This window comes from Streptomyces silvae (assembly GCF_016745505.1).
GTDB classification, from domain to species: domain Bacteria; phylum Actinomycetota; class Actinomycetes; order Streptomycetales; family Streptomycetaceae; genus Streptomyces; species Streptomyces silvae.
Genome location: NZ_JAERUC010000203.1, coordinates 1 through 55,050 on the forward strand (window position 1 = coordinate 1; position 55,050 = coordinate 55,050).

A 55,050-nucleotide genomic window follows, 5' to 3' on the forward strand; every position below is an offset into this window, starting at 1 on the left:
GTAAGGAGAAGGTCTGCGGTTCGATTCCGCATTGGGGCTCTGGTGATCGGGTAACCCCGCTTCGGCGGGGAGACCCGGCATCAAAGCGGTGTAGCTCAGTCGGTAGAGCAAGCGGCTCATAATCGCTGTGTCACCGGTTCAAGTCCGGTCACCGCTACTAACGGTAGCCGATTGTGGGGTCGGTCCTTCGATCGGCTACTCTTTTTTGCGTTCATCCGTCCATCCGTCCGTCCAAGGAGCACTCACGTGGCTGCCACCGACGTCCGCCCGAAGATCACGCTGGCCTGCGTGGAGTGCAAGGAGCGGAACTACATCACCAAGAAGAACCGGCGTAACAACCCGGACCGTCTTGAGATGAAGAAGCACTGCCCGCGCTGCAACTCGCACACCGCGCACCGCGAAACGCGCTGAAACAGGCTCGTACACGAGGCCGTCCCCACTGGGGGCGGCCTCGTGTCGTTTATCTTGATGGCTCGGGCTGTCCCTCGCCCTATTCGACTTTCATCAGGAGGTACCGGGCCCATGGCGCTCGACCAGTCCTTCGTCGGGCGGACCTATCCGCCCACCCCGGCGTACGAGGTCGGCCGGGAGAAGATCCGGGAGTTCGCGGAGGCGGTGGGTGACACCCATCCCGCGTATGTGGATCCGGAGGCCGCCAAGGCTCTGGGGCACCCGGATGTGATCGCCCCGCCCACGTTCGTCTTCTCCCTCACCTTCAAGGCCGCGGGTCAGGTGGTGCAGGACCCGCAGCTGGGCCTGGACTACAGCCGTGTGGTGCACGGTGACCAGAAGTTCGCCTATGTGCGCCCGGTGCGGGCGGGGGACCGGCTGACGGTCACCTCGACGATCGAGGCCATCAAGACCATGGCGGGCAACGACATCGTGGACATCCGCGGTGAGGTGCACGACGAGTCCGGTGAGCACGTGGTGACCGCCTGGACCAAGCTGGTGGCGCGCGCCGCCGAGGAGGCGTGATGACGGCGACCATCGCCTACGAGGACGTCGAGGTCGGTACGGAGCTGCCGGCGCAGTCCTTCCCGGTGACCCGGGCCACGCTGGTGCAGTACGCGGGCGCCTCCGGCGACTTCAACCCGATCCACTGGAACGAGAAGTTCGCGCGCGAGGTCGGGCTCCCCGACGTGATCGCGCACGGCATGTTCACCATGGCCGAGGCGATCCGGGTCGTCACGGACTGGGCCGGCGACCCGGGCGCGGTCGTCGAGTACGGGGTCCGGTTCACCAAGCCGGTCGTCGTGCCGAACGACGACACCGGGGCGCTGATCGAGGTCAGCGGCAAGGTCGCCGCGAAGCTGGACGACCGCACGGTGCGGGTCGACCTGACCGCGATGAGCGAGGGCAAGAAGGTGCTGGGCATGTCCCGCGCCGTCGTACGGCTCGGCTGAACCGCTGTACGCGTGGTGAAGGGGCACGGTCCACGGGGGCCGTGCCCCTTCGTCGCGCCGGGCGACGGGCGCTTGACCAAGTTAGTGATTGAGCACTAACTTGGTCTCATGGCAAGGATGAGTGCAGATGAGCGGCGCGAGAGCGTCATCCGTGCGGCGATCACCGAGTTCGCCCGTGGCGGGTACAGCGCCACATCCACCGAGGCGATCGCCAAGCGTGTGGGTGTCTCGCAGCCGTACCTCTTCCGGCTCTTCCCCAACAAGCAGGCGATGTTCCTCGCCGCCGCCGAGCGCTGCCTCGTCGAGACCCGGCAGGTCTTCGAGAAGGCGGCCGAGGGGCTGGAGGGGCAGGAAGCCCTGCACGCCATGGCCGGGGCCTACCAGAAGCTGATCGTCGTCGACTCCGACAAGCTCCAGATGCAGATGCAGATGTGCGCGGCCGTCGCCGCCGCGGAGGCCGCGGGGGACCACGCGTTCGGCGAATCGGTGCGGGCCGGCTGGGTGGAGCTGTTCGACTCGGTCAACCTGCTGCTCGGTGCCGACCTCGGCGAGGCCACACAGTTCCTCGCGTACGGCATGCTCGTCAACACCCTGTCGTCGCTCGGTTTCCCGGCCGGACACCGGATCTGGTCCGGGTTCTACGAGTCGGCCCAGCCGGTCGCCTGAACGGTCCGGGCCGGGTCCGGACCGGGTTCCGCCCGGCTTTCCGTCCGGTTCTCCGCCCGGTTTTCTGTCCGTGAAAGTTAGTAATTAATAACTAACCCCAGGGGGGGAGCAGTGAACCAGCACACCACCGGCCGCGCAGGAGCGGTCTGGGCCCTCGTCATCACGAGCGTCGCCGGCTTCATGGCGGCACTCGACAACCTCGTCGTCACCACCGCCCTGCCGTCCATCCGCGAGAGCCTCGGCGGCCGGCTGGAGGAGCTCGAATGGACGGTGAACGCCTACACCCTCACCTTCGCGGTCCTGCTGATGACGGGCGCCGCACTCGGTGACCGCTTCGGCCGGCGCCGGCTGTTCCTCGGAGGCCTCACGGTCTTCACCGCGGCCTCCGCCGCCGCGGCCCTCTCACCGGGCATCGAGGAACTCATCGCCTTCCGCGCCGTCCAGGGCGTCGGCGCCGCGGTCATGATGCCGCTCACCCTCACCCTGCTCACCGCCGCCGTCCCGCCCGCCCGGCGCGGCATGGCCCTCGGCTTCTTCGGCGCGGTCACCGGACTCGCGGTCGCCAGCGGCCCCCTGATCGGCGGAAGCCTCACCGAACACATCTCCTGGCAGTGGATCTTCTGGCTGAACGTCCCGGTCGGCCTGATCCTGCTGCCCCTGGCACGCCTGCGGCTGGCCGAGTCGTACGCCCCCGAGGCCAAGCTCGACGTGCCCGGCACCGTCCTGGTCAGCGGCGGCCTCTTCGGCATCGTCTACGCGCTCGTCAGCAGCACCAGCGACGGCTGGACCGACCCGCTCGTGCTGACCGGCCTGATCGCGGGGACGCTCCTCCTGGCCGTCTTCGTCCGCCACGGATTCCGCGCGAAGAACCCGGTCCTGCCCATGCGCCTCTTCCGCGACCGCGCCTTCTTCGGGATCAACATGGCGAGCCTGCTGATGTTCCTGGGCATGTTCGGCTCGATCTTCCTGCTCAGCCAGTTCCTCCAGAACGTCCTGGGCTACTCGCCGACCGAGGCCGGCCTGCGGATGCTCCCGTGGACCGGGATGCCGATGCTCGTGGCACCCGTCGCGGGATATCTCTCCGACCGGTTCGGCGGCCGGCCCGTGGTGGTCACCGGCCTCTTCCTCCAGGCCGTGGGCCTCGGCCTCTTCGCCACCGTCCTGGAGCCGGACGTCGCCTACACCGCGCAGCTGCCCGGCCTGATCATCGGCGGCATCGGCATGGCCATGTACTTCGCACCCGCCGCCAGCCTCGTGATGTCCAGCGTCCGGCCGGGGGAGCAGGGCATCGCCTCCGGGGCCAACAACGCCCTGCGTGAGGTCGGCGGGGCTCTCGGGGTCGCCGTACTGGCCGCGGTCTTCTCCGCCCAGGGCGGCTACGGCTCCCCTCAGGCCTTCACCGACGGGACCGTGCCCGCCCTGTGGATCGGCGCCGGTGTGGTGGCCCTCGCCGCGCTCACCGCCCTGCTCATCCCGCGCCGCAAGCCGGCCTCCGGCCCGGCGCCCGAGAGTGCCGAGGAGCGTGTCCCCGTCGCCGCCTGAGCTCAGGCCCGCCCCGTACGGTCCATGGCCCGCCCCCGGGCCGTGGACCGTACTCTTGTCCCCGTGCAGGAACTCCACGACGCCCCCCTCGCCCCCCTGACCACCTTCCGCCTCGGCGGCCCGGCCAACCGCCTCCTGACGGCCACCACCGACGCGGAGGTGATCGCCGCCGTCCGCGAGGCCGACGACAGCGGCACCCCCCTCCTGGTCATCGGCGGCGGCTCCAACCTGGTCATCAGCGACAAGGGCTTCGACGGGACGGCCCTGCGCATCGCGACCAAGGGCTTCGAGCTCTCCGGTACGACGCTGGAGCTGGCCGCCGGCGAGGTCTGGACCGACGCCGTGGCCCGTACGGTCGAGGCGGGACTGGCCGGCATCGAGTGCCTCGCCGGGATCCCCGGGTCCGCCGGGGCGACCCCCATCCAGAACGTCGGCGCCTACGGGCAGGAGGTCTCCTCGGTCATCACCGAGGTCGTCGCCTACGACCGGCACACCCAGGAGACGGTCACCCTCCCGAACGAGGCCTGCGCGTTCTCGTACCGTCACAGCCGCTTCAAGGCCGAACCCGACCGTTTCGTCGTGCTCCGGGTCCGCTTCGGGCTGGAGGACGCGGGCGGACGGTCGGCGCCCCTGCGCTATCCCGAGACCGCCAGGGCCATGGGCGTCGAACAGGGCGACCGCGTCCCCGCAGCCTCCGCCAGCGAGACCGTCCTCCGGCTGAGGGCGGGCAAGGGCATGGTCCTCGACCCGGAGGACCACGACACCTGGTCGGCGGGGTCCTTCTTCACCAACCCGATCCTCGACGAGGCGCAGCACGCGCTCTTCCTCGCCCGCGCCACCGAGCGCCTGGGCCCGGACGTCACACCCCCGGCCTTCCCCGCCGGCGACGGCCGGGTGAAGACCTCGGCTGCCTGGCTCATCGACAAGGCCGGCTTCACCAAGGGGTACGGCACGGGCCCCGCGCGCATCTCCACCAAGCACACGCTCGCGCTCACCAACCGGGGCGAGGCGACCACCGAGGACCTGCTGGCCCTGGCCCGCGAGGTCGTCGCCGGGGTCCAGGAGGCCTTCGGGGTCACCCTCGTCAACGAACCGGTGACGGTGGGCGTCAGCCTGTAGGCCCGCCCGCCGGCGCTCGGGGCCGGGATCAGTACGCGACCCCCACGCCCTGCTTCACCGCCGCCGGCTCGTCGATCAGCGCCAGCATCGCGTGGGCCACATCGGCCCGCGCGAGGGACCGGCCGCTGCGCGGGGTGCCGCCCACCACCGTGCGGTACGCCCCCGTCAGCGGGCCGTTCGTCAGCTTCGGCGGCCGCACCGACGTCCAGTCCGTCGCGCTGCCGGCCAACGCGGCCTCCATACGGGTCAGATCGGCGTACACCTCCTTGAGGACCACGCCGATCACCTTGCGGACCACACGGTCCAGCAGCGGGTCGTCCGCCGGCGCCGGGCCGACCGGGGCCGCGCTCACGACCAGCAGCCGCCGCACCCCCTCCGCCTCCATCGCCTCCAGCACCCGCAGGGTGAGCCGCTCCGTGACGTCACCGGCCTTCCGGCCCCGCGCACCGAGCCCGGAGAGCACGGCGTCCCGCCCCGCCACCGCCCCGCGCACCGCCGGCTCGTCGCCCAGCGGCACGACCGCGTGCAGGGCGGCGCCCCGCAGCCCCTCCGGGAGCCGCGCGGGATCGCGGACCACCGCCGTCACCTCGTGCCCCGCCGCCAGCGCCTGCCGGACGACCTCCTGGCCGACGGCCCCCGTCGCCCCGAACACCGTGAGCCTCATCGCGCACGCCCCTCCTGAGTGGGTGAGTATTCACTTACCCATAGGGTGAGTGGACGCTCACCCCTTCGTCAAGCCGTGTTGGAGCATCCATGGAGCAGAAGCCGGCCCGCGTCCGCATCCTCGACGCCGCCCATGAGCTCATGCTGGACATCGGCCTCGCGCGTACGACGACGAAGGAGATCGCCAAGGCCGCCGGCTGCTCCGAGGCGGCCCTCTACAAGTACTTCGCGAGCAAGGAGGAGCTCTTCGTCACCGTGCTCGGCGAACGGATGCCGAGGCTGGGCCCGCTCCTCGGCGATCTGGAAGCCGGCGAGGGGGACCTGGAGCAGAACCTCACCGAGGTCGCCCGCCAGGCCGCGCTCTTCTACCAGCAGACCTTCCCGGTGCTCGCCTCGCTGTACGCCGAACCCCGGCTCAAGCACCGCCACGAGGCGGCCATGCGCGAGATGGGCACCGGCCCGCACAAGCCGATCCAGGGCCTCGACGCCTACCTCCGCGCCGAACAGCGGGCGGGCCGGGTCGGCCCCGGGGCCGACACCTACGCGGCCGCCTCCCTGCTGCTGGGGGCCTGCGCGCAGCGCGCCTTCGCCTACGAGGTGGGCGCCGCCCCGCAGTCACTGGACGACTTCGCCGCATCCCTCGCGCGCACCCTGCTCAGCGGCATCAGCTAGCCAGCCACGCGTCGATCCCGCCCAGCAGCTTCTCCCGCACCTCCACGGGCGCCACCGACCCCCGCACGGACTGCCGGGCCAGCTCGGCCAGCTCCTCGTCGGTGAACGCGTGATGGCGGCGTACGAGGTCGTACTGCGCGGCCAGCCGGGAGCCGAAGAGCAGCGGGTCGTCCGCGCCGAGCGCCATCGGCACCCCCGCGTCGAACAGAGTGCGGAGGGGTACGTCGGCGGGCTTCTCGTAGACGCCGAGCGCCACGTTGGACGCCGGGCAGACCTCACAGGTCACCCCGCGCTCCGCGAGCTTGCGCAGCAGCCTCGGGTCCTCGGCCGCCCGTACGCCGTGCCCGATCCGGGCCGCGTCGAGGTCGTCCAGGCAGTCCCGGACGCTGGAGGGGCCGGAGAGCTCGCCGCCGTGCGGGGCCGCCAGCAGACCGCCCTCGCGGGCGATGGCGAAGGCGCGGTCGAAGTCGCGGGCCATGCCCCGGCGTTCGTCGTTGGAGAGGCCGAAGCCGATGACCCCCCGGTCCGCGTACCGCACGGCGAGCCGGGCCAGCGTCCTGGCGTCCAGCGGGTGCTTCATCCGGTTCGCCGCGATCACCACCCGGATCCCGAGCCCGGTGTCACGGGCCGCACGGTCCACGGCGTCCAGGATGACCTCGATCGCGGGGATGAGGCCCCCGAGCAGCGGGGCGTACGAGGTGGGGTCGACCTGGATCTCCAGCCACCCCGAGCCGTCCGCCACGTCCTCCATGGCGGTCTCGCGCACCAGCCGCTGGATGTCCTCCGGCGAGCGGAGGCAGGACCGGGCGATGTCGTAGAGGCGCTGGAAGCGGAACCAGCCGCGCTCGTCCGTGGCCCGCAGCCTGGGCGGCTCACCGCCGGTCAGCGCGTCGGGCAGGTGCACGCCGTACTTGTCCGCGAGTTCGAGCAGGGTCGTGGGCCGCATCGACCCGGTGAAGTGCAGGTGCAGGTGGGCCTTGGGCAACAGCCGTACGTCACGCTCCATCGATCGATCTTGCCGCACCGGAGGGGCCCGGCGGTAGCCGGATTCCCGTGTGAGTTACCCGTCGAACAAAAAAGTGGCCCCCGGCCGGAGCCGGGGGCCACATCCCTCAGGGGGAGGTTCCGCGTCAGTCGCGGGCCTCGCCCAGCAGCTTCTGGAGCCGGGAGACGCCCTCGACGAGGTCGTCGTCGCCCAGTGCGTAGGACAGCCGCAGGTAACCCGGCGTACCGAACGCCTCACCCGGCACCACGGCCACCTCGGCCTCGTCCAGGATGAGGGCCGCGAGCTCGACGGAGTCCGCCGGGCGCTTGCCGCGGATCTCCTTGCCGAGCAGGCCCTTCACCGACGGGTACACGTAGAACGCGCCCTCGGGCTCGGGGCAGAGCACGCCGTCGATCTCGTTGAGCATGCGCACGATCGTCCTGCGGCGGCGGTCGAAGGCGGAGCCCATCTCGGCGACCGCGTCCAGCGGACCCGAGAGCGCGGCGAGCGCGGCGGCCTGCGCGACGTTGTTGACGTTGGACGTGGCGTGCGACTGCAGGTTGGTCGCGGCCTTCACGATGTCCTTCGGGCCGATGATCCAGCCGACCCGCCAGCCGGTCATGGCGTACGTCTTGGCCACACCGTTGACCACGATGCACTTGTCCCGCAGCTCGGGCACGACCGCGGGGAGCGAGGCGGCGGCCGCGCCCCCGTAGACCAGGTGCTCGTAGATCTCGTCCGTCATGACCCACAGGCCGTGCTCGACGGCCCAGCGGCCGATCGCCTCGGTCTCGGCCTCGCTGTAGACGGCGCCCGTCGGGTTGGACGGGGAGACGAACAGGACGACCTTCGTGCGCTCGGTGCGCGCCGCTTCGAGCTGCTCCACGGAGACCCGGTAGCCGGTGGTCTCGTCGGCCACGACCTCGACCGGGACACCGCCGGCGAGACGGATGGACTCGGGGTAGGTCGTCCAGTACGGGGCGGGGACGATGACCTCGTCGCCCGGGTCGAGGACCGCGGCGAAGGCCTCGTAGATGGCCTGCTTGCCGCCGTTGGTCACCAGGACCTGGGAGGCGTCGATCTCGTAGCCGGAGTCGCGCAGCGTCTTCGCCACGATGGCGGCCTTGAGCTCGGGGAGCCCGCCCGCCGGGGTGTAGCGGTGGTACTTCGGGTTGCGGCACGCCTCGATGGCGGCGTCCACGATGTAACCGGGGGTCGGGAAGTCGGGCTCGCCGGCGCCGAAACCGATCACCGGACGTCCGGCGGCCTTGAGGGCCTTGGCCTTGGCGTCGACGGCGAGGGTGGCGGACTCGGAGATGGCACCGATGCGGGCCGAGACCCGGCGCTCGGACGGAGAAGTTGCAGCGCTCATGCCCCCATGCTCGCAGACCGGAAATCCCCCCGGCACAGGGGTTTCAGGGACCGGACAGCACTCGGACAGCATCCGGACAGGACCGGTCGGTAGTTGTCTGTTCGACGCGACGCCCATGAACACGTACACTCACCTGTCGTTGGCCTTCATCAGCCACACCGTTTTCCCGACCGGCCCACCGGGGAGGATGCGGTAGGTTGGTGGACACCACAAAGGGTCGTAGCTCAATTGGTAGAGCACTGGTCTCCAAAACCAGCGGTTGGGGGTTCAAGTCCCTCCGGCCCTGCTACACACTCCTTCGCCAGGATGTGTGCGCATGTACGTACTTCAATGCACCGCCGTGCGGCTCCACCGGGCGCGGCACGGCCACGACCCGGAATCAGGTGAGTAGCGTGACGGACGCCGTGGGCTCCATCGACATGCCTGATGCCGAGGACGAAGCCCCCGAGTCGAAGAAGAAGACCCGGAAGGGCGGCAAGCGCGGCAAGAAGGGCCCTCTGGGCCGTCTCGCGCTGTTCTACCGCCAGATCGTCGCCGAGCTCCGCAAGGTCGTATGGCCGACGCGCAGCCAGCTGTCGACGTACACGGCCGTGGTGATCGTGTTCGTGGTCGTCATGATCGGTCTCGTCACCGTGATTGACTTCGGATTTGCGCGGGTCATCAAGTACGTCTTCGGCTGATCCCCGCGGAGGGCGCCTCATCGGCGCCCCTTTCGCATGTTCCACCCATTTGTATCCAGGAAGAAGCAGCCATCGTGTCTGACCCGAACCTGAACGACGACGCCGAGCCCACGGCGAGCGCCGTCGAGTCCGCCGAGGACGAGCTCGACATCGTCGAGGCGGCGGATGCCGTGGCCCCGGACCAGGTCGACGCTGCTGACGCCGCCGCGGGCGAGCCCGCCGAGCAGGACGCCGTGCGGGTCGAGTCCGACGAGGACGAAGAGGCCGCCGAGGCCGCGGACGAGGACGAGGCCGCCGAGCCCGTCGAGGACGAAGAGGCCGACGCCGAGGAAGCCGAGCCGGCCGCCCCCGTCGACGCCGTCGCCGCCCTGCGCGAAGAGCTCCGCGGACTTCCCGGCGAGTGGTACGTCATCCACACGTACGCCGGTTACGAGAAGCGCGTGAAGGCCAACCTGGAGCAGCGCGCCGTCTCGCTCAACGTCGAGGACTTCATCTACCAGGCCGAGGTGCCCGAGGAAGAGATCGTCCAGATCAAGAACGGCGAGCGGAAGAACGTCCGTCAGAACAAGCTCCCGGGTTACGTCCTGGTGCGCATGGACCTGACGAACGAGTCCTGGGGTGTTGTCCGCAACACGCCCGGTGTCACCGGCTTCGTGGGCAACGCCTACGACCCGTACCCGCTGACCCTGGACGAGATCGTCAAGATGCTCGCCCCCGAGGCCGAGGAGAAGGCGGCCCGCGAGGCGGCCGAGGCCGAGGGCAAGCCGGCTCCGGCCCGCAAGGTCGAGGTCCAGGTCCTGGACTTCGAGGTGGGCGACTCGGTCACCGTCACCGACGGCCCGTTCGCGACCCTGCAGGCGACGATCAACGAGATCAACGCCGACTCGAAGAAGGTCAAGGGCCTCGTCGAGATCTTCGGTCGCGAGACCCCGGTCGAGCTCAGCTTCGACCAGATCCAGAAGAACTGACGGCCTTTCGGCCCGTTCCTGGACACATGCCTACCGAGCAGGTCAGACAGGCTTCGCAGCCGGTCTGACCTGCTCGGTTTTTGGTCGCGCAGCTATACCCGTTATCGTTGTGCGGTATGCCTCCATCCGGATGACCGGAATGGCGGCGAAACACTCTCACTAGGACCCGGAGAGAGCAATGCCTCCCAAGAAGAAGAAGGTCACGGGGCTTATCAAGCTCCAGATCAACGCCGGTGCGGCCAACCCGGCGCCGCCGGTCGGTCCCGCACTGGGCCAGCACGGCGTCAACATCATGGAGTTCTGCAAGGCCTACAACGCCGCGACCGAGTCGCAGCGTGGCATGGTCGTGCCGGTGGAGATCACGGTCTACGAGGACCGCTCCTTCACCTTCGTCACGAAGACTCCGCCGGCCGCCAAGCTGATCCTCAAGGCCGCGGGTGTGGACAAGGGCTCCGGCGAGCCGCACAAGACCAAGGTCGCCAAGCTCACGGCCGACCAGGTCCGCGAGATCGCCACGACCAAGCTCCCCGACCTGAACGCCAACGACCTCGACGCCGCGTCGAAGATCATCGCTGGCACCGCCCGTTCCATGGGCATCACGGTCGAAGGCTGAGTCAGCCCCGTAGCCCCACAGTGGTAGGACCAAGCGCTGGTCCGCACCACGACTCCACACTCTGAAAACCACAGGAGTAGATGTGAAGCGCAGCAAGAACCTCCGCGCTGCGGACGCGAAGATCGACCGGGAGCGCACGTACGCCCCGCTCGAGGCCGTCCGTATCGCCAAGGAGACCTCCACCACCAAGTTCGACGGCACCGTCGAGGTCGCGTTCGCGCTGGGTGTCGACCCGCGCAAGGCCGACCAGATGGTCCGTGGCACCGTGAACCTCCCGCACGGCACCGGCAAGACCGCCCGGGTCCTGGTCTTCGCGACCGGTGACCGTGCTGCGGCCGCGGAAGCCGCGGGCGCCGACATCGTCGGCGCCGACGAGCTCATCGACGAGGTGGCGAAGGGCCGTCTGGACTTCGACGCCGTCGTCGCCACGCCGGACCTCATGGGCAAGGTCGGCCGCCTGGGCCGCGTGCTCGGTCCGCGTGGTCTGATGCCGAACCCGAAGACCGGCACCGTCACCCCCGATGTCGTCAAGGCTGTCAACGACATCAAGGGCGGAAAGATCGAGTTCCGCGTCGACAAGCACTCGAACCTGCACTTCATCATCGGAAAGACCTCTTTCGATGACACGAAGCTGGTCGAGAACTACGGTGCGGCGCTCGAGGAGATCCTCCGTCTGAAGCCGTCCGCCGCGAAGGGTCGCTTCATCAAGAAGGCGACCATGAGCACGACGATGGGCCCCGGCATCCCGCTGGACGCCAACCGCGTGCGCAACCTCCTCGTCGAGGAGGACCCGGCCGCCGTCTGAGCCCCCGTGCTCACCCGGTAGCCGCGTCACGGCATGGGACGGGCCCCGCAGCCTCTTCGGAGGGTGCGGGGCCCGTCCTCGTACGAGGAGGCCACAGGGGCTCCGAGAGGCGCTTAAACCTCTCGCACCGGTCGAACCGGGACGGATTTGCTCCGAACGGCCCCGGTCGCGTAGTCTCACCAAGAAGCCAAAGACCGCTGGTCGTCGCCGGGTCCTCGTCAAGGGGAAACGGTGACCGAAGGATCCGTCGAGAACGGGCGACCTGCGCAGGTGACTGTGGAAAGCTCCCGGATTCATCCGGTCGAGCTACGCCCTGGCGCCTGCGCCGGGGCGTTTCGTCTTTCCCGGCCCCTTCTGAGCGGTCCTCATCACCCGGAAGGAGGCCGACGCTCATGGCAAGGCCCGACAAGGCTGCCGCGGTAGCCGAGCTGACGGACCAGTTCCGCAGCTCGAACGCCGCCGTGCTGACCGAGTACCGGGGTCTCACCGTGGCACAGCTCAAGGAGCTGCGCCGTTCGCTCGGTGAGAACGCCCAGTACGCCGTGGTGAAGAACACGCTGACCAAGATTGCGGCCAACGAGGCCGGGATCGACACGCTGGACGACCTGTTCTCGGGTCCGACGGCGGTTGCCTTCGTCACCGGTGACCCGGTGGAGTCGGCGAAGGGTCTTCGTGACTTCGCCAAGGACAACCCCAACCTCATCATCAAGGGCGGTGTCCTTGACGGTAAGGCGCTGTCCGCCGATGAGTTCAAGAAGCTCGCGGACCTCGAGTCCCGCGAGGTTCTGCTCGCCAAGCTGGCCGGCGCCATGAAGGGCAAGCAGACTCAGGCTGCGCAGCTCTTCCAGGCTCTGCCGTCGAAGTTCGTCCGCACCGCGGAAGCGCTTCGCGCCAAGAAGGCCGAGCAGGGCGGTGCCGACACGTCGGCTCCCGCCGAGGCCGAGGTGGCGGAGTAACCCTCCGCCCTCACGGCTCGCAGCGGGCCCGTACGCCCGCCTACATATACATCCGGCACCCCCTGCCGAATTAGTGGAAGGACGCCATCATGGCGAAGCTCAGCCAGGAAGACCTGCTCGCTCAGTTCGAGGAGCTCACCCTCATCGAGCTCTCCGAGTTCGTTAAGGCCTTCGAGGAGAAGTTCGACGTCACCGCCGCCGCGGCCGTCGCCGTCGCCGCCCCGGGTGCCCCCGGTGCCGCCGCCGAGGCCGAGGCCGAGCAGGACGAGTTCGACGTCATCCTCACGGGTGCCGGCGAGAAGAAGATCCAGGTCATCAAGGTCGTGCGTGAGCTGACCTCGCTGGGCCTGAAGGAGGCCAAGGACCTCGTCGACGGCACCCCGAAGCCGGTCCTCGAGAAGGTCGCCAAGGAGGCCGCCGACAAGGCTGCCGAGTCCCTCAAGGCCGCCGGCGCTTCCGTCGAGGTCAAGTGACCCTGGGAGTCATCTGACTCCTCTGGACCGTCCCTGCCGCGAGGCGGGGATGTCACATCGCAAAGGGCGATCACCCATCCGGGTGATCGCCCTTTGGCGTGCCCCAGGAGCCTGCCTTGATCTTCCGCGCACGACGAGTAGGGTGATCTTTCGCCGTGCGTTTCTCCGGGGCGCCCACGGGCGTCAACCGGCGTCCTCCGGACGCAGGTGAAGATCGCCGGGCGTCCGCCGGGCCCCTCGGGGCCTTGACGAACCGCACGCGGCGCGCAATTCTCAGGACGCGTCGTCATCTCGATCCGCATCCGAGGCATGGATCGAGAGCGAAGAGGGCAGTAAAGAAGAGCGCACACCGCGCGAGGGCTATTCATAGGTGTTGAGAACAGCTGTTGAGAGCAACGTGGGTCTCTGAGAACCCCGACTGGACATCAGTGTGCCGCTTGGCTACACTGACCCTTTGCGCTGCCTGTTAGCTGCCTCCTGCCCGTCACCAGGGGCATGCCCACGCCTAGCACCGATGACCGGATATTCCCTGACCTTGGGATTCCTGTCTCTGTGTGCGGCTTGGGGCCGGTACGCGCGTAGTGAGTCCGAGCCCTCGGAAGGACCCCCTCTTGGCCGCCTCGCGCAACGCCTCGACCTCGAATACGAACAACGGTGCCAGCACCGCCCCGCTGCGCATCTCTTTTGCAAAGATCAAGGAGCCCCTCGAGGTTCCGAACCTCCTCGCGCTGCAGACCGAGAGCTTTGACTGGCTCCTCGGCAACGCCGCCTGGAAGGCTCGCGTCGAGGCTGCTCTGGACAGCGGACAAGACGTCCCCACCAAGTCCGGCCTGGAGGAAATCTTCGAGGAGATCTCCCCGATCGAGGACTTCTCCGGGTCGATGTCGCTCACCTTCCGCGACCACCGCTTCGAGCCCCCGAAGAACTCGATCGACGAGTGCAAGGAGCGCGACTTCACGTTCGCCGCGCCGCTCTTCGTCACGGCCGAGTTCACCAACAACGAGACCGGCGAGATCAAGTCCCAGACGGTCTTCATGGGCGACTTCCCGCTCATGACCAACAAGGGCACCTTCGTCATCAACGGCACCGAGCGTGTCGTCGTGTCGCAGCTCGTGCGCTCGCCGGGTGTCTACTTCGACTCCTCCATCGACAAGACGTCCGACAAGGACATCTTCTCCGCCAAGATCATCCCTTCCCGGGGTGCCTGGCTGGAGATGGAGATCGACAAGCGCGACATGGTCGGTGTCCGCATCGACCGCAAGCGCAAGCAGTCCGTCACCGTCCTCCTGAAGGCTCTCGGCTGGACCACCGAGCAGATCCTCGAGGAGTTCGGCGAGTACGAGTCGATGCGCGCCACCCTGGAGAAGGACCACACGCAGGGCCAGGACGACGCGCTGCTCGACATCTACCGCAAGCTGCGTCCCGGCGAGCCGCCCACGCGTGAGGCCGCTCAGACGCTGCTCGAGAACCTCTACTTCAACCCGAAGCGCTACGACCTCGCGAAGGTCGGCCGCTACAAGGTGAACAAGAAGCTCGGCGCCGACGAGCCGCTCGACGCGGGTGTCCTCACCAGCGACGACATCATCGCCACCATCAAGTACCTGGTGAAGCTGCACGCCGGCGAGACCGAGACGGTCGGCGAGTCCGGCCGCTCGATCATGGTCGAGACCGACGACATCGACCACTTCGGCAACCGCCGTATCCGTAACGTCGGTGAGCTGATCCAGAACCAGGTCCGTACGGGTCTCGCCCGTATGGAGCGTGTCGTGCGTGAGCGCATGACCACCCAGGACGTCGAGGCGATCACGCCGCAGACCCTGATCAACATCCGGCCGGTCGTCGCCTCCATCAAGGAGTTCTTCGGCACCAGCCAGCTGTCCCAGTTCATGGACCAGAACAACCCGCTGTCGGGGCTGACGCACAAGCGTCGTCTGAACGCCCTCGGCCCGGGTGGTCTCTCCCGTGAGCGGGCCGGCTTCGAGGTCCGTGACGTTCACCCGTCGCACTACGGCCGCATGTGCCCGATCGAGACGCCCGAAGGCCCGAACATCGGTCTGATCGGCTCGCTGGCCTCCTACGGGCGCATCAACCCGTTCGGCTTCATCGAGACGCCGTACCGCAAGGTCGTCGAGGGCGTCGTCACCGACGACGTCGACTACCTGACGGCCGACGAAGAGGACCGCTTCGTGATCGCCCAGGCGAACGCGACGCTCTCCGACGACATGCGCTTCACCGAGGCCCGTGTGCTGGTCCGCCGTCGTGGCGGCGAGATCGACTACATCCCCGGCGACGACGTCGACTACATGGACGTCTCGCCGCGCCAGATGGTGTCGGTCGCCACCGCGATGATCCCGTTCCTCGAGCACGACGACGCCAACCGTGCCCTCATGGGCGCGAACATGATGCGTCAGGCCGTCCCGCTCATCAAGAGCGAGGCGCCGCTGGTCGGCACGGGCATGGAGTACCGCTGTGCCACCGACGCCGGTGACGTCCTCAAGGCGGAGAAGGCGGGTGTGGTCCAGGAGGTCTCCGCGGACTACATCACCGTGACGAACGACGACGGCACGTACACCACGTACCGCATCTCGAAGTTCTCGCGCTCCAACCAGGGCACCTCGGTCAACCAGAAGGTCGTCGTCTCCGAGGGCGACCGCGTCATCGAGAGCCAGGTCCTCGCCGACGGCCCCGCCACCGAGAACGGTGAGATGGCGCTCGGCAAGAACCTCCTCGTGGCGTTCATGCCCTGGGAGGGTCACAACTACGAGGACGCGATCATCCTGTCGCAGCGCCTCGTGCAGGACGACGTCCTCTCCTCGATCCACATCGAGGAGCACGAGGTCGACGCCCGTGACACCAAGCTCGGCCCGGAGGAGATCACCCGGGACATCCCGAACGTCTCCGAGGAGGTCCTCGCCGACCTCGACGAGCGCGGCATCATCCGTATCGGTGCCGAGGTCGTCGCCGGCGACATCCTCGTCGGCAAGGTCACGCCCAAGGGTGAGACCGAGCTGACCCCCGAGGAGCGCCTGCTCCGCGCGATCTTCGGTGAGAAGGCGCGCGAGGTGCGCGACACCTCGCTGAAGGTGCCGCACGGTGAGATCGGCAAGGTCATCGGCGTCCGCGTCTTCGACCGCGAAGAGGGCGACGAGCTGCCGCCGGGCGTGAACCAGCTGGTCCGCGTCTACGTCGCGCAGAAGCGCAAGATCACCGATGGTGACAAGCTCGCCGGCCGTCACGGCAACAAGGGCGTCATCTCGAAGATCCTCCCGATCGAGGACATGCCGTTCCTGGAGGACGGCACCCCGGTCGACATCATCCTCAACCCGCTGGGTGTCCCGTCCCGAATGAACCCGGGACAGGTCCTGGAGATCCACCTCGGCTGGCTCGCCAGCCGCGGCTGGGACGTCTCCGGCCTCGGTGACGAGTGGGCACAGCGCCTGCAGGCCATCGGCGCCGACCAGGTCGCCCCCGGCACCAACGTCGCCACGCCCGTCTTCGACGGTGCGCGCGAGGACGAGATCTCCGGTCTCTTCGGAGCCACGATCCCGAACCGCGACGGCGACCGCCTGGTGCAGCCCTCCGGCAAGGCCCAGCTGTTCGACGGCCGCTCCGGCGAGCCGTTCCCGGACCCGGTCTCGGTCGGGTTCATGTACATCCTCAAGCTGCACCACCTGGTCGACGACAAGCTCCACGCCCGTTCGACCGGCCCGTACTCCATGATCACGCAGCAGCCGCTGGGTGGTAAGGCGCAGTTCGGTGGGCAGCGATTCGGTGAGATGGAGGTGTGGGCCCTTGAGGCTTACGGCGCCGCATACGCCCTCCAGGAACTGCTGACGATCAAGTCCGACGACGTGACCGGCCGCGTGAAGGTCTACGAGGCGATCGTCAAGGGCGAGAACATCCCCGAGCCCGGCATCCCCGAGTCCTTCAAGGTGCTCATCAAGGAGATGCAGTCGCTCTGCCTCAACGTGGAGGTGCTGTCCTCGGACGGCATGTCCATCGAGATGCGCGACACGGACGAGGACGTCTTCCGCGCGGCGGAGGAGCTCGGTATCGACCTGTCCCGGCGCGAGCCGAGCAGCGTCGAAGAGGTCTGACGGGTTGTCCGGCCGGATCCCCGTGATCCGGCCGGCTCTCCCCGGACCCGTTCAGACCATTGCTGAAGTGCCCCGATTTCTCGCGTGAAGCGAGGGGGCTCGAACCCCCGAAAGAGGGATTGACGACAAGTGCTCGACGTCAACTTCTTCGACGAGCTGCGGATCGGCCTTGCCACCGCGGACGACATCCGGACCTGGTCCCACGGCGAAGTGAAGAAGCCGGAGACCATCAACTACCGCACGCTCAAGCCCGAAAAGGACGGACTCTTCTGCGAGAAGATCTTCGGTCCGACCCGGGACTGGGAGTGCTACTGCGGCAAGTACAAGCGTGTCCGCTTCAAGGGCATCATCTGTGAGCGCTGTGGCGTAGAGGTCACGCGCGCCAAGGTGCGCCGTGAGCGCATGGGTCACATCGAGCTTGCCGCTCCCGTCACCCACATCTGGTACTTCAAGGGCGTCCCGTCGCGTCTGGGCTACCTGCTGGACCTCGCGCCGAAGGACCTCGAGAAGGTCATCTACTTCGCCGCGTACATGATCACGTTCGTCGACGAGGAGCGCCGCACGCGTGACCTCCCGTCGCTGGAGGCGCACGTCTCCGTCGAGCGTCAGCAGGTCGAGAACCGCCGCGACTCGGACCTCGAGAACCGCGCCAAGAAGCTCGAGACCGACCTGGCCGAGCTCGAGGCCGAGGGCGCCAAGGCCGACGTACGCCGCAAGGTGCGCGAAGGTGCCGAGCGTGAGATGAAGCAGCTGCGTGACCGTGCGCAGCGCGAGATCGACCGTCTCGACGAGGTGTGGAGCCGCTTCAAGAACCTCAAGGTCCAGGACCTCGAGGGCGACGAGCTGCTCTACCGCGAGCTGCGTGACCGCTTCGGCACGTACTTCGACGGCTGCATGGGCGCCGCCGCCCTGCAGAAGCGCCTGGAGTCCTTCGACCTCGACGAGGAGGCCGAGCGCCTCCGCGAGATCATCCGTACCGGCAAGGGCCAGAAGAAGACCCGTGCGCTCAAGCGCCTCAAGGTCGTCTCCGCGTTCCTGCAGACCAGCAACAAGCCCAAGGGCATGGTGCTCGACTGCGTGCCGGTCATCCCGCCGGACCTGCGTCCGATGGTGCAGCTGGACGGTGGCCGCTTCGCGACCTCCGACCTGAACGACCTGTACCGCCGTGTGATCAACCGCAACAACCGCCTGAAGCGGCTTCTCGACCTCGGCGCGCCCGAGATCATCGTGAACAACGAGAAGCGCATGCTCCAGGAGGCCGTGGACGCCCTCTTCGACAACGGTCGTCGTGGTCGCCCGGTCACCGGTCCCGGTAACCGCCCCCTGAAGTCCCTCAGCGACATGCTGAAGGGCAAGCAGGGCCGTTTCCGTCAGAACCTCCTCGGCAAGCGCGTGGACTACTCCGCGCGTTCCGTGATCGTCGTCGGTCCGCAGCTCAAGCTGCACCAGTGCGGTCTGCCGAAGGCGATGGCGCTGGAGCTCTTCAAGCCGTTCGTGATGAAGCGCCTGGTGGACCTGAACCACGCGCAGAACATCAAGTCGGCCAAGCGCATGGTCGAGCGTGGCCGCACCGTCGTGTACGACGTCCTCGAAGAGGTCATCGCCGAGCACCCGGTGCTGCTGAACCGTGCGCCCACCCTGCACCGCCTCGGCATCCAGGCCTTCGAGCCGCAGCTGGTCGAGGGCAAGGCCATCCAGATCCACCCGCTCGTCTGCACCGCGTTCAACGCGGACTTCGACGGTGACCAGATGGCCGTGCACCTGCCGCTCTCCGCGGAGGCGCAGGCCGAGGCCCGCATCCTGATGCTGTCCTCGAACAACATCCTGAAGCCGGCCGACGGCCGTCCCGTCACCATGCCGACCCAGGACATGGTGCTGGGCCTCTTCTTCCTCACCACGGACGAAGAGGGCCGCAACGTCAAGGGCACCGACCGCTCCTTCGGCTCCACGGCCGAGGCGATCATGGCCTTCGACGCCCGCGAGCTCTCGCTCCAGGCGAAGGTCGACATCCGCTTCCCGGTCGGCACCATGCCGCCGCGTGGCTGGGTGCCGCCGGTCGCCGAGGAGGGCGAGCCCGAGTACCAGCCGGGTGACACCTTCCGCCTGCGTACGAGCCTGGGCCGCGCGCTCTTCAACGAGCTGCTGCCCGAGGACTACCCGTTCGTCGACTACTCGGTGGGCAAGAAGCAGCTCTCCGAGATCGTCAACGACCTGGCCGAGCGCTACCCCAAGGTCATCGTGGCGGCGACGCTCGACAACCTGAAGGCGGCCGGTTTCCACTGGGCGACCCGCTCCGGTGTGACCGTGGCCATCTCCGACGTCGTCGTGCCCGAGGCCAAGAAGGCCATCGTCAAGGGCTACGAGGAGCAGGACGAGAAGGTCCAGAAGCAGTACGAGCGCGGTCTCATCACCAAGGACGAGCGCACGCAGGAGCTCATCGCGATCTGGACCAAGGCGACCAACGAGGTTGCCGAGGCGATGAACGCGAACTTCCCGAAGACGAACCCCATCTTCATGATGGTCGACTCGGGTGCCCGAGGAAACATGATGCAGATGCGTCAGATCGCGGGTATGCGTGGTCTGGTGTCGAACGCCAAGAACGAGACGATTCCCCGTCCCATCAAGGCGTCCTTCCGTGAGGGCCTCACCGTTCTGGAGTACTTCATCTCCACGCACGGTGCCCGTAAGGGTCTGGCGGACACCGCCCTGCGTACCGCCGACTCGGGTTACCTGACCCGTCGTCTGGTGGACGTCTCGCAGGACGTGATCATCCGCGAGGAGGACTGTGGCACCGACCGCGGCCTCAAGCTGAAGATCGCCGTCAAGGGCGCCGACGGCGTGCTCCGCAAGACGGAGGACGTCGAGACGTCGGTCTACGCCCGCATGCTCGCCGAGGACGTCGTCGTCGACGGCAAGGTCATCGCGCCTGCCAACGTCGACCTCGGTGACGTCCTGATCGACGCCCTGGTGGGCGCCGGCGTCGAGGAGGTCAAGACCCGCTCGGTCCTGACCTGTGAGTCCGCGGTCGGCACCTGTGCCTTCTGCTACGGACGCTCGCTCGCCACCGGCAAGCTGGTCGACATCGGTGAGGCGGTCGGCATCATCGCCGCCCAGTCCATCGGTGAGCCCGGTACCCAGCTGACGATGCGTACCTTCCACACCGGTGGTGTGGCCGGTGACGACATCACGCAGGGTCTGCCCCGTGTCGTCGAGCTCTTCGAGGCGCGTACCCCCAAGGGTGTCGCCCCGATCTCGGAGGCCAAGGGCCGGGTCCGTATCGAGGAGACCGAGAAGACCAAGAAGCTCGTCGTCACCCCGGACGACGGCAGCGAGGAGACGGCGTTCCCGATCTCCAAGCGTGCCCGTCTCCTGGTCGGCGAGGGCGACGCGGTCGAGGTGGGCCAGAAGCTCACCGTCGGTGCCACCAACCCGCACGACGTGCTGCGGATCCTCGGTCAGCGCGCGGTCCAGGTCCACCTGGTCGGCGAGGTCCAGAAGGTCTACAACTCGCAGGGTGTGTCGATCCACGACAAGCACATCGAGATCATCATCCGGCAGATGCTCCGCCGTGTGACGATCATCGAGTCCGGCGACGCGGAACTGCTGCCGGGCGAGCTCGTCGAGCGCTCGAAGTTCGAGACCGAGAACCGTCGTGTGGTCACCGAGGGCGGTCACCCCGCCTCCGGCCGTCCGCAGCTGATGGGTATCACCAAGGCCTCGCTCGCCACCGAGTCGTGGCTGTCGGCGGCGTCCTTCCAGGAGACGACCAGGGTTCTGACCGACGCGGCGATCAACGCCAAGTCGGACTCCCTGATCGGCCTCAAGGAGAACGTCATCATCGGTAAGCTCATCCCGGCCGGTACGGGTCTGTCCCGCTACCGCAACATCCGGGTCGAGCCGACCGAGGAAGCCAAGGCCGCGATGTACTCGGCCGTCGGCTACGACGACATCGACTACTCGCCGTTCGGCACGGGCTCCGGCCAGGCCGTTCCGCTGGAGGACTACGACTACGGTCCGTACAACCAGTAGAAGTGAGTGAGAAGGGCGGCCATCCCGTTACGACGGGGTGGCCGCCCTTCTGCGTGCCCGGTGCCGGCCGTCGTGAGAGCGTCGTGAGGTCGGTCACCCGGGGTGACCGCACGCGGAGGGCGGCCGGAGGGGCATATGCCGCGTTGCGGGCCCGGCGGGAGTCGTTCATGCTGGTCAGCGGTGCTGTGCGGGCCGTGGGGCGGCCGCCGGGGGCGGGCGGCGTATCCGGTGGCGCCGCGCTACGGGGGAGAGGGGCCGGGGGTGGACGGCATTTGTTTTGACCCAGGTCCGTGAGGTAGGTACGCTCAAGCCTTGTGCCTGGGGTGTGCCTGGGCTCGGGTGCGTGTCCTCAACCGCATGGCGAGTCCGTAAGTGGCCACCGCAATCTGTGTTCCTTCTGCTGTACGGCAGGGGCCTGCAGTATTCGACACACCCGACCGCGTGGGTCGGCGAGTGTTCCAGGTTAGTTTCACGAACGGCACACAGAAACCGGAGAAGTAGTGCCTACGATCCAGCAGCTGGTCCGGAAGGGCCGGCAGGACAAGGTCGAGAAGAACAAGACGCCCGCGCTCGAGGGTTCGCCCCAGCGTCGTGGTGTCTGCACGCGTGTGTTCACGACCACCCCGAAGAAGCCGAACTCGGCGCTCCGTAAGGTCGCGCGTGTGCGTCTGACCTCCGGTATCGAGGTCACGGCCTACATCCCGGGTGAGGGACACAACCTGCAGGAGCACTCCATCGTGCTCGTGCGTGGTGGCCGTGTGAAGGACCTGCCGGGTGTTCGTTACAAGATCATCCGCGGTTCGCTCGACACCCAGGGTGTCAAGAACCGCAAGCAGGCCCGCAGCCGCTACGGCGCCAAGAAGGAGAAGTAAGAATGCCTCGTAAGGGCCCCGCCCCGAAGCGCCCGGTCATCATCGACCCGGTCTACAGCTCTCCTCTTGTCACCTCGCTGATCAACAAGATCCTCCTCGACGGCAAGCGTTCCACCGCCGAGCGGATCGTGTACGGCGCCATGGAAGGCCTCCGCGAGAAGACCGGCGCTGACCCGGTCATCACGCTGAAGCGCGCGCTTGAGAACGTCAAGCCCTCGCTCGAGGTCAAGTCCCGCCGTGTCGGTGGCGCCACCTACCAGGTGCCGATCGAGGTCAAGCCCGGCCGCGCCGCCACCCTCGCTCTCCGCTGGGTCGTCGGTTACTCCCGCGCCCGCCGCGAGAAGACCATGACCGAGCGCCTCATGAACGAACTGCTCGACGCCTCCAACGGTCTTGGCGCTGCCGTCAAGAAGCGCGAGGACACCCACAAGATGGCCGAGTCCAACAAGGCCTTCGCGCACTACCGCTGGTAGTCGCTTTCCCCATCGAGACCGAGAGAAGATTGAGCCTTATGGCCACCACTTCGCTTGACCTGGCCAAGGTCCGCAACATCGGGATCATGGCCCACATCGACGCGGGCAAGACGACCACCACTGAGCGGATCCTCTTCTACACCGGCGTTTCGTACAAGATCGGTGAAGTCCACGACGGCGCAGCCACGATGGACTGGATGGAGCAGGAGCAGGAGCGCGGCATCACGATCACGTCCGCCGCGACGACCTGTCACTGGCCGCTCAACGATGTTGACCACACCATCAACATCATCGACACCCCCGGTCACGTCGACTTCACCGTCGAGGTGGAGCGTTCGCTCCGCGTCCTCGACGGTGCCGTCACCGTGTTCGACGGTGTGGCCGGCGTCGAGCCCCAGTCCGAGACTGTCTGGCGTCAGGCGGACCGCTACGGCGTGCCGCGTATCTGCTTCGTCAACAAGCTCGACCGTACGGGTGCCGAGTTCCACCGCTGCGTCGACATGATCGTGGACCGCCTCGGTGCGGTTCCGCTGGTCATGCAGCTCCCCATCGGTGCCGAAGCCGACTTCAAGGGCGTCGTCGACCTCGTGTCGATGAAGGCCTTCGTGTGGTCGGAAGAGGCCGCCAAGGGCGAGATGTACGACACCGTCGAGATCCCGGACACCCACAAGGAGGCCGCCGAGGAATGGCGCGGCAAGCTCCTTGAGGCCGTCTCGGAGAACGACGACCAGATGATGGAGCTGTACCTCGAGGGCGTCGAGCCCACCGAGGAGCAGCTGCACGAGGCGATCCGTCGGATCACCCTCGCGTCGAAGGGCTCGGCCGACTCCGTCACCGTGACCCCCGTCTTCTGTGGCACGGCGTTCAAGAACAAGGGCGTCCAGCCCCTGCTCGACGCGGTCGTCCGCTACCTGCCTTCCCCCCTGGACGTCGAGGCCATCGAAGGCCACGACGTCAAGGACCCGGAGCTGGTCGTCAAGCGCAAGCCTTCGGACGACGAGCCGTTCTCCGGCCTGGCGTTCAAGATCGCGAGCGACCCGCACCTCGGTAAGCTCACCTTCGTCCGGATCTACTCCGGTCGCCTCGAGGCCGGCACCGCGGTGCTGAACTCGGTCAAGGGCAAGAAGGAGCGCATCGGCAAGATCTACCGCATGCACGCGAACAAGCGTGAGGAGATCGCGTCGGTGGGCGCCGGTGACATCGTCGCCGTCATGGGCCTGAAGCAGACCACCACGGGTGAGACGCTGTCCGACGACAAGCACCCGGTGATCCTGGAGTCCATGGACTTCCCGGCGCCGGTCATCCAGGTCGCCATCGAGCCCAAGTCCAAGGGTGACCAGGAGAAGCTGGGTGTCGCCATCCAGCGGCTCTCGGAGGAGGACCCCTCCTTCCAGGTGCACTCCGACGAGGAGACCGGCCAGACCATCATCGGTGGTATGGGCGAGCTTCACCTCGAGGTGCTCGTCGACCGCATGAAGCGCGAGTTCCGCGTCGAGGCGAACGTCGGCAAGCCCCAGGTCGCTTACCGCGAGACGATCCGCAAGACCGTCGAGCGCATCGACTACACGCACAAGAAGCAGACTGGTGGTACCGGCCAGTTCGCGAAGGTGCAGATCGCCCTCGAGCCCATCGAGGGTGGCGACGCCTCCTACGAGTTCGTCAACAAGGTCACCGGTGGCCGCATCCCCCGTGAGTACATTCCCTCGGTGGACGCGGGTGCCCAGGAAGCCATGCAGTTCGGCATCCTGGCCGGTTACGAGATGGTCGGCGTCCGCGTCACCCTTCTCGACGGTGGTTACCACGAGGTCGACTCCTCGGAGCTCGCCTTCAAGATCGCCGGTTCGCAGGCGTTCAAGGAGGGTGCCCGCAAGGCGTCCCCCGTGCTCCTCGAGCCGATGATGGCCGTCGAGGTCACCACGCCCGAGGACTACATGGGCGATGTCATCGGCGACCTCAACTCCCGCCGTGGCCAGATCCAGGCCATGGAGGAGCGCAGCGGCGCTCGCGTCGTGAAGGGCCTCGTGCCCCTCTCGGAGATGTTCGGCTACGTCGGAGACCTCCGCAGCAAGACCTCGGGTCGCGCAAGCTACTCGATGCAGTTCGACTCCTACGCCGAGGTTCCGCGGAACGTCGCCGAGGAGATCATCGCGAAGGCCAAGGGCGAGTAACTCTTCCGAGCTCACGCTTTAGGCTTGTCACCGGAGCCCGGTCGGGCATTCGTCGCACCGCGTAAGCAGCGTGGCGAATGCCCCCGGCACCGGCATTCCAGCAAAGATCACCTGGCGCCGATGAAGCAAGGCGTACAGAACCACTCAGGAGGACCCCAGTGGCGAAGGCAAAGTTCGAGCGGACTAAGCCGCACGTCAACATCGGCACCATCGGTCACATCGACCACGGTAAGACGACCCTCACGGCCGCCATTACCAAGGTGCTGCACGACGCGTACCCGGACCTGAACGAGGCCTCGGCCTTCGACCAGATCGACAAGGCTCCTGAGGAGCGTCAGCGCGGTATCACGATCTCGATCGCGCACGTCGAGTACCAGACGGAGTCGCGTCACTACGCGCACGTCGACTGCCCGGGTCACGCCGACTACATCAAGAACATGATCACGGGTGCGGCGCAGATGGACGGCGCCATCCTCGTGGTCGCGGCCACCGACGGCCCGATGCCGCAGACCAAGGAGCACGTGCTCCTGGCCCGCCAGGTAGGCGTGCCGTACATCGTCGTCGCGCTGAACAAGGCCGACATGGTGGACGACGAGGAGATCCTGGAGCTCGTCGAGCTCGAGGTTCGTGAGCTCCTCTCCGAGTACGAGTTCCCGGGCGACGACGTTCCGGTCGTCAAGGTCTCGGCGCTCAAGGCGCTCGAGGGCGACAAGGAGTGGGGTGAGTCCGTCCTCAACCTGATGAAGGCTGTCGACGAGTCCATCCCGCAGCCCGAGCGTGACGTCGAGAAGCCGTTCCTCATGCCGATCGAGGACGTCTTCACGATCACCGGTCGCGGTACGGTCGTCACCGGCCGCATCGAGCGTGGTGTCCTGAAGGTCAACGAGACCGTCGACATCGTCGGTATCAAGACCGAGAAGACCACCACCACGGTCACCGGCATCGAGATGTTCCGCAAGCTGCTCGACGAGGGCCAGGCCGGTGAGAACGTCGGTCTGCTCCTCCGTGGCATCAAGCGCGAGGACGTCGAGCGCGGCCAGGTCATCATCAAGCCGGGTTCGGTCACGCCGCACACCGAGTTCCAGGCCCAGGCCTACATCCTGTCGAAGGACGAGGGTGGCCGTCACACCCCCTTCTTCAACAACTACCGCCCGCAGTTCTACTTCCGTACCACGGACGTGACGGGCGTTGTGACCCTTCCCGAGGGCACCGAGATGGTCATGCCGGGTGACAACACCCTCATGGACGTCGCGCTGATCCAGCCGGTCGCCATGGAAGAGGGCCTGAAGTTCGCCATCCGTGAGGGTGGCCGGACCGTGGGCGCCGGCCAGGTCACCAAGATCCTCAAGTAAGTCCTTGAGCGTCTGACCTGGTTGCTCCGCACAGAGCACCGAGAGGGGCCCCGGCCCACCGCGCGAGCGGTGGGCCGGGGCCCCTCTTCTGTGTGCCCTCAGGGGTTACGGGCGCCACGACCAGGGAAGCGCGTCCGTCCCCAGACCCACCACGACCGGGCGTCCCTCGTCGCCGGGGCGGAGCGCGGCCCCGTCCAGCGCCACGGGCCCCTGCGACCGTACGGAGTGCCGTGTGGCCGTACGGAGCTGGAGCAGGCCCTCGGTGGTGCGGCCGAGCAGCGCGGGGCCGGCGGCGGCCAGTTCGCCGTACCCGTCGAAGTTCGCGAGGGGCGTCGCCGCGCCGGCCCGTACGGCCGTCGTGCCGGCCCGCGCCTGGCCCCGGTAGAACAGGTCCACCGTGCCGTCGGCCGCGGGGAGCGCGGCTGGCGCGTCACCCGGTACGGGGCCGGCGTCGATCTGCGTACGGGCGGTCAGGCCGGTGCCCGGTGCGTCCTGGGTCCAGTGGTGCACCGCGTGGTGTCCCGCCGCGTACACATGGACCCGTCCGGCGCCGTCCACCACGGCGCTCAGGCCGTCCTGGACCTCTCCGCCGCCCAGGTCACGCCAGCCGCCCCAGGTCCGGTCCGCCTCCCGTACCCGGGTGCTGAGCCCCTTCTCCGCGTTGCGCACGAAGAGGTGGACGCGGCCGTCCGGCGCGGTGACGGCGACGGGGACGCCGATGCGGCGGCCCTCGTCCCGGCCGGGCGAGGGGGTGCCGAGACCGCGCCAGGCGCGGAAGCCGCCGCCCGGGGTCTTCTGCTCCAGCAGCACGATCTCGCGCTCGTTGTCGGCGCCGTGGCCGCCGAGCGCGGCGAAGCGCAGCCCGAACAGGAGCAGCCGGCCGTCGCCCGTGGTGGCCGAACCCAGGGCCGGGGCGAGCGGGCCGCCGCCGAGGTCGTCCGGAGGCCCCCACACCCCGTCGGTGCCGGGAGTCTCGTGCCACCGGACCAGGCGGAGCCCGGACACGGCGTACGCGGCGAGCCGCCCGCCGGGTCCGTCGGCGACGACGGTACGGGGGCCGGGGTAGCGGTGGCGGGTGGAGCGGACCCAGCCCTTCCTGTTGGTCAGCGGCCGGTCGCCGCCCACGTTGTAGTCGCCGCACCCCGCCGGGTTGCCGCACTCCCAGTCGGGCGAGCCGCCGTAGGGGACGAGGGCCGCGGCCTTCTCGTCGAGCACGCCGGGCGGCAGGTTCTTCGGCCAGTGCCGGTTGTAGTACCCGCGGAACGAGGTGACGGCGAAGCCCGGTATCCGGCCGCCGTCCCCGCTGCTCCGGGCGACCCAGCGGATCATCGCCGCCCAGGCGAAGCAGGCCGCGGCGGTGTGGTCGGCGTGGTCGGAGTACCCCTGCTGCTCACTGTCCGCGCGTCGGACCGCCTCGGTGCTGTGCTGGATGTCCGGGTCCGGGTCCAGGGTGTGCACGACGGTGGGCCGGAAGCGCTCCAGCAGTCCGGCGAGGACGTCGATCAGTCCGTCGTACGTGTACGAGCCGGCGCGGCGCAGCGGTGAGCCGTCGGCCACCACGGTGCGCAGCACGAGCCGCCGGTCCTGCCAGAGGCTGGGCAGCCCGAGCCGGTGCCGGCCGGTGTGCATGGCCGTGTTCAGGAAGACCAGCTCGACCTGGCGGGTACCGGCGGTCAGGGTGTTGACCTCGGCCCGGTGTCCGTCACCGAGGTCGGCCACCGAGATCTCCCAGGGGGTGAACTTCTCCAGCCCGAGCAGGGTCGCGTACGCCTGCCGCAGGCCCTGGTGGCGGGACGATGAGTACGCGGCCCTGTCCGGCGCGGGGCGGGCGCGGCCGGGGATCTTGTTGACGCCGTCGGCCTCGCCGGCCGTGAGGTACACGCAGACCAGCGGGGTCCCGGCGTCGAGCGCGCGCCGGGTGTCCGGGTTCATGAAGTACAGGTCGTCGTCGGGGTGGGCGAGGATCTGCATGAGCAGTGCCCGCCGCCCGGTGCTGATGGGCCGGCCGGGTGCGGGGTCCGGGGCGGGGTCCGTACGCCGGGGCGCCGGGACCGAGCAGGCGGTGAGGGCCGCACCCGCGGCGGCCATGGTGATGACGGCGCGTCTTCGCACACCGTTTCCGGGCAGGGCAGATCCATCCGTCACGCCACGCACTCCGTCCACGTCCCCCCGCAGCGGACGGGCGGGTGCCCAGAGCTGCGTGCTGTCGGTCAGCGCAGGTCAGGACTGTGCGCCCGCTCCTGCGGGGGGATAGACGGAGATCGGGGCGGCGAGGTTGCCTGTTCCGCTCGCCGTGGGGGCGGCACGCGTCCGTCACATGATCGTCACGGTTTCCTCCGCACTCTTGTCCGGACCCGGCCGGGCCGACTGGATGGATGCGTCAGAGCTGTGTGGGGGAGTGGAACAGAACAGTGAGCACCGACACGCCACCGGGCGGATCGCCCGAACGTCCGGACCCGGAAGGGCCCGTCTCCGACGAGCAGTGGGCGGAGCTCGTCCGGCGGGCCGAGAGCGGCGGGGCCGACGCGCCCAAGGAGCCGTCGGCCCGCGCGCGGATGGTCACCGCGCGTCTGCGCGCGCTCGACGAGGAGGCCGCGCGGGCCCGGGGCAGGGGGCGGCCCTGGGGCAGGAAGCAGGCCGAGCCGTGGCAGCCCGAGGGCTGGCGCACCGGTCCGGACCCGCGGTACGCGCACGGCCGCTCCCGGAAGCGGAAGGTCGCCGCGGTCCTGGGCTTCCTGGTGGTCCTGGGGGCCCTCGTCGTCACCATGCGGCCGAGCCTGGTGACCGGGCACCTCCCCGGCGGGGACGACGACGGGTCCGGCCAGGACCTGCCGACCCTGGCGCGGCCCTTCCAGGGCTCGCCCGCGCTCGACTGGGCGGACGGGGCGGCGGGCATCGAGCTCCCCGCCGCCACCGCGGCCGGCGGGCTGAGCGAGGGCGAGGTCGACCAGGCGCTGCGGGCGACCCGGCAGCTGCTCATCGCCGCCAACCTGGACCCGGCCACCCTGCGGGGAGGGAAGCCCGCCACGGCGCTGGAGCTCCTCGATCCGTTGCAGGAGGGGGAGCCCGACCGGCTGGAGCGGGCACTCGCCGAGCCCTCCGAGGAGCAGGACCCGCTGATGATGTTCAGCCGGTTCGACCCGGCCGAGACCCAGCTCGTGGGGGAGGTCGTCAAGACGCGCGGGGAGATGACCTTCGAGGCGGGCGCCCCCGGATCCGTCGAGGTGCACGCCGACTTCACCTTCGTCTACCCGCTGGTGAGGCCGGGAGGGGACGAGGTGGCCCGCACGATCGTGCGGCGGCAGCTGACGACGGTGCTGCACGACCCGAAGCGGTTCCGGGCGACGCGGGGCAAGCTCTCCGTCCTCTCCTCGGACCAGAACTTCGGCAACACCGCCTGCGAGGCGTACGACGGTTTCCTGCACCCGTCCTTCCCGAGCGACACCCCGGCCCCCGGCCCCCACGGGGACGAGGTCGACCCCTACGACCGCGGGGCGATGCAGCCCGACGGCGCCTGCGGCACGCTCAGCCGCAGCTGACCCGGGGCACCCGCACCATGAAGACGTCCACCGGGTCCTCCCGCTCCAGGACGAACCCGTGGCGCTCGTACAGCCTGCGGGCCGCGCTGCCCTGGAGGACGTTCAGGCGGACCGTCGCGCCGTCGGTGTCCGTACGGGCGAGGAGGGCGGCCAGGACGCCGGTGCCTATGCCTCGGCCCTGGACCTCCGGGGCGAGGTAGAAGTGCTCCAGCCACCAGCAGTCCTCGGAGGGGCGCAGGGCCACGCACCCGGCGAAGGCCCCGTCCACCTCCACGACCGTGGTGTGCCCGGGGGTCCAGGCGTCGCGCAGACGCTGCCGGACGCGGTGCTCGTCGTACCGGCCGAGGCGCTCCAGGTCGGGGCGCATGACGACGGCCCTGACGGCGGCGGCGGGTTCGAGGTCCTCGGGGGTGGCGGGGCGCAGGGTCCAGCTCGCGCGGGTGGTGCTCGTGCTCATGGGCCGGATTCAACCAGCTCGCCGCACCGCCAAGGTGCCCCGGAAGGGCTCCCGCGTTTGACCGGTCCCTCACAGGGGGTAAGATCCCCGGCCCGATTGGCCAGGCCACCGAGCCGTGTGGCACACTAGCCAGGTTGCTCGGTTGAGTGTCAATGCTGCGCGCCTCCCGCCGGGAGGACCGGAAGCGAGTCCCACAGTACTCGTCGACCCCCAGGGTCGGACGTACGGGAATCTTCCGGGAAGTGTCAGTGGGGCGCTGACCAGGCACCCGGTGGGGTTTCGTCCCCGGCAGCGCGGTTTCGGCCCGCACCCCCTTGGTTGGGAAATCCTTCGGGAGATCTTCGTAGAGGGGATGCGACACGCCCGACCGCGTGGGTCGGAGGCGGAGTTAAGAGAACTCCCGGGTTCCAGAGCGTTATTGAGAGACAGGACTACTAGTAGCCATGGCGGGACAGAAGATCCGCATCCGGCTCAAGGCCTACGACCACGAGGTCATCGACTCCTCGGCGAAGAAGATCGTCGAGACGGTGACGCGCACTGGTGCGTCGGTCGCGGGCCCGGTGCCGCTGCCCACTGAGAAGAACGTGTACTGCGTCATCAAGTCGCCGCACAAGTACAAGGACTCTCGCGAGCACTTCGAGATGCGCACGCACAAGCGCCTCATCGACATTCTCGACCCCACGCCGAAGACGGTTGACTCGCTGATGCGCCTCGACCTGCCGGCAGGCGTCGACATCGAGATCAAGCTCTGAGGGGACGGGCCGAGATGAGCAAGAACATCAAGGGCGTCCTGGGCGAGAAGCTCGGCATGACCCAGGTCTGGGACGAGAACAACCGGGTTGTCCCGGTGACCGTCGTCAAGGCCGGTCCGTGCGTCGTGACGCAGGTTCGCACGAATGACAGCGACGGCTACGAGTCGGTCCAGATCGCCTTCGGCGAGATCGACCCGCGCAAGGTGAACAAGCCCCTCAAGGGCCACTTCGCCAAGGCCGACGTGACCCCGCGCCGCCACCTGGTGGAGCTCCGCACCCCTGACGCCAGCGAGTACACGCTGGGCCAGGAGGTCACTGCCGAGGTGTTCGAGTCCGGCGTCAAGGTTGACGTCACGGGCAAGAGCAAGGGCAAGGGCTTCGCCGGTGTCATGAAGCGTCACAACTTCAAGGGCCTCGGCGCCGGCCACGGCGTCCAGCGCAAGCACCGTTCCCCCGGTTCGATCGGTGGCTGTGCCACCCCTGGGCGTGTCTTCAAGGGCATGCGCATGGCCGGTCGGATGGGTAACGAGCGCGTCACCACCCAGAACCTGACCATCCACGCGGTTGACGCGGAGAAGGGTCTGCTGCTCATCAAGGGCGCGGTCCCCGGTCCGAACGGCGGCCTCGTCCTGGTCCGTACCGCGGCCAAGGGGGCTTGAGGTAATGAGCACCATTGACATCCTTTCGCCGGCAGGCGACAAGGCCGGTACCGTCGAGCTCCCCGCGGAGATCTTCGACGCGAAGACCAGCGTTCCGCTGATCCACCAGGTCGTCGTCGCACAGCTGGCAGCTGCCCGTCAGGGCACGCACAAGACCAAGTCCCGTGGCGAGGTCCGCGGTGGTGGGCGCAAGCCGTACCGCCAGAAGGGCACCGGCCGCGCGCGCCAGGGTTCGACCCGTGCGCCGCAGTTCGCCGGCGGTGGCGTCGTCCACGGCCCGCAGCCGCGTGACTACTCCCAGCGCACCCCGAAGAAGATGAAGGCCGCCGCCCTGCGCGGTGCCCTCTCCGACCGGGCGCGTCACTCCCGCATCCACGTCGTCACCGGCGTGGTCGAGGGCGGGATCTCCACCAAGGCCGCCAAGACGCTGCTCGGCAAGATCTCGGAGCGCAGCAACCTGCTCCTGGTCGTCGACCGCGCCGACGAGGCCGCGTGGCTGTCCGCGCGCAACCTGCCCCAGGTGCACATCCTGGAGCCGGGCCAGCTGAACACGTACGACGTGATCGTCTCTGACGACGTGGTCTTCACCCAGGCCGCTTTCGAGTCCTTCGTGTCTGGCCCCCAGACCGCTGAGACCGAAGGGAGCGCCGCCTGATGAGTGAGGCGACCGTTACCAGCAAGACCTACTCGGACCCGCGCGACGTTCTCGTCAAGCCGGTTGTCTCCGAGAAGAGCTACGCGCTGCTCGACGAGAACAAGTACACGTTCATCGTCGCGCCCGGCTCCAACAAGACCCAGATCAAGCAGGCCGTGGAAGCGGTCTTCTCGGTCAAGGTCACCGGGGTCAACACGATCAACCGGCAGGGTAAGCGCAAGCGCACCAAGACCGGTTTCGGCAAGCGCGCCGACACGAAGCGCGCCATCGTGACCCTCGCCGAGGGCGACCGTATCGACATCTTCGGCGGCCCGACCTCCTGACGGAGGTCGAGTCGTCCGGAATCGGACGAGGACTGAGAAATGGGTATCCGCAAGTACAAGCCGACGACCCCGGGCCGTCGTGGCTCCAGCGTCGCCGACTTTGTCGAGATCACGCGGTCCACGCCGGAGAAGTCGCTGGTCCGCCCCCTGCACAGCAAGGGCGGCCGTAACAACGCCGGTCGTGTGACCGTTCGCCACCAGGGCGGTGGCCACAAGCGCGCCTACCGAGTGATCGACTTCCGTCGTCACGACAAGGACGGCGTGCCGGCCAAGGTCGCGCACATCGAGTACGACCCGAACCGCACCGCGCGCATCGCGCTGCTGCACTACGCGGACGGCGAGAAGCGTTACATCGTCGCCCCCCGTGGTCTGTCGCAGGGTGACCGCGTCGAGAACGGTCCGGGCGCCGACATCAAGCCGGGCAACAACCTGGCGCTGCGCAACATCCCGGTCGGTACGACCATCCACGCCATCGAGCTGCGGCCCGGCGGCGGCGCGAAGTTCGCCCGTTCCGCGGGTGCCTCCGTGCAGCTGCTGGCGAAGGAGGGCACGATGGCCCACCTTCGTATGCCTTCCGGAGAGATCCGGCTGGTCGACGCCCGCTGCCGCGCCACGATCGGCGAGGTCGGCAACGCCGAGCAGTCGAACATCAACTGGGGCAAGGCCGGCCGTATGCGCTGGAAGGGCGTCCGCCCGACCGTCCGCGGTGTCGCGATGAACCCGGTTGACCACCCGCACGGTGGTGGTGAAGGCAAGACCTCCGGTGGACGTCACCCGGTCTCGCCGTGGGGTCAGAAGGAGGGTCGTACTCGCTCGCCGAAGAAGGCATCGAGCAAGTACATCGTCCGCCGCCGCAAGACGAACAAGAAGCGCTAGGAGCGGGTTTAGATGCCGCGCAGTCTCAAGAAGGGGCCCTTCGTCGACGGCCACCTCATCAAGAAGGTGGACGTACAGAACGAGGCAGGCACCAAGAACGTCATCAAGACCTGGTCCCGTCGCTCGATGATCGTCCCGGCCATGCTGGGTCACACCATCGCGGTGCACAACGGCAAGATCCACGTCCCGGTGTTCGTCACCGAGTCGATGGTCGGCCACAAGCTCGGCGAGTTCTCGCCGACTCGCACCTTCCGCGGCCACGTCAAGGACGACCGGAAGTCGAAGCGCCGCTAACCGCGGGGTGGAAACGACTATGACTTACACCGAAGGGACAACCATGGAAGCCAGGGCCCAGGCGCGGTACATCCGCGTCACGCCCATGAAGGCCCGCCGAGTGGTGGACCTCATCCGTGGCATGGACGCCACGGAGGCTCAGGCGGTCCTGCGTTTCGCCCCGCAGGCCGCGAGCGTGCCGGTTGGCAAGGTGCTTGACAGCGCCATCGCCAACGCTGCACACAACTACGACCACACCGACGCCTCTTCGCTGGTCATCAGCGAGGCGTATGTGGACGAGGGCCCGACCCTGAAGCGGTTCCGTCCGCGTGCTCAGGGCCGTGCCTACCGGATCCGTAAGCGGACCAGCCACATCACCGTGGTCGTCAGCAGCAAGGAAGGAACCCGGTAATGGGCCAGAAGGTAAACCCGCACGGGTTCCGGCTCGGCATTACCACGGACTTCAAGTCCCGTTGGTACGCCGACAAGCTGTACAAGGACTACGTCAAGGAAGACGTTGCCATTCGTCGCATGATGACGAAGGGCATGGAGCGCGCCGGTATCTCGAAGGTTGAGATCGAGCGCACCCGCGACCGCGTCCGCGTCGACATCCACACCGCCCGCCCGGGCATCGTCATCGGCCGCCGCGGCGCCGAGGCCGACCGCATCCGTGGCGAGCTGGAGAAGCTGACCGGCAAGCAGGTCCAGCTGAACATCCTCGAGGTCAAGAACCCCGAGGTGGACGCTCAGCTGGTGGCCCAGGCCGTCGCCGAGCAGCTCTCCTCCCGTGTCTCCTTCCGTCGTGCCATGCGTAAGAGCATGCAGAGCACGATGAAGGCGGGCGCAAAGGGCATCAAGATCCAGTGCGGTGGCCGCCTCGGCGGCGCCGAGATGTCCCGCTCGGAGTTCTACCGCGAGGGCCGCGTGCCCCTGCACACGCTCCGTGCGAACGTCGACTACGGCTTCTTCGAGGCCAAGACGACCTTCGGCCGCATCGGCGTGAAGGTCTGGATCTACAAGGGCGACGTCAAGAACATCGCCGAGGTCCGCGCCGAGAACGCAGCGGCTCGCGCCGGCAACCGACCGGCTCGTGGCGGCGCTGACCGCCCGGCCGGCCGTGGTGGCCGTGGTGGCGAGCGCGGCGGTCGCGGCCGCAAGCCGCAGCAGTCCGCGCCGGCAGCCGAGGCCCCCAAGGCCGACGCTCCCGCCGCCGCTGCTCCGGCTGAGAGCACCGGAACGGAGGCCTGACCGAAATGCTGATCCCCCGTAGGGTCAAGCACCGCAAGCAGCACCACCCGAAGCGCAGCGGTATGTCCAAGGGTGGCACGCAGGTTGCGTTCGGCGAGTACGGCATCCAGGCGCTGTCCCCGGCGTACGTGACGAACCGCCAGATCGAGGCAGCTCGTATCGCGATGACCCGCCACATCAAGCGTGGCGGCAAGGTCTGGATCAACATCTACCCGGACCGCCCCCTGACGAAGAAGCCTGCCGAGACCCGCATGGGTTCCGGTAAGGGTTCTCCCGAGTGGTGGATCGCGAACGTCAAGCCCGGTCGGGTGATGTTCGAGCTGTCCTACCCGAACGAGAAGATTGCTCGTGAGGCGCTCACCCGCGCTGCTCACAAGCTTCCGATGAAGTGCCGGATCGTTCGGCGCGAGGCAGGTGAGTCGTGATGTCGGCCGGTACCAAGGCGTCCGAGCTGCGCGAGCTGGGCAACGAGGAGCTTCTCAACAAGCTCCGCGAGGCCAAGGAAGAGCTGTTCAACCTCCGCTTCCAGGCGGCGACGGGCCAGCTCGAGAACCACGGTCGGCTCAAGTCCGTCCGTAAGGACATCGCCCGGATCTACACCCTGATGCGCGAGCGCGAGCTGGGCATCGAGACGGTGGAGAGCGTCTGATGAGCGAGAAGACTGTGACTGAGACCAACACCGACCGCGGTTTCCGTAAGACCCGTGAGGGTCTGGTCGTCAGCGACAAGATGGACAAGACCGTCGTCGTCGCTGTCGAGGACCGCGTCAAGCACGCGCTGTACGGCAAGGTCATCCGCCGTACGAACAAGCTCAAGGCTCACGACGAGCAGAACGCTGCCGGCGTCGGCGACCGCGTTGTCATCATGGAGACGCGTCCGCTGTCCGCCACGAAGCGCTGGCGCATCGTCGAGATCCTCGAGAAGGCCAAGTAATCCCTGAGGGGGTCTCCCCTCAGGCCAGTTCCGCCAGGCTCGGCAGGGGCTTCCGGTAACGGAGCCCCTGCCGGGAACCGGCAGACGATCAGGAGATAGACGTGATCCAGCAGGAGTCGCGACTGCGCGTCGCCGACAACACGGGTGCGAAGGAAATTCTCACCATCCGTGTTCTCGGTGGCTCGGGTCGCCGCTACGCGGGCATCGGTGACGTCATCGTCGCCACCGTCAAGGACGCGATCCCCGGTGGCAACGTGAAGAAGGGTGACGTCGTCAAGGCCGTCATCGTTCGCACCGTCAAGGAGCGTCGTCGCCCGGATGGCTCGTACATCCGCTTCGACGAGAACGCCGCTGTCATTCTCAAGAACGACGGCGACCCCCGCGGCACCCGTATCTTCGGCCCCGTGGGCCGAGAGCTGCGCGAGAAGAAGTTCATGAAGATCATCTCGCTCGCGCCGGAGGTGCTGTAAGCATGAAGATCAAGAAGGGCGACCTGGTTCAGGTCATCACCGGTAAGGACAAGGGCAAGCAGGGCAAGGTCATCGTTGCCTTCCCCGCCCAGGACCGTGTCCTCGTCGAGGGTGTCAACCGGGTCAAGAAGCACACCAAGGCCGGTCAGACGGCTCGCGGTTCGCAGACGGGTGGCATTGTCACCACCGAGGCCCCGATTCACGTCAGCAACGTTCAGCTGGTCGTGGAGAAGGACGGCAACAAGGTCGTCACCCGCGTCGGCTACCGCTTTGACGACGAGGGCAAGAAGATCCGCGTTGCCAAGCGGACCGGTGAGGACATCTGATGACGACCACCACTGCGCCGCGTCTCAAGACGCGCTACCGCGAAGAGATCGCCGGCAAGCTGCGTGAGGAGTTCTCGTACGAGAACGTCATGCAGGTCCCCGGTCTGGTCAAGATCGTGGTCAACATGGGTGTGGGCGACGCCGCCCGCGACTCCAAGCTGATCGACGGTGCCGTCAAGGACCTCACCACGATCACGGGCCAGAAGCCGGCCGTCACGAAGGCCCGCAAGTCGATCGCGCAGTTCAAGCTGCGCGAGGGGCAGCCGATCGGCTGCCACGTCACCCTCCGTGGTGACCGCATGTGGGAGTTCCTGGACCGTACGCTGTCGCTCGCGCTTCCGCGTATCCGTGACTTCCGCGGCCTGTCGCCGAAGCAGTTCGACGGCCGTGGCAACTACACCTTCGGTCTCACGGAGCAGGTCATGTTCCACGAGATCGACCAGGACAAGATCGACCGGGTCCGGGGCATGGACATCACCGTGGTCACCACGGCGACCAACGACGACGAGGGTCGTGCCCTGCTTCGTCACCTCGGCTTCCCGTTCAAGGAGAACTGACCGTGGCGAAGAAGGCTCTGATCGCTAAGGCCGCCCGTAAGCCGAAGTTCGGCGTGCGCGGTTACACCCGCTGCCAGCGCTGCGGCCGGCCCCACTCCGTCTACCGCAAGTTCGGCCTCTGCCGCGTGTGCCTTCGTGAGATGGCTCACCGTGGCGAGCTGCCGGGCGTGACCAAGAGCTCCTGGTAACCCTGCTTCGCCCTCGGGCGTCGTAGGACCGGAAAGCTCTCGGTAAGTATCCGGTCGGCAGGAGCCCGGCTCTTCATGCCGTAGGCTTGAAGGGTTGGGCGCCTGCCGCCCTGACCGACTTACTACGCCGTAGGTCCCCGCACCGCACCCGTCCCGCCACTGAGTGGGGAGAGGGATGGCGCATACAGGAAACCCCGGCGAGAGAGGCCGAAGGCCAACTCATGACCATGACTGATCCCATCGCAGACATGCTCACGCGTCTGCGCAACGCGAACTCGGCGTATCACGACGATGTTTCGATGCCGCACAGCAAGATCAAGTCGCACATCGCGGAGATCCTCCAGCAGGAGGGCTTCATCACCGGCTGGAAGGTCGAGGACGCAGAGGTCGGTAAGAACCTCATCCTCGAGCTGAAGTTCGGTCCGAACCGCGAGCGTTCGATCGCCGGCATCAAGCGCATCTCGAAGCCGGGTCTGCGTGTTTACGCAAAGTCCACCAATCTGCCGAAGGTTCTCGGCGGCCTGGGCGTGGCGATCATCTCCACGTCCCACGGTCTCCTGACCGGCCAGCAGGCCAGCAAGAAGGGCGTAGGTGGGGAAGTCCTCGCCTACGTCTGGTAGTCGGGAACGGAGGAAAAGCTCATGTCGCGAATCGGCAAGCTCCCCATCCAGGTTCCCGCCGGTGTGGACGTCACCATCGATGGCCGCACGGTCGCGGTGAAGGGCCCCAAGGGTTCCCTCTCGCACACCGTCGCAGCGCCGATCGAGGTCACCAAGGGTGAGGACGGCGTGCTCAACGTCGTCCGCCCGAACGACGAGCGTCAGAACAAGGCCCTTCACGGCCTGTCCCGCACGCTGGTGGCGAACATGATCACCGGTGTGACCCAGGGATACAGCAAGGCGCTCGAGATCAGCGGTGTCGGTTACCGCGTCCAGGCAAAGGGCTCCAACCTGGAGTTCGCCCTGGGCTACAGCCACCCGATCCTCATCGAGGCTCCGGAAGGCATCACCTTCAAGGTCGAGTCGCCCACGAAGCTCAGCGTCGAGGGCATCGACAAGCAGAAGGTCGGCGAGGTAGCCGCCAACATCCGCAAGCTGCGGAAGCCCGACCCGTACAAGGCCAAGGGCGTCAAGTACGCGGGCGAGGTCATCCGCCGCAAGGTCGGAAAGGCTGGTAAGTAGCCATGGCATACGGTGTGAAGATCGCCAAGGGCGACGCGTACAAGCGTGCCGCTCTCAAGCGGCGCCACATCCGCGTCCGCAAGCACATCTCCGGTTCGCCGGAGCGTCCCCGCTTGGTCGTGACGCGTTCCAACCGCCACATCGTCGCCCAGGTCATCGACGACATCGCGGGCCACACGCTCGCGTCGGCGTCGACCCTGGACACGTCGATCCGTGGTGCGGAGGGTGACAAGAGCGCCCAGGCCAAGCAGGTCGGCGCCCTGGTCGCCGAGCGTGCCAAGGCTGCAGGCGTCGAGGCCGTCGTGTTTGACCGCGGTGGTAACCAGTACGCCGGGCGGATTGCCGCTCTGGCTGACGCCGCCCGTGAAGCCGGGCTGAAGTTCTAAGCCCCGGTTCCAACGCACAGCGGACGTAACAGAGAGAGGTAAATCCAATGGCTGGACCCCAGCGCCGCGGAAGCGGTGCCGGTGGCGGCGAGCGGCGGGACCGGAAGGGCCGTGACGGTGGCGCAGCCGCCGAGAAGACCGCGTACGTCGAGCGTGTCGTCGCGATCAACCGCGTCGCCAAGGTAGTGAAGGGTGGTCGTCGCTTCAGCTTCACCGCGCTGGTCGTGGTGGGCGATGGTGACGGCACCGTCGGTGTCGGATACGGCAAGGCCAAGGAAGTTCCCGCGGCCATCGCCAAGGGCGTCGAAGAGGCCAAGAAGAGCTTCTTCAAGGTTCCGCGTATCCAGGGCACCATCCCTCACCCGATCCAGGGCGAGAAGGCTGCGGGCGTCGTTCTGCTCAAGCCTGCTTCCCCCGGTACCGGTGTGATCGCGGGTGGCCCGGTGCGCGCCGTTCTGGAGTGCGCCGGCGTTCACGACATCCTGTCGAAGTCGCTCGGTTCGTCGAACCCGATCAACATCGTGCACGCGACCGTGGCGGCCCTTCAGGGCCTGCAGCGTCCCGAGGAGATCGCGGCCCGCCGCGGTCTGCCCCTCGAGGACGTCGCCCCCGCGGCTCTGCTCCGTGCGCGTGCGGGAGCGGGTGCGTAATGGCTCGCCTCAAGATCACGCAGACGAAGTCGTACATCGGCAGCAAGCAGAACCACCGCGACACCCTGCGTTCGCTCGGGCTCAAGCGCCTGAACGACGTGGTTGTCAAGGAGGACCGCCCCGAGTTCCGCGGAATGGCCAACACCGTCCGCCACCTCGTGACGGTTGAGGAGGTTGACTGACATGGCGGAGAACAGCCCGCTGAAGGCCCACAACCTCCGGCCTGCCCCGGGCGCCAAGACCGCCAAGACCCGTGTGGGTCGTGGTGAGGCGTCCAAGGGTAAGACCGCAGGCCGTGGTACCAAGGGTACGAAGGCTCGTTACCAGGTTCCGGAGCGCTTCGAGGGTGGCCAGATGCCCCTCCACATGCGTCTCCCGAAGCTCAAGGGCTTCAAGAACCCGTTCCGCACGGAGTACCAGGTCGTGAACCTGGACAAGCTCGCGACGCTCTACCCCGAGGGTGGAGAGGTCACGGTGGCCGACCTGGTCGCCAAGGGCGCTGTGCGCAACAACCACCTCGTCAAGGTCCTCGGACAGGGCGAGATCTCCGTGGCGCTGCAGGTTTCGGTTGACGCCGTCTCCGGCTCCGCCAAGGAGAAGATCGCCGCTGCCGGCGGCACCGTCACCGAACTCGTCTGAGACAACTCGGACAGGACAGTGGCCTGAACACCCGACCGGGGATGCCTCTCATTTGGGGCATCCCCGGTTGGTCGTTCCTAGGGGGGCATGTCCGCCGGTAAGGTGGCGTGCGTTGCTGTGGTAAGTCCTGGGCAAAAGCCCGGGGTCCTTTGACTGTTACGTAATCGTCGATCCTCAAGACCGTCACCTCACGCTTTGCGCGGGGGTCGCAGGAGGCACCGTGCTCACCGCGTTCGCCCGGGCGTTCAAGACGCCCGACCTGCGCAAGAAGCTGCTCTTCACGCTCGGCATCATCGTGCTCTACCGTCTCGGTGCGCACATTCCCGTACCGGGGGTGAGCTACGAGAACGTCCAGACCTGTGTTGACCAGGCCAGTCAGGGCAACAACAGCCTGTTCGGTCTGGTGAACATGTTCAGCGGTGGTGCACTGCTGCAGATCACGATCTTCGCGCTCGGCATCATGCCGTACATCACGGCCAGCATCATTCTTCAGCTGCTGACCGTCGTCATCCCCCGGCTCGAAGCCCTCAAGAAGGAGGGGCAGTCGGGCACGGCCAAGATCACGCAGTACACGCGTTATCTGACGGTCGCGCTGGCCATCCTCCAGGGCACCGGCCTGGTGGCCACCGCTCGGAGCGGCGCACTGTTCAGCGGCTGCTCGGTCGCCGACCAGGTCGTCCCGAACCAGTCCATCTTCACGACCGTCGTCATGGTCATCACCATGACCGCCGGTACCGCCGCCGTCATGTGGCTCGGTGAGCTCATCACCGACCGCGGCATCGGCAACGGCATGTCGATCCTGATGTTCATCTCGATCGCCGCCAGCTTCCCCGGCGCCCTGTGGGCCATCAAGCAGAGCGGCAAGCTGGCCGACGGCTGGATCGAGTTCATCACCGTCATCCTCATCGGCTTCGTGATGGTCGGCCTCGTCGTCTTCGTCGAGCAGGCCCAGCGCCGGGTTCCCGTGCAGTACGCGAAGCGGATGATCGGGCGCCGGTCCTACGGCGGTACGTCCACTTACATCCCGCTGAAGGTGAACCAGGCGGGTGTGATTCCCGTCATCTTCGCTTCTTCGCTGCTGTATATCCCTGCTCTAATCGTTCAGTTCTCCAACTCCACCGCGGGCTGGGCGACCTGGATTCAGGACCACTTCGTCAAGGGCGACCACCCCTACTACATCGCGACGTACTTCCTGTTGATCGTGTTCTTCGCATTCTTCTATGTGGCGATCTCGTTCAACCCCGAGGAAGTCGCGGACAACATGAAGAAGTATGGTGGCTTCATCCCGGGTATCCGGGCAGGTCGACCTACTGCCGAGTATCTGAGCTACGTGCTCAACCGGATCACTTGGCCGGGCTCGCTGTACCTGGGCCTGATCGCTCTGGTGCCGACGATGGCGTTGGCAGGCTTCGGCGGTGCTAACCAGAACTTCCCGTTCGGCGGGACGAGCATCCTGATCATCGTGGGTGTGGGTCTGGAGACCGTGAAGCAGATCGAGAGTCAGCTCCAGCAGCGCAATTACGAAGGGTTCCTCCGCTGATGCGAATCGTCCTCGTCGGGCCGCCCGGTGCCGGCAAGGGAACGCAGGCTGCGTTCCTTGCCAAGAATCTGTCGATTCCGCACATCTCCACGGGCGACCTCTTCCGCGCCAACATCAGCCAGGGCACCGACCTTGGCAAGCAGGCCCGCGCCTTCATGGACGCGGGACAGCTGGTGCCGGACGAAGTCACCATCGCGATGGCCAAGGACCGCATGTCCCAGCAGGACGCCGAGAACGGCTTCCTCCTGGACGGCTTCCCCCGCAATGTGGGGCAGGCCGCGGCGCTCGACGAGATGCTGCACAGTGAGGGCGTCAAGCTCGACGCGGTTCTTGACCTCGAGGTCCCCGAGGACGAGGTGGTCAAGCGCATCGCCGGCCGCCGCATCTGCCGTAACGACAGCGCGCACGTCTTCCACGTGACGTACAACCCGCCGAAGACCGAGGGCGTCTGCGACGCCTGCGGCGGCGAGCTGTACCAGCGGGACGACGACACGGAGGAGACGGTCCGTACGCGTCTCGAGGTCTACCACACGCAGACCGAGCCGATCATCGACTACTACCGGTCCCAGGGCCTGGTCGTGACGATCTCCGCGCTCGGCAAGGTCACCGAGGTGACCGAGCGGGCCATGGAGGCCCTCAAGAAGTCCGACGAGGTCTGACCCTCGTCCGTCAACACCACGCAGCCGGCCGCGGCGCCCTCGGGCGTCGCGGCCGACTGTTTGTGCGCCGTATCGTGGAGTACGGCTCCGATGTCCAGCTCCGTACCCAGAAAGGCGCCCAGCGATGGTGCAGATCAAGACCCCCGAGCAGATCGCGAAGATGCGCGAGGCGGGCCTCGTGGTCGCTGCCATTCACGCCGCCACCCGTGAGGCGGCCGTGCCGGGCGCCACGACGAAGGATCTGGACGAGGTCGCCCGCAAGGTGATCGCCGACCACGGTGCCAAGTCGAACTTCCTGGGGTACGGCGGATTCCCCGCGACCATCTGCACCTCGGTCAACGAGGTCGTCGTGCACGGCATCCCGGACGAGAAGACGGTCCTCAAGGACGGCGACATCATCTCGATCGACGCCGGCGCGATCATCGACGGCTGGCACGGGGACGCCGCGTACACCGCCTTCGTGGGAACCGGTCACGCCCCGGAGCTCGTCGAGCTCTCCCGGGTGACCGAGGAGTCCATGTGGGCCGGGATCGCCGCGATGAAGGTGAACAACCGGCTCGTCGACATCTCGAAGGCCATCGAGTCCTACATCCGCCGCCAGCCCCGCCCGGCGACCGGGAAGTACGGGATCATCGAGGACTACGGCGGCCACGGCATCGGGACCGAGATGCACATGGACCCGCACCTGCTGAACTACGTCTCGCGCAAGCGGGGCAAGGGGATCAAGCTCGTCCCCGGTGTCTGCCTGGCCATCGAGCCCATGGTCTCGCTGGGCACGGCGCAGACGAAGGTCCTCGCCGACGAGTGGACGGTCCTCACGACCGACGGCACCTGGTCCTCGCACTGGGAGCACTCGATCGCCCTCACGGAGCAGGGCCCGCTGGTCCTGACCGCCCCGGACTGCGGCCGGGCGAGGCTCGCCCAGTACGGCGTCGAGGCGGCACCCGATCCCCTCGGCTGAGCCCGCTCACCAGTTCTGCCCTCTGATCTGTGTCTAAGGATCAGAGGAAGTGGGCAAACTTGACGGATTCGTCTTTTGGAGTCCGCTGACGTAGACTGACTCGTCGGCTCTCGTGCATCCGTGTGTCTACATGCGGCGGCGGGAGTCGATCAAGGTAGCCGATTCGAAAGGCGAAGCGTGGCCAAGAAGCAAGGTGCCATCGAAATTGAGGGCACCGTGATCGAGTCCCTCCCGAACGCCATGTTCAAGGTGGAACTCCAGAACGGTCACAAAGTCCTCGCGCACATCAGCGGCAAGATGCGGATGCACTACATCCGTATCCTCCCGGATGACCGGGTCGTGGTGGAGCTGTCTCCGTACGACCTGACGCGTGGCCGGATCGTCTACCGGTACAAGTAGATCTTGCCGCCATCCCGCTTCGGCGTGGTGAGGGCACTGACCCGGAGAACCTGACATCCCATGAAGGTCAAGCCGAGCGTCAAGAAGATCTGCGACAAGTGCAAGGTGATCCGCCGTCACGGCCGGGTCATGGTCATCTGCGACAACCTGCGCCACAAGCAGCGCCAGGGCTGACGCACGACCACCTGCATCTCGCAGCTCTTCGCGCGACGCACGTAAACGTACATACGCAGTGCCCGTCCAAGCTTCGGCTGACGACACCTCCGGCGGGGGCCGGGGACCCGGGCGTACCATCCCTTCCCACGCGGTCGGGGTCGGCGTTCGGGAGCGGCACTGTGGAAGACCCCCGAAATAACAACTGGAGCCATTGAATGGCACGCGTTTCAGGTGTTGACATCCCGCGCGAAAAGCGCGTGGAGGTTGCCCTCACCTACGTCTTCGGCATCGGGCGCACCCGGTCCAAGGAGATCCTCGCCACCACCGGCGTGAACCCGAACACCCGCGTTCGTGACCTGGCCGAAGAGGACCTGGTCAAGATCCGCGAGTACGTCGACGCCAACCTTCGCACCGAGGGTGACCTTCGCCGCGAGATCCAGGGCGACATTCGCCGCAAGATCGAGATCGGCTGCTACCAGGGCATCCGGCACCGTCGCGGTCTGCCGGTCCACGGTCAGCGCACCAGCACGAACGCGCGTACCCGCAAGGGCCCGCGTCGCGCCATCGCCGGTAAGAAGAAGCCGGGCAAGAAGTAGTCCTCAGCGGACGCACTGCGGGTGTCCGGTCACCGGACGTTCGCGGAAACCAGCGGTCTTCGCTGTAGGACCGATCACCTCCCCTCTCCATCTGGAGTCAAGACATGCCCCCCAAGGGTCGTCAGGGCGCAGCCAAGAAGGTGCGTCGCAAGGAAAAGAAGAACGTCGCTCACGGGCACGCCCACATCAAGAGCACGTTCAACAACACGATCGTCTCGATCACGGACCCCTCGGGCAACGTGATCTCCTGGGCCTCCGCCGGCCACGTCGGCTTCAAGGGCTCGCGCAAGTCCACCCCCTTCGCCGCGCAGATGGCCGCCGAGTCGGCCGCCCGCCGCGCGCAGGAGCACGGCATGCGCAAGGTCGACGTCTTCGTCAAGGGTCCCGGCTCCGGCCGTGAGACCGCGATCCGCTCCCTCCAGGCCACGGGCCTCGAGGTCGGTTCGATCCAGGACGTCACCCCGACGCCGCACAACGGCTGCCGTCCGCCGAAGCGTCGCCGCGTCTGATCCGTCACGGCCGGTGACGGCCGTGCGTCAGTAGCGCCGGATCCGGGCGGTATGTCCCTTCGGGGGCGTGCCGCCCGTATCCTTGTTTCATCTGTCGGGCATCAAATAGTGGGTGCCCACGACTGAAGGATTCCTTCATGCTTATCGCTCAGCGTCCGTCGCTGACCGAAGAGGTCGTCGACGAGTTCCGCTCCCGGTTCGTGATCGAGCCGCTGGAGCCGGGCTTCGGTTACACCCTCGGTAACTCCCTGCGCCGTACCCTCCTCTCCTCGATCCCCGGTGCCGCTGTCACCAGCATCCGGATCGACGGTGTCCTGCACGAGTTCACCACCGTGCCGGGCGTCAAGGAGGACGTGACCGACCTCATCCTCAACATCAAGCAGCTGGTCGTCTCCTCGGAGCACGACGAGCCGGTCGTGATGTACCTGCGCAAGCAGGGTCCCGGCCTGGTCACCGCTGCTGACATCGCCCCGCCGGCCGGCGTCGAGGTCCACAACCCGGACCTGGTCCTGGCCACGCTGAACGGCAAGGGCAAGCTGGAGATGGAGCTGACCGTCGAGCGCGGTCGCGGCTACGTCTCCGCCGTCCAGAACAAGCAGGTGGGCCAGGAGATCGGCCGGATCCCGGTCGACTCCATCTACTCGCCGGTGCTCAAGGTCACGTACAAGGTCGAGGCGACCCGTGTCGAGCAGCGCACCGACTTCGACAAGCTGATCGTCGACGTCGAGACCAAGCAGGCCATGCGTCCCCGTGACGCCATGGCGTCGGCCGGTAAGACCCTGGTCGAGCTGTTCGGTCTGGCGCGCGAGCTCAACATCGACGCCGAGGGCATCGACATGGGCCCGTCCCCGACGGACGCCGCGCTCGCCGCCGATCTGGCGCTGCCGATCGAGGAGCTCGAGCTCACGGTCCGTTCGTACAACTGCCTCAAGCGCGAGGGCATCCACTCCGTGGGTGAGCTCGTGGCCCGCTCCGAGGCGGACCTGCTCGACATCCGCAACTTCGGTGCGAAGTCGATCGACGAGGTCAAGGCGAAGCTGGCCGGTATGGGCCTCGCGCTCAAGGACTCGCCTCCCGGCTTCGACCCGACCGCCGCCGCCGACGCGTTCGGCGCGGACGACGACGCGGACGCCGGTTTCGTGGAGACCGAGCAGTACTGAGTCGCCTCCCGGCTGGGGGTGCCCGGATTTGAGGGTGCCCCCGTGCCGGAGCCGCAAGGCACGTAAGACTTCCGCGGGGCGACCGCCTCGCGGGAACTGACACCGGTACCTGATACGGCCGGTGCAGCACACAAGGAGAAAACCATGCCTCAGCCCGCCAAGGGTGCCCGTCTGGGCGGCAGCGCTGCGCACGAGAAGCTTCTTCTCATCAACCTCGCGAAGTCGCTGTTCGAGCACGGCCGCATCACCACGACCGAGGCCAAGGCCCGTCGCCTGCGTCCGGTCGCCGAGCGTTTCATCACCAAGGCGAAGAAGGGCGACATCCACAACCGTCGCCTGGTGCTGCAGTCGATCACGGACAAGGGCATCGTGCACACGCTCTTCACCGAGATCGCCCCGCGGTACGAGAACCGCCCCGGTGGTTACACCCGCATCACCAAGATCGGCAACCGTCGTGGCGACAACGCCCCGATGGCCGTCATCGAGCTGGTCGAGGCGCTGACCGTGGCCCAGCAGGCCACCGGTGAGGCCGAGGCCGCGACGAAGCGCGCCGTCAAGGAAGACGCCCTCAAGAAGGACGAGGCTCCGGCCGAGACCGTCGAGGACGCCAAGCCGGCCGACGCCGCCGCCGAGGACTCCAAGGACGCCTGAGCGTTCTGAGACCCGGGTACGGGCCCGCATCACCCTTCGGGGCGGTGCGGGCCCGTTCTTTGTGAGAGGGATCTGCTTTGAGAGGATCTGCGGGTGAGTGACGAGGCAGAGCCCGGCTTTGTACGGGTACGGCTGGACCTTTCCTACGACGGCAAGGACTTCTCCGGCTGGGCGAAGCAGACCAGCAGGCGCACCGTGCAGGGCGAGATCGAGGACGCCCTGCGGACCGTGACCCGGTCCTCGGTGACGTACGACCTGACGGTCGCCGGGCGCACCGACGCGGGGGTGCACGCGCGCGGGCAGGTGGCGCACGTCGATCTGCCGGCCGAGGTGTGGGCCGAGCACGAGGAGAAGCTGCTGCGGCGGATGGCGGGGCGCCTGCCGCTGGACGTACGGATCTGGCGTGCGGCGGTGGCCCCGGCAGGGTTCAACGCGCGGTTCTCCGCGCTGTGGCGGCGGTACGCGTACCGCGTGGGCGACCGGCCCGGCGGGGTGGACCCGCTGGTCCGCGGGCATGTGCTGTGGCACGACCGGCCGCTGGACCTGGACGCGATGAACGAGGCCGCCGCCCTGATGACCGGGGAGCACGACTTCGCGGCGTACTGCAAGAAGCGTGAGGGCGCCACGACCATCCGTACGCTCCAGAAGCTGCACTGGGTACGGGACGCGGAGTCCGGGGTGCTGACGGCGACCGTCCAGGCCGACGCCTTCTGCCACAACATGGTGCGGGCGCTGATCGGCGCCGCGCTGTTCGTGGGGGACGGGCGCAGACCGGCCGGGTGGCCGGCCGAGGTGCTGGCGGCGAAGGTGCGGGACCCCGCGGTGCACGTGGTGCGGCCGCACGGGCTGACGCTGGAGGAGGTGGCGTATCCGGCGGACGCGCTGCTGGCGGCCCGGGCCCTGGAGGCGCGGAACGTCAGGACGCTGCCGGGGGCGGAGTGCTGCTGACCGGCCTGCGGCGCAGGGCGCGCAGCAGCTTGGCCGCGTAGTACACGGCGAGGACGCTGGACACGGTGGAGCGGAACCAGCCGATGTCCGGTGTCCACCAGGCGTAGACCGCCGCCGCGGTGAAGAACAGCAGGGCGGCCGTGCGCAGCGCCCACCAGCGGGCCGGGTGCGGTTCGTCCTGGGCCGGGGCCTCGGGGTGGACGCCGTCCTTCGTGGTGAGGGTGTCCCGCATCCCCGCGAAGAACCCGCGCCGGGCGAGGACGCGGGCGCCGGGGAGCTCCGCGAGGATCTCCAGCTCGCCGCCGTACCCGGCCGGCAGGGGCGGGAGTCCCAGGGCGGCGACGAGCTCGCCCTGGTGGCGGGCGGGGTCGCCGGTGGCCCGCAGGACGTGGGCCAGCGGGCGTGGATCGGTCAGCCCGTACACCCGGGCCAGCACGGTCGCCGTCGCCGTCGCCTCGGTGTGGTCGGTGGCGGGGGCGGCGGTCTCCCAGGTGTGGGCCGCCACCTTCCGGCCCCGGTGCAGCAGGGTGAAGCTGCTGCGCTCCGGGGTGCGGTGCAGGACCAGGGCCGGCCAGTCCTCGGCCGTGGTGAAGCTGTCCGCAGCCGAGGTGAGCGGGTCCTCGGGGAGCAGGGCCGCGCGCTTGCCGCGTACGGGGTCCGGGACGATCTCGACGTACGTGTGATGGCTGCCGGCCGGGGCCGTCCGCAGGCTGTGCCCGCAGATCAGGGCGGCCTGGGCCACCTCCGTGGGGCCCGTGGAGGCGATGGCGACCGACCGCGGTGCCAGCTCGCGCTCCCAGTCGGGTGCGCCGGTGGCCGGGGGCTCGGGGGAGGGGCGGAAGAACGGGATCCGCATCGCCAGCTCGACCCGGGTGTCGGAGCGGGCCTCCAGGAACTCGGCGCGGGCGTCACCGAAGTAGGTCCACGGGAACGTCGTGACGTGCACCCCGATGTCGCGGAAGGCCGTGAGGGCCTCCTCGTAGCGGTTCATCGACCAGAGGACCAGGGCCAGGTGGTTGCGGAAGCCGGCGGCCTCCCGGTCCCCCGGGGCGTAACTGTCCGACAGGGCCTGTGCGCGGGTCACCGCCGCCTCGACGCGGGAGGCGTACGGATCGGGGTCGGGGGCCTCCTCGTCGGCGATCAGGTACTCGACGACGGCTTGGAGCGGCAGGGCGTGGAGCCGGGAGCCCGGGGGTGCCTGGGCGGCCGCGCTCTCCGCGAAGGCGAACATCTCCTCGTGCGAGCCGAACCACTTGTCGCAGAGGTACTGGAGTGCCTGGACGTGGCAGCCCTCGTGGTGCGGGTCGCGCGCGTTCGCCTCGGCCAGATAGGTGTCGAAGACCTCCCGCGGCGCCTGGATGCCCCGGGCCTGGGTCAGCGCGACCCGCCAGGGGACCGGGTCGTCGGGGTTGAGCTCGGCGGCCTCGGAGATCACCGGCACCGCGTCCCGCAGCACCGTGTGGAACGCCCGGAACTGGTCGGCCTCGACATGCCTGGCCCGGGCCCCGGTCCGTATCTGCCACGCCTGGTAGACGTACTGGTCGGCCTTGACCAGGACGGCGTCCGGGTCCTGCGGGGACTCTTCCAGCCAGCTGTCCAGCCAGCCCGGGTGGTGCAGCGAGGCCCGCGCGAGGCGGGAGACGCAGGTGTCCCGGCGCTCCCACTGGGCGTGCTCGCGGGTCAGGGCGAGCAGCTCGGCGGCCGGGCCGTGGTCCCCACCGGCGGCCGCGGCGAGGGCCACCCGCAGCGTGGGGTCCGGGGCGTCGAGGACCACGGCGTCGTCCGGGGGCAGGTCGGCGCCTATCGCGTCACTGTGGCGCAGGACGCGCGGGAGGGTGAAGAGGGTGGTCAGACGCACGGCGGCGGGTCCTCGGTCGAGGGGAGGGACGGAGCTGGTGCGTGGGGGAGCGCACGGACGGCCGTCAGGCGACGGGTGCCCCTGCGGCCGCCGACGCCTGGACCTCGCCGCGGTGACGGATCTGGCGGAAGGTGAACTCGGTGAGGTCGTCACCGGCCTTGTAGACGTCCTTGGCCGCCGTGGTGACGTTCTTCCCGCTGGTGTAGCCGCCGATCGTGAAGTAGGCGTACCGGCCGTAGGAGTTGGCCGTACGCCGGCAGACGGATCCGCCGCGGCAGAACGTGGGGACCCCCGAACCGCTGAGGGAGGCGAGGCCGCCGGACGCCTGCTGGGCCGCCTTCCTGGCCTCCGCCTCGGTGCCGAACACGGCGAGGCCGACGGTGACCGCGACGCCGTCCTTGCTGTACGTCGCGCGGATGACCTGGTCGCAGCCGTTGGTGTCGAGGATCGAGCCGAGGGCGCCCTGGGTCGTCGTGGCGCAGCTCTCCGTACGGGCGGTGGCGCCCTTGGCGTAGACGCGGTCGCCCATGGTCAGCTTCCTGCCGGGGAAGAAGGCGTCGACCGTGACCGGGGCCTTGTCCTTCTTCTCGTCGGCTATGTAGTCCTTCGGGTCCGGCGGGGGCGGCGGCGCGACCGAGGAGAAGGAGGGCTCCGGCGCGGAGCTCTCCGAGGGCAGGTCGGCCGGGGCCGGCAGCTCGCTGGCGTTCTTGTTCCCCCCGGAGGAGCCGCCGTTGGTCGTGATGACCGCGGTGGCCACGATCGCGGCCACCGCGGCGGTCGCCACCGCGCCGCCGCCGATCATCAGCCACTTCTTGCGCCTGCCGCGCGCGGCGGACGCCTCGGCCAGTGCCGCCCAGTCCGGAGTCCGGCTCTCTCCCGGTCCTCCCGGCCCCCAGGAGGGCCCCCCTTGCCCAAAGCTCATGCGGCGAATCCTAGACCGACCGTAATCCGGTTGGGCCAACGGTTCGCATGCCGTGACAATGCTGTGCATGGGACATCTTGAAGCGGGCCACCTGGAGTACTACCTACCGGACGGACGGGTGCTGCTCGGCGATGCCTCGTTCCGGGTGGCCGACGGGGCCGTCGTCGCCCTCGTCGGTGCGAACGGGGCGGGCAAGACGACCCTCCTGAAGCTGCTCGCCGGGGAGCTCCAGCCGCACGGCGGCTCGGTCTCGGTGAGCGGCGGGCTCGGGGTGATGGCCCAGTTCGTGGGGTCCGTACGGGACGAGCGGACCGTCCGTGACCTGCTGGTCTCCGTGGCCCAGCCCCGGATCAGGGAGGCGGCCGCAGCGGTCGACGCGGCCGAGGAGCGCATCCTCACCGTCGACGACGAGGCCGCGCAGATGGCGTACGCGCAGGCCCTGAGCGACTGGGCGGAGGCCCGGGGGTACGAGGCCGAGACGCTGTGGGACATGTGCACCACGGCCGCGCTCGGTGTCCCGTACGAGAAGGCGCAGTGGCGCGAGGTGCGCACGCTCAGCGGGGGCGAGCAGAAGCGGCTGGTCCTGGAGGCGCTGCTGCGCGGCCCGGACGAGGTGCTGCTGCTGGACGAGCCGGACAACTATCTGGACGTCCCCGGCAAGCGGTGGCTGGAGGAGAAGCTCAAGGAGACCCGTAAGACGGTGCTCTTCGTCTCCCACGACCGGGAGCTGCTCTCCCGGGCCGCCGAGAAGATCGTGAGCGTCGAGCCCAGCCCCGCCGGGTCGGACGTCTGGGTGCACGGCGGCGGCTTCGGCACGTACCACCAGGCCCGCAAGGAGCGGTTCGCGCGCTTCGAGGAGCTCCTGCGGCGCTGGGAGGAGGAGCACGCCCGGCTGAAGGCGCTCGTCCTGCGGATGCGGCAGCAGGCGGCGAACAGCCCCGACATGGCGAACCGCTACCACGCGATGCAGACCCGCTTCAAGAAGTTCGAGGAGGCGGGACCGCCGCCGGAGCCGCCCCGCGAGCAGGACATCAGGATGCGGCTGCGCGGCGGCAGGACCGGGGTGCGGGCGGTGACGTGCACCCGCCTGGAGCTGACCGGTCTGATGAAGCCGTTCGACCTGGAGATCTACTACGGGGAGCGGGTCGCCGTGCTCGGCTCCAACGGGTCGGGGAAGTCGCACTTCCTGCGGCTGCTGGCGGGGGAGCCCGTGGCGCACACCGGTGAGTGGAAGCTCGGCGCCCGGGTGGTGCCCGGCCACTTCGCGCAGACGCACGCCCACCCGGAGCTGCTCGGCAAGACGCTCGTCGAGATCCTGTGGACGGAGCACGCCAAGGACCGCGGCGGCGCGATGGGTGTGCTGCGGCGCTACGAGCTGGAGCGCCAGGGCGACCAGGCCTTCGAGCGGCTGTCCGGCGGACAGCAGGCGCGGTTCCAGATCCTGCTCCTGGAGCTGGCCGGCACGACCGCGCTGCTGCTGGACGAGCCGACGGACAACCTGGACCTGGAGTCGGCCGAGGCCCTCCAGGACGGTCTCGAGGTGTACGACGGGACGGTCATGGCGGTCACGCACGACCGCTGGTTCGCGAAGTCCTTCGACCGGTACCTGGTCTTCGGCTCGGACGGGGTGGTGCGGGAGTCCACCGAGCCCGTGTGGGACGAGCGCCGGGTGGAGCGCGTGCGGTAGGGGGCCGGCGGCCCGGTGCGGGAGGCGTTTTGACCTGCGCGGTGGCCGAACGGTAGTCTCTGGTTCGTTATGCGTATTGGCTTGGTCGTTCTCACGCGAGAAGCCCTTACGTAGGTTCTCTGGAGCAGTTACCAGTGGCTCGCATACGGGCAGTGTCCCCGGCAGTGTGAGCCCCAGCTGCATATCGCTTCAGAGGTGCCGTGTGTCTGCACCCCATCCACTGAAGAAGCGAAGGCTACGAAGTGCGTACGTACAGCCCCAAGCCCGGCGATGTCACTCGCCAGTGGCACATCATCGACGCCGAGGACATCGTCCTGGGCCGTCTCGCCACCACGGCTGCGAACCTCCTCCGAGGCAAGCACAAGGCGATCTACGCCCCCCACATGGACATGGGCGACTTCGTCATCATCATCAACGCCGAGAAGGTTCACCTCTCCGGCAACAAGAAGACCCAGAAGATGGCGTACCGCCACTCGGGCTTCCCGGGCGGTCTCCGTTCCGTGCGTTACGACGAGCTTCTCGCGAAGAACCCCGAGAAGGCCGTCGAGAAGGCCATCAAGGGCATGATCCCCAAGAACACCCTGGGTCGCCAGATGCTCTCGAAGCTCAAGGTCTACGCGGGCGACCAGCACCCGCACGCTGCGCAGCAGCCGGTCCCGTTCGAGATCACCCAGGTCGCGCAGTAGTTCCGGCCTCCCCCCTAAGACGTACAGAAAGATCTGAGGAGAATCGTGGCCGAGACCACTGTTGAGACGCCCGTCGAGGGCACCGAGGGCGAAGAGACCTTCGCCGAGGTGACCACCTTCGAGTCGGAGGTCCCCGTCGAGGGTGAGTACACCTCCGAGTCGCTTGCCGGCCGCTTCGGCGACCCGCAGCCCGCGGCCGGCCTGGGCCGCCGCAAGAACGCCATCGCCCGTGTCCGGATCGTTCCGGGCTCCGGCAAGTGGAAGATCAACGGTCGCACCCTTGAGGACTACTTCCCCAACAAGGTGCACCAGCAGGAAGTCAACGAGCCCTTCAAGGTGCTCGAGCTCGACGGCCGCTACGACGTCATCGCCCGCATCTCGGGTGGCGGCGTCTCCGGTCAGGCCGGCGCCCTGCGCCTCGGCGTGGCCCGCGCGCTGAACGAGGCGGACGTGGACAACAACCGCGCCACGCTGAAGAAGGCCGGCTTCCTCTCCCGCGACGACCGTGCGGTCGAGCGCAAGAAGGCCGGTCTCAAGAAGGCCCGTAAGGCCCCGCAGTACAGCAAGCGCTAAATCGCCTGCTCGTCTGCTTTACACGTTCGCCCCGGCGGCACACCTCGTGCTGCTGGGGCGTTCGTTTATCAGCCCTCGCGGGCGTATAACGGCTTAAGACGTTTGCACGTTTATCGGGTCGGCGGCCTCAGGCGCACCCTTCTTTGTTGTGCCTTGCCTCGCTTCGCCCTGTTTTGATTACTTTGGTTTTGCGGTTTCGGAGCACCTTCGGAGGACACCAGTGGGACGACTCTTCGGCACGGACGGCGTGCGCGGCGTCGCCAACGCGGACCTGACAGCCGAGCTCGCGCTCGGACTCTCGGTCGCGGCGGCGCACGTGCTGGCCGAGGCGGGCACCTTCGAGGGGCATCGGGCGACCGCGCTGGTGGGCCGTGACCCCCGCGCGTCCGGGGAGTTCCTGGAGGCCGCCGTCGTGGCGGGCCTGGCCAGCGCCGGTGTCGACGTCCTGCGTGTCGGGGTGCTCCCCACCCCCGCCGTGGCGTACCTCACCGGAGCGCTCGGCGCGGACATCGGCGTCATGCTCTCGGCGAGCCACAACGCCATGCCCGACAACGGCATCAAGTTCTTCGCGCGGGGCGGGCACAAGCTCGCCGACGAGCTGGAGGACCGCATCGAGACGGTCTACGAGCAGCACCGCACCGGTGAGCCGTGGAGCCGTCCGACCGGCGCCGGCGTGGGCCGTGTCACCGACTACAACGAGGGCTTCGACCGCTACGTCGCCCACCTCATCGGTGTCCTCCCGAACCGCCTGGACGGTCTGAAGGTCGTCCTCGACGAGGCGCACGGCGCCGCCGCCCGTGTCTCGCCCGAGGCGTTCGCCCGGGCCGGGGCCGAGGTCATCACCATCGGCGCCGAGCCGGACGGCCTGAACATCAACGACGGCTGCGGCTCCACCCACCTGGAGCTGCTCCGGGCCGCCGTCGTCGAGCACGGTGCCGACCTCGGCATCGCGCACGACGGAGACGCGGACCGCTGCCTGGCCGTGGACGCGACCGGCGCCGAGGTCGACGGCGACCAGATCCTCGCCGTGCTCGCCCTCGCCATGCGCGAGGCGGGCCACCTGCGCAAGGACACCGTCGTCGGCACGGTCATGTCGAACCTGGGCTTCAAGATGGCGATGGAGCGCGAGGGCATCCAGCTCGTCCAGACCGCCGTCGGCGACCGCTACGTCCTGGAGTCGATGAAGGCCGAGGGCTTCGCGCTGGGCGGCGAGCAGTCCGGCCACGTCATCGTCCTGGACCACGCCACGACGGGTGACGGCACGCTGACCGGGCTGATGCTCGCGGCCCGGGTCGCCGCCACCGGACGTACGCTCGCCGATCTGGCGGGTGTGATGCAGCGCCTCCCGCAGGTCCTCGTCAACGTGCCGGACGTCGACAAGTCCCGTGTGGACACCTCGCCCGAGGTGGCCGCCGCGGTCTCCCAGGCCGAGCACGCGCTGGGTGACACCGGCCGCGTCCTCCTGCGCAAGTCGGGCACCGAGCCGCTCGTACGGGTCATGGTCGAGGCCGCCGACCTCGAACAGGCGCGCGCGGTGGCCGGGCAGCTGGCCGACGTGGTGAAGTCCGCGCTCGGCTGACGGACCCCCGGTCAGACGGACGGCCCCGGCTCCACAGCCGGGGCCGTCCTGCGTCCGGCCTCCAGCTCCTGGAGGATGCGGGTCAGGTCGGCGGGGGCGGCCGCGAGGCGCACGGGCTCGCCCGCGTCGTCGAGTTCGGCGATGTG

The 55,050-nt window shown here is 68.2% G+C and carries 63 protein-coding genes and 2 tRNA genes (1 of these 65 only partly in view); 57 read left to right on the top strand and 8 right to left on the bottom strand.

Going from position 1 to position 55,050, the window contains the following annotated elements; translation table 11 throughout:
• Positions 1-84: 84 nt before the first annotated feature.
• The 7 genes from JKV81_RS33920 to JKV81_RS33950 all read left to right on the top strand — a co-directional run bounded on the left by JKV81_RS33920 (position 85) and on the right by JKV81_RS33950 (position 4,730).
• Positions 85-157: transfer RNA gene (locus JKV81_RS33920), tRNA-Met, on the top strand.
• Between the two features lie 89 nt (positions 158-246).
• On the top strand, positions 247-411 hold the full coding sequence (gene rpmG / locus JKV81_RS33925; RefSeq protein ID WP_003956487.1) for a 50S ribosomal protein L33: 165 nt from the start codon (positions 247-249) through the stop codon (positions 409-411).
• 111 nt (positions 412-522) lie between these two features.
• Positions 523-975 carry a MaoC family dehydratase N-terminal domain-containing protein gene (locus JKV81_RS33930; protein WP_129265056.1) on the top strand — a complete coding sequence of 151 codons (453 nt, stop codon included), beginning with the start codon at positions 523-525 and terminating at the stop codon, positions 973-975.
• On the top strand, positions 975-1,403 hold the full coding sequence (locus JKV81_RS33935) for a MaoC family dehydratase (protein WP_129265057.1): 429 nt from the start codon (positions 975-977) through the stop codon (positions 1,401-1,403). Before JKV81_RS33930 ends, JKV81_RS33935 begins: the two co-directional genes overlap by 1 nt.
• Before the next feature lie 117 nt (positions 1,404-1,520).
• The gene (locus JKV81_RS33940; protein WP_129265058.1) at positions 1,521-2,069 is read left to right on the top strand and encodes a TetR/AcrR family transcriptional regulator; all 549 of its coding nucleotides are present in this window, start codon (positions 1,521-1,523) and stop codon (positions 2,067-2,069) included.
• A gap of 111 nt (positions 2,070-2,180) precedes the next feature.
• Positions 2,181-3,611: an MFS transporter gene (locus tag JKV81_RS33945; RefSeq protein ID WP_129265059.1), complete on the top strand. Its 1,431-nt coding sequence runs from the start codon at positions 2,181-2,183 to the stop codon at positions 3,609-3,611.
• Positions 3,612-3,674: 63 nt separating this feature from the next.
• Complete coding sequence (locus JKV81_RS33950) at positions 3,675-4,730, top strand: UDP-N-acetylmuramate dehydrogenase (protein WP_129265060.1); 1,056 nt, start codon at positions 3,675-3,677, stop codon at positions 4,728-4,730.
• A gap of 28 nt (positions 4,731-4,758) precedes the next feature.
• On the opposite strand, the gene JKV81_RS33955 is transcribed toward JKV81_RS33950, so the two are convergent.
• The gene (locus JKV81_RS33955; RefSeq protein ID WP_202079473.1) at positions 4,759-5,394 is read right to left on the bottom strand and encodes an NAD(P)-dependent oxidoreductase; all 636 of its coding nucleotides are present in this window, start codon (positions 5,392-5,394) and stop codon (positions 4,759-4,761) included.
• An 89-nt stretch (positions 5,395-5,483) separates the two neighbouring features.
• Here JKV81_RS33955 and JKV81_RS33960 point away from each other — a divergent pair, with 89 nt between their 5' ends.
• Positions 5,484-6,065 carry a TetR/AcrR family transcriptional regulator gene (locus JKV81_RS33960; protein WP_129265062.1) on the top strand — a complete coding sequence of 194 codons (582 nt, stop codon included), beginning with the start codon at positions 5,484-5,486 and terminating at the stop codon, positions 6,063-6,065.
• Here the strand turns inward: JKV81_RS33960 and JKV81_RS33965 are convergent.
• Together JKV81_RS33965 and JKV81_RS33970 are read right to left on the bottom strand one after the other, a co-directional pair.
• Entirely contained in the window at positions 6,058-7,071 is a 1,014-nt protein-coding gene (locus tag JKV81_RS33965) for an adenosine deaminase (RefSeq protein WP_129265063.1), read from the bottom strand. The two genes, JKV81_RS33960 and JKV81_RS33965, sit on opposite strands and share 8 nt — an antisense overlap.
• A gap of 124 nt (positions 7,072-7,195) precedes the next feature.
• Positions 7,196-8,422: a pyridoxal phosphate-dependent aminotransferase gene (locus JKV81_RS33970; RefSeq protein WP_099173860.1), complete on the bottom strand. Its 1,227-nt coding sequence runs from the start codon at positions 8,420-8,422 to the stop codon at positions 7,196-7,198.
• Between the two features lie 213 nt (positions 8,423-8,635).
• Here JKV81_RS33970 and JKV81_RS33975 point away from each other — a divergent pair.
• The 13 genes from JKV81_RS33975 (at position 8,636) to tuf (ending at position 25,908) form a co-directional block, all read left to right on the top strand.
• A tRNA-Trp gene (locus tag JKV81_RS33975) sits at positions 8,636-8,708 on the top strand.
• A gap of 106 nt (positions 8,709-8,814) precedes the next feature.
• Entirely contained in the window at positions 8,815-9,102 is a 288-nt protein-coding gene (gene secE / locus JKV81_RS33980) for a preprotein translocase subunit SecE (RefSeq protein WP_031096325.1), read from the top strand.
• 74 nt (positions 9,103-9,176) lie between these two features.
• Positions 9,177-10,070 (top strand): transcription termination/antitermination protein NusG, encoded by an 894-nt coding sequence (nusG, locus tag JKV81_RS33985; RefSeq protein ID WP_129265064.1) that lies wholly within the window; start codon positions 9,177-9,179, stop codon positions 10,068-10,070.
• 178 nt (positions 10,071-10,248) lie between these two features.
• The gene (gene rplK / locus JKV81_RS33990) at positions 10,249-10,683 is read left to right on the top strand and encodes a 50S ribosomal protein L11 (protein ID WP_014154605.1); all 435 of its coding nucleotides are present in this window, start codon (positions 10,249-10,251) and stop codon (positions 10,681-10,683) included.
• Between the two features lie 82 nt (positions 10,684-10,765).
• On the top strand, positions 10,766-11,488 hold the full coding sequence (gene rplA / locus JKV81_RS33995) for a 50S ribosomal protein L1 (RefSeq protein ID WP_124274234.1): 723 nt from the start codon (positions 10,766-10,768) through the stop codon (positions 11,486-11,488).
• Positions 11,489-11,880: 392 nt separating this feature from the next.
• Positions 11,881-12,444, top strand: a complete 564-nt coding sequence (rplJ, locus tag JKV81_RS34000) for a 50S ribosomal protein L10 (protein ID WP_099173858.1) — start codon at positions 11,881-11,883, stop codon at positions 12,442-12,444.
• A gap of 89 nt (positions 12,445-12,533) precedes the next feature.
• On the top strand, positions 12,534-12,917 hold the full coding sequence (gene rplL, locus JKV81_RS34005) for a 50S ribosomal protein L7/L12 (RefSeq protein WP_124274235.1): 384 nt from the start codon (positions 12,534-12,536) through the stop codon (positions 12,915-12,917).
• A gap of 611 nt (positions 12,918-13,528) precedes the next feature.
• Positions 13,529-17,014 (top strand): DNA-directed RNA polymerase subunit beta, encoded by a 3,486-nt coding sequence (gene rpoB / locus JKV81_RS34010; protein WP_099173856.1) that lies wholly within the window; start codon positions 13,529-13,531, stop codon positions 17,012-17,014.
• A 129-nt stretch (positions 17,015-17,143) separates the two neighbouring features.
• A complete protein-coding gene (locus tag JKV81_RS34015) occupies positions 17,144-21,043 on the top strand; it encodes a DNA-directed RNA polymerase subunit beta' (RefSeq protein WP_099173855.1) in 3,900 nt (1,299 codons plus the stop codon).
• Between the two features lie 500 nt (positions 21,044-21,543).
• Positions 21,544-21,915, top strand: a complete 372-nt coding sequence (gene rpsL, locus JKV81_RS34020; RefSeq protein ID WP_003948652.1) for a 30S ribosomal protein S12 — start codon at positions 21,544-21,546, stop codon at positions 21,913-21,915.
• Between the two features lie 2 nt (positions 21,916-21,917).
• Positions 21,918-22,388 carry a 30S ribosomal protein S7 gene (rpsG, locus tag JKV81_RS34025; RefSeq protein ID WP_018101248.1) on the top strand — a complete coding sequence of 157 codons (471 nt, stop codon included), beginning with the start codon at positions 21,918-21,920 and terminating at the stop codon, positions 22,386-22,388.
• A 38-nt stretch (positions 22,389-22,426) separates the two neighbouring features.
• On the top strand, positions 22,427-24,556 hold the full coding sequence (fusA, locus tag JKV81_RS34030; protein ID WP_104788291.1) for an elongation factor G: 2,130 nt from the start codon (positions 22,427-22,429) through the stop codon (positions 24,554-24,556).
• 158 nt (positions 24,557-24,714) lie between these two features.
• Positions 24,715-25,908 carry an elongation factor Tu gene (gene tuf, locus JKV81_RS34035; protein WP_099173853.1) on the top strand — a complete coding sequence of 398 codons (1,194 nt, stop codon included), beginning with the start codon at positions 24,715-24,717 and terminating at the stop codon, positions 25,906-25,908.
• A gap of 105 nt (positions 25,909-26,013) precedes the next feature.
• On the opposite strand, the gene JKV81_RS34040 is transcribed toward tuf, so the two are convergent.
• The gene (locus tag JKV81_RS34040) at positions 26,014-27,996 is read right to left on the bottom strand and encodes a PIG-L family deacetylase (protein WP_129267096.1); all 1,983 of its coding nucleotides are present in this window, start codon (positions 27,994-27,996) and stop codon (positions 26,014-26,016) included.
• A 323-nt stretch (positions 27,997-28,319) separates the two neighbouring features.
• On the opposite strand from JKV81_RS34040, the gene JKV81_RS34045 reads away from it, so the two are divergent.
• On the top strand, positions 28,320-29,447 hold the full coding sequence (locus tag JKV81_RS34045; protein ID WP_202079475.1) for a hypothetical protein: 1,128 nt from the start codon (positions 28,320-28,322) through the stop codon (positions 29,445-29,447).
• Here JKV81_RS34045 and JKV81_RS34050 read toward each other — a convergent pair.
• Positions 29,434-29,904 carry a GNAT family N-acetyltransferase gene (locus JKV81_RS34050; RefSeq protein ID WP_202079477.1) on the bottom strand — a complete coding sequence of 157 codons (471 nt, stop codon included), beginning with the start codon at positions 29,902-29,904 and terminating at the stop codon, positions 29,434-29,436. The two genes, JKV81_RS34045 and JKV81_RS34050, sit on opposite strands and share 14 nt — an antisense overlap.
• 443 nt (positions 29,905-30,347) lie before the next feature.
• Between JKV81_RS34050 and rpsJ the strand changes: the two genes are divergently transcribed.
• The 31 genes from rpsJ (at position 30,348) to truA (ending at position 47,599) form a co-directional block, all read left to right on the top strand.
• A complete protein-coding gene (rpsJ, locus tag JKV81_RS34055; RefSeq protein ID WP_003948644.1) occupies positions 30,348-30,656 on the top strand; it encodes a 30S ribosomal protein S10 in 309 nt (102 codons plus the stop codon).
• A 14-nt stretch (positions 30,657-30,670) separates the two neighbouring features.
• Complete coding sequence (rplC, locus tag JKV81_RS34060; RefSeq protein WP_014154591.1) at positions 30,671-31,315, top strand: 50S ribosomal protein L3; 645 nt, start codon at positions 30,671-30,673, stop codon at positions 31,313-31,315.
• 4 nt (positions 31,316-31,319) lie between these two features.
• Complete coding sequence (gene rplD / locus JKV81_RS34065; protein ID WP_099173849.1) at positions 31,320-31,970, top strand: 50S ribosomal protein L4; 651 nt, start codon at positions 31,320-31,322, stop codon at positions 31,968-31,970.
• Positions 31,970-32,293: a 50S ribosomal protein L23 gene (gene rplW / locus JKV81_RS34070; protein ID WP_014154589.1), complete on the top strand. Its 324-nt coding sequence runs from the start codon at positions 31,970-31,972 to the stop codon at positions 32,291-32,293. Before rplD ends, rplW begins: the two co-directional genes overlap by 1 nt.
• A 39-nt stretch (positions 32,294-32,332) precedes the next feature.
• The gene (gene rplB, locus JKV81_RS34075) at positions 32,333-33,169 is read left to right on the top strand and encodes a 50S ribosomal protein L2 (protein WP_099173848.1); all 837 of its coding nucleotides are present in this window, start codon (positions 32,333-32,335) and stop codon (positions 33,167-33,169) included.
• A 12-nt stretch (positions 33,170-33,181) separates the two neighbouring features.
• Complete coding sequence (gene rpsS / locus JKV81_RS34080) at positions 33,182-33,463, top strand: 30S ribosomal protein S19 (protein WP_003966956.1); 282 nt, start codon at positions 33,182-33,184, stop codon at positions 33,461-33,463.
• Between the two features lie 43 nt (positions 33,464-33,506).
• Complete coding sequence (gene rplV, locus JKV81_RS34085; protein ID WP_004571827.1) at positions 33,507-33,854, top strand: 50S ribosomal protein L22; 348 nt, start codon at positions 33,507-33,509, stop codon at positions 33,852-33,854.
• Entirely contained in the window at positions 33,854-34,690 is an 837-nt protein-coding gene (rpsC, locus tag JKV81_RS34090; RefSeq protein ID WP_014047784.1) for a 30S ribosomal protein S3, read from the top strand. Before rplV ends, rpsC begins: the two co-directional genes overlap by 1 nt.
• Before the next feature lie 5 nt (positions 34,691-34,695).
• Entirely contained in the window at positions 34,696-35,115 is a 420-nt protein-coding gene (gene rplP, locus JKV81_RS34095) for a 50S ribosomal protein L16 (protein ID WP_014154587.1), read from the top strand.
• Positions 35,115-35,339: a 50S ribosomal protein L29 gene (gene rpmC, locus JKV81_RS34100; RefSeq protein WP_014047786.1), complete on the top strand. Its 225-nt coding sequence runs from the start codon at positions 35,115-35,117 to the stop codon at positions 35,337-35,339. The genes rplP and rpmC overlap by 1 nt, the downstream gene beginning before the upstream one ends.
• Entirely contained in the window at positions 35,339-35,623 is a 285-nt protein-coding gene (rpsQ, locus tag JKV81_RS34105) for a 30S ribosomal protein S17 (protein WP_069171155.1), read from the top strand. The genes rpmC and rpsQ overlap by 1 nt, the downstream gene beginning before the upstream one ends.
• Positions 35,624-35,724: 101 nt before the next feature.
• Positions 35,725-36,093, top strand: coding sequence for a 50S ribosomal protein L14 (gene rplN / locus JKV81_RS34110; protein WP_003974257.1), 369 nt, complete (start codon positions 35,725-35,727; stop codon positions 36,091-36,093).
• Positions 36,094-36,095: 2 nt separating this feature from the next.
• Positions 36,096-36,419 (top strand): 50S ribosomal protein L24, encoded by a 324-nt coding sequence (gene rplX / locus JKV81_RS34115; RefSeq protein WP_014047788.1) that lies wholly within the window; start codon positions 36,096-36,098, stop codon positions 36,417-36,419.
• Positions 36,419-36,976, top strand: coding sequence for a 50S ribosomal protein L5 (gene rplE / locus JKV81_RS34120; protein ID WP_073718383.1), 558 nt, complete (start codon positions 36,419-36,421; stop codon positions 36,974-36,976). The genes rplX and rplE overlap by 1 nt, the downstream gene beginning before the upstream one ends.
• Before the next feature lie 2 nt (positions 36,977-36,978).
• On the top strand, positions 36,979-37,164 hold the full coding sequence (locus JKV81_RS34125) for a type Z 30S ribosomal protein S14 (protein WP_003948630.1): 186 nt from the start codon (positions 36,979-36,981) through the stop codon (positions 37,162-37,164).
• Positions 37,165-37,385: 221 nt separating this feature from the next.
• Positions 37,386-37,784, top strand: coding sequence for a 30S ribosomal protein S8 (gene rpsH / locus JKV81_RS34130; protein ID WP_099173847.1), 399 nt, complete (start codon positions 37,386-37,388; stop codon positions 37,782-37,784).
• 21 nt (positions 37,785-37,805) lie between these two features.
• Complete coding sequence (gene rplF, locus JKV81_RS34135; RefSeq protein ID WP_014154583.1) at positions 37,806-38,345, top strand: 50S ribosomal protein L6; 540 nt, start codon at positions 37,806-37,808, stop codon at positions 38,343-38,345.
• Between the two features lie 2 nt (positions 38,346-38,347).
• A complete protein-coding gene (gene rplR / locus JKV81_RS34140) occupies positions 38,348-38,731 on the top strand; it encodes a 50S ribosomal protein L18 (RefSeq protein WP_033297607.1) in 384 nt (127 codons plus the stop codon).
• Between the two features lie 47 nt (positions 38,732-38,778).
• On the top strand, positions 38,779-39,381 hold the full coding sequence (rpsE, locus tag JKV81_RS34145; RefSeq protein ID WP_014047793.1) for a 30S ribosomal protein S5: 603 nt from the start codon (positions 38,779-38,781) through the stop codon (positions 39,379-39,381).
• Complete coding sequence (rpmD, locus tag JKV81_RS34150; protein ID WP_041985698.1) at positions 39,381-39,563, top strand: 50S ribosomal protein L30; 183 nt, start codon at positions 39,381-39,383, stop codon at positions 39,561-39,563. Before rpsE ends, rpmD begins: the two co-directional genes overlap by 1 nt.
• Before the next feature lies 1 nt (position 39,564).
• Positions 39,565-40,020 (top strand): 50S ribosomal protein L15, encoded by a 456-nt coding sequence (rplO, locus tag JKV81_RS34155; RefSeq protein ID WP_014047794.1) that lies wholly within the window; start codon positions 39,565-39,567, stop codon positions 40,018-40,020.
• Positions 40,021-40,240: 220 nt separating this feature from the next.
• A complete protein-coding gene (gene secY / locus JKV81_RS34160; RefSeq protein ID WP_099173846.1) occupies positions 40,241-41,560 on the top strand; it encodes a preprotein translocase subunit SecY in 1,320 nt (439 codons plus the stop codon).
• Positions 41,560-42,219: an adenylate kinase gene (locus JKV81_RS34165; protein WP_124274238.1), complete on the top strand. Its 660-nt coding sequence runs from the start codon at positions 41,560-41,562 to the stop codon at positions 42,217-42,219. The genes secY and JKV81_RS34165 overlap by 1 nt, the downstream gene beginning before the upstream one ends.
• A 124-nt stretch (positions 42,220-42,343) precedes the next feature.
• A complete protein-coding gene (gene map, locus JKV81_RS34170) occupies positions 42,344-43,180 on the top strand; it encodes a type I methionyl aminopeptidase (protein WP_129265067.1) in 837 nt (278 codons plus the stop codon).
• A 177-nt stretch (positions 43,181-43,357) separates the two neighbouring features.
• The gene (infA, locus tag JKV81_RS34175; RefSeq protein ID WP_003956442.1) at positions 43,358-43,579 is read left to right on the top strand and encodes a translation initiation factor IF-1; all 222 of its coding nucleotides are present in this window, start codon (positions 43,358-43,360) and stop codon (positions 43,577-43,579) included.
• Positions 43,580-43,639: 60 nt separating this feature from the next.
• A complete protein-coding gene (rpmJ, locus tag JKV81_RS34180; protein WP_003956441.1) occupies positions 43,640-43,753 on the top strand; it encodes a 50S ribosomal protein L36 in 114 nt (37 codons plus the stop codon).
• Positions 43,754-43,950: 197 nt separating this feature from the next.
• A complete protein-coding gene (gene rpsM / locus JKV81_RS34185) occupies positions 43,951-44,331 on the top strand; it encodes a 30S ribosomal protein S13 (protein WP_014047799.1) in 381 nt (126 codons plus the stop codon).
• Positions 44,332-44,435: 104 nt separating this feature from the next.
• Complete coding sequence (rpsK, locus tag JKV81_RS34190) at positions 44,436-44,840, top strand: 30S ribosomal protein S11 (protein ID WP_003956432.1); 405 nt, start codon at positions 44,436-44,438, stop codon at positions 44,838-44,840.
• A gap of 137 nt (positions 44,841-44,977) precedes the next feature.
• Complete coding sequence (locus JKV81_RS34195; RefSeq protein ID WP_003966937.1) at positions 44,978-46,000, top strand: DNA-directed RNA polymerase subunit alpha; 1,023 nt, start codon at positions 44,978-44,980, stop codon at positions 45,998-46,000.
• A gap of 144 nt (positions 46,001-46,144) precedes the next feature.
• Positions 46,145-46,651, top strand: coding sequence for a 50S ribosomal protein L17 (gene rplQ / locus JKV81_RS34200; RefSeq protein ID WP_099173843.1), 507 nt, complete (start codon positions 46,145-46,147; stop codon positions 46,649-46,651).
• Positions 46,652-46,744: 93 nt separating this feature from the next.
• The gene (gene truA / locus JKV81_RS34205) at positions 46,745-47,599 is read left to right on the top strand and encodes a tRNA pseudouridine(38-40) synthase TruA (RefSeq protein WP_099173842.1); all 855 of its coding nucleotides are present in this window, start codon (positions 46,745-46,747) and stop codon (positions 47,597-47,599) included.
• On the opposite strand, the gene JKV81_RS34210 is transcribed toward truA, so the two are convergent.
• Both JKV81_RS34210 and JKV81_RS34215 read right to left on the bottom strand, forming a co-directional pair.
• Positions 47,568-49,457 carry a hypothetical protein gene (locus tag JKV81_RS34210; RefSeq protein ID WP_202079479.1) on the bottom strand — a complete coding sequence of 630 codons (1,890 nt, stop codon included), beginning with the start codon at positions 49,455-49,457 and terminating at the stop codon, positions 47,568-47,570. The two genes, truA and JKV81_RS34210, sit on opposite strands and share 32 nt — an antisense overlap.
• Positions 49,458-49,521: 64 nt before the next feature.
• Positions 49,522-50,379, bottom strand: coding sequence for a hypothetical protein (locus JKV81_RS34215; RefSeq protein WP_124274242.1), 858 nt, complete (start codon positions 50,377-50,379; stop codon positions 49,522-49,524).
• 67 nt (positions 50,380-50,446) lie between these two features.
• Between JKV81_RS34215 and JKV81_RS34220 the strand changes: the two genes are divergently transcribed.
• The 4 genes from JKV81_RS34220 to glmM all read left to right on the top strand — a co-directional run bounded on the left by JKV81_RS34220 (position 50,447) and on the right by glmM (position 54,904).
• Positions 50,447-52,066, top strand: a complete 1,620-nt coding sequence (locus JKV81_RS34220) for an ATP-binding cassette domain-containing protein (protein ID WP_129265070.1) — start codon at positions 50,447-50,449, stop codon at positions 52,064-52,066.
• 242 nt (positions 52,067-52,308) lie between these two features.
• A complete protein-coding gene (gene rplM, locus JKV81_RS34225; RefSeq protein WP_129265071.1) occupies positions 52,309-52,752 on the top strand; it encodes a 50S ribosomal protein L13 in 444 nt (147 codons plus the stop codon).
• Between the two features lie 45 nt (positions 52,753-52,797).
• The gene (gene rpsI, locus JKV81_RS34230) at positions 52,798-53,325 is read left to right on the top strand and encodes a 30S ribosomal protein S9 (RefSeq protein WP_014047805.1); all 528 of its coding nucleotides are present in this window, start codon (positions 52,798-52,800) and stop codon (positions 53,323-53,325) included.
• A gap of 220 nt (positions 53,326-53,545) precedes the next feature.
• Positions 53,546-54,904, top strand: coding sequence for a phosphoglucosamine mutase (gene glmM / locus JKV81_RS34235; protein WP_129265072.1), 1,359 nt, complete (start codon positions 53,546-53,548; stop codon positions 54,902-54,904).
• 11 nt (positions 54,905-54,915) lie between these two features.
• On the opposite strand, the gene JKV81_RS34240 is transcribed toward glmM, so the two are convergent.
• Positions 54,916-55,050: the 3' end of a PH domain-containing protein gene (locus JKV81_RS34240; protein WP_202079481.1), read on the bottom strand. 1,434 nt of this gene lie beyond the right edge of the window; only the last 135 of its 1,569 coding nucleotides appear in the window; its start codon lies beyond the right edge, outside the window — the gene reads right to left on this strand; it ends in the stop codon at positions 54,916-54,918.

Bases quoted from the DNA above. Each gene is read 5' to 3' on its own strand.
- fusA (WP_104788291.1), top strand. From the start codon at position 22,427: ATGGCCACCACTTCGCTTGACCTGGCCAAGGTCCGCAACATCGGGATC.
- rplK (WP_014154605.1), top strand. From the start codon at position 10,249: ATGCCTCCCAAGAAGAAGAAGGTCACGGGGCTTATCAAGCTCCAGATC.
- JKV81_RS33970 (WP_099173860.1), bottom strand. From the start codon at position 8,422: ATGAGCGCTGCAACTTCTCCGTCCGAGCGCCGGGTCTCGGCCCGCATC.
- JKV81_RS33965 (WP_129265063.1), bottom strand. From the start codon at position 7,071: ATGGAGCGTGACGTACGGCTGTTGCCCAAGGCCCACCTGCACCTGCAC.
- rpsE (WP_014047793.1), top strand. From the start codon at position 38,779: ATGGCTGGACCCCAGCGCCGCGGAAGCGGTGCCGGTGGCGGCGAGCGG.
- rpmJ (WP_003956441.1), top strand. From the start codon at position 43,640: ATGAAGGTCAAGCCGAGCGTCAAGAAGATCTGCGACAAGTGCAAGGTG.
- rplO (WP_014047794.1), top strand. From the start codon at position 39,565: ATGGCGGAGAACAGCCCGCTGAAGGCCCACAACCTCCGGCCTGCCCCG.
- rplE (WP_073718383.1), top strand. From the start codon at position 36,419: ATGACGACCACCACTGCGCCGCGTCTCAAGACGCGCTACCGCGAAGAG.
- rpsM (WP_014047799.1), top strand. From the start codon at position 43,951: ATGGCACGCGTTTCAGGTGTTGACATCCCGCGCGAAAAGCGCGTGGAG.
- JKV81_RS34165 (WP_124274238.1), top strand. From the start codon at position 41,560: ATGCGAATCGTCCTCGTCGGGCCGCCCGGTGCCGGCAAGGGAACGCAG.
- JKV81_RS34220 (WP_129265070.1), top strand. From the start codon at position 50,447: ATGGGACATCTTGAAGCGGGCCACCTGGAGTACTACCTACCGGACGGA.
- rplF (WP_014154583.1), top strand. From the start codon at position 37,806: ATGTCGCGAATCGGCAAGCTCCCCATCCAGGTTCCCGCCGGTGTGGAC.
- rpsK (WP_003956432.1), top strand. From the start codon at position 44,436: ATGCCCCCCAAGGGTCGTCAGGGCGCAGCCAAGAAGGTGCGTCGCAAG.
- rpsS (WP_003966956.1), top strand. From the start codon at position 33,182: ATGCCGCGCAGTCTCAAGAAGGGGCCCTTCGTCGACGGCCACCTCATC.
- rplR (WP_033297607.1), top strand. From the start codon at position 38,348: ATGGCATACGGTGTGAAGATCGCCAAGGGCGACGCGTACAAGCGTGCC.
- rpsH (WP_099173847.1), top strand. From the start codon at position 37,386: ATGACCATGACTGATCCCATCGCAGACATGCTCACGCGTCTGCGCAAC.
- JKV81_RS34195 (WP_003966937.1), top strand. From the start codon at position 44,978: ATGCTTATCGCTCAGCGTCCGTCGCTGACCGAAGAGGTCGTCGACGAG.
- rplQ (WP_099173843.1), top strand. From the start codon at position 46,145: ATGCCTCAGCCCGCCAAGGGTGCCCGTCTGGGCGGCAGCGCTGCGCAC.
- rpsJ (WP_003948644.1), top strand. From the start codon at position 30,348: ATGGCGGGACAGAAGATCCGCATCCGGCTCAAGGCCTACGACCACGAG.
- rplD (WP_099173849.1), top strand. From the start codon at position 31,320: ATGAGCACCATTGACATCCTTTCGCCGGCAGGCGACAAGGCCGGTACC.
- rplB (WP_099173848.1), top strand. From the start codon at position 32,333: ATGGGTATCCGCAAGTACAAGCCGACGACCCCGGGCCGTCGTGGCTCC.
- JKV81_RS33930 (WP_129265056.1), top strand. From the start codon at position 523: ATGGCGCTCGACCAGTCCTTCGTCGGGCGGACCTATCCGCCCACCCCG.
- JKV81_RS34040 (WP_129267096.1), bottom strand. From the start codon at position 27,996: ATGGCCGCCGCGGGTGCGGCCCTCACCGCCTGCTCGGTCCCGGCGCCC.
- JKV81_RS33935 (WP_129265057.1), top strand. From the start codon at position 975: ATGACGGCGACCATCGCCTACGAGGACGTCGAGGTCGGTACGGAGCTG.
- rpsQ (WP_069171155.1), top strand. From the start codon at position 35,339: ATGAGCGAGAAGACTGTGACTGAGACCAACACCGACCGCGGTTTCCGT.
- map (WP_129265067.1), top strand. From the start codon at position 42,344: ATGGTGCAGATCAAGACCCCCGAGCAGATCGCGAAGATGCGCGAGGCG.
- rplX (WP_014047788.1), top strand. From the start codon at position 36,096: ATGAAGATCAAGAAGGGCGACCTGGTTCAGGTCATCACCGGTAAGGAC.
- rplJ (WP_099173858.1), top strand. From the start codon at position 11,881: ATGGCAAGGCCCGACAAGGCTGCCGCGGTAGCCGAGCTGACGGACCAG.
- rpsG (WP_018101248.1), top strand. From the start codon at position 21,918: ATGCCTCGTAAGGGCCCCGCCCCGAAGCGCCCGGTCATCATCGACCCG.
- rplC (WP_014154591.1), top strand. From the start codon at position 30,671: ATGAGCAAGAACATCAAGGGCGTCCTGGGCGAGAAGCTCGGCATGACC.
- rpsC (WP_014047784.1), top strand. From the start codon at position 33,854: ATGGGCCAGAAGGTAAACCCGCACGGGTTCCGGCTCGGCATTACCACG.
- JKV81_RS33940 (WP_129265058.1), top strand. From the start codon at position 1,521: ATGAGTGCAGATGAGCGGCGCGAGAGCGTCATCCGTGCGGCGATCACC.
- rplP (WP_014154587.1), top strand. From the start codon at position 34,696: ATGCTGATCCCCCGTAGGGTCAAGCACCGCAAGCAGCACCACCCGAAG.
- rplV (WP_004571827.1), top strand. From the start codon at position 33,507: ATGGAAGCCAGGGCCCAGGCGCGGTACATCCGCGTCACGCCCATGAAG.
- rplL (WP_124274235.1), top strand. From the start codon at position 12,534: ATGGCGAAGCTCAGCCAGGAAGACCTGCTCGCTCAGTTCGAGGAGCTC.
- JKV81_RS34215 (WP_124274242.1), bottom strand. From the start codon at position 50,379: ATGAGCTTTGGGCAAGGGGGGCCCTCCTGGGGGCCGGGAGGACCGGGA.
- rplW (WP_014154589.1), top strand. From the start codon at position 31,970: ATGAGTGAGGCGACCGTTACCAGCAAGACCTACTCGGACCCGCGCGAC.
- JKV81_RS33955 (WP_202079473.1), bottom strand. From the start codon at position 5,394: ATGAGGCTCACGGTGTTCGGGGCGACGGGGGCCGTCGGCCAGGAGGTC.
- rpmC (WP_014047786.1), top strand. From the start codon at position 35,115: ATGTCGGCCGGTACCAAGGCGTCCGAGCTGCGCGAGCTGGGCAACGAG.
- JKV81_RS34050 (WP_202079477.1), bottom strand. From the start codon at position 29,904: ATGAGCACGAGCACCACCCGCGCGAGCTGGACCCTGCGCCCCGCCACC.
- rpmD (WP_041985698.1), top strand. From the start codon at position 39,381: ATGGCTCGCCTCAAGATCACGCAGACGAAGTCGTACATCGGCAGCAAG.
- JKV81_RS33960 (WP_129265062.1), top strand. From the start codon at position 5,484: ATGGAGCAGAAGCCGGCCCGCGTCCGCATCCTCGACGCCGCCCATGAG.